At 65.2% G+C, this 52,461-nt stretch carries 56 protein-coding genes and 1 rRNA gene (1 of these 57 cut by a window edge); 39 read left to right on the top strand and 18 right to left on the bottom strand.

The window, feature by feature from the left end; all coding sequences use genetic code 11:
* Positions 1–93 precede the first annotated feature (93 nt).
* Positions 94–209 (top strand): 5S ribosomal RNA (gene rrf, locus GEV37_RS05295).
* Between the two features lie 79 nt (positions 210–288).
* On the opposite strand, the gene GEV37_RS05290 is transcribed toward rrf, so the two are convergent.
* From GEV37_RS05290 to flgA, 4 genes are all read right to left on the bottom strand, one after another.
* On the bottom strand, positions 289–1,029 hold the full coding sequence (locus GEV37_RS05290; protein ID WP_227389182.1) for an SDR family NAD(P)-dependent oxidoreductase: 741 nt from the start codon (positions 1,027–1,029) through the stop codon (positions 289–291).
* A gap of 104 nt (positions 1,030–1,133) precedes the next feature.
* Positions 1,134–1,583, bottom strand: a complete 450-nt coding sequence (locus tag GEV37_RS05285; RefSeq protein WP_227389181.1) for a flagella synthesis protein FlgN — start codon at positions 1,581–1,583, stop codon at positions 1,134–1,136.
* Positions 1,584–1,590: 7 nt separating this feature from the next.
* Positions 1,591–1,854 (bottom strand): flagellar biosynthesis anti-sigma factor FlgM, encoded by a 264-nt coding sequence (gene flgM, locus GEV37_RS05280; protein ID WP_227389180.1) that lies wholly within the window; start codon positions 1,852–1,854, stop codon positions 1,591–1,593.
* A 100-nt stretch (positions 1,855–1,954) separates the two neighbouring features.
* Positions 1,955–2,668 carry a flagellar basal body P-ring formation chaperone FlgA gene (flgA, locus tag GEV37_RS05275; RefSeq protein WP_227389179.1) on the bottom strand — a complete coding sequence of 238 codons (714 nt, stop codon included), beginning with the start codon at positions 2,666–2,668 and terminating at the stop codon, positions 1,955–1,957.
* 185 nt (positions 2,669–2,853) lie between these two features.
* On the opposite strand from flgA, the gene flgB reads away from it, so the two are divergent.
* Genes flgB through flgL form a run of 11 tightly spaced genes read left to right on the top strand, consistent with a single transcriptional unit; the run spans position 2,854 to position 13,415 of the window.
* Entirely contained in the window at positions 2,854–3,276 is a 423-nt protein-coding gene (gene flgB / locus GEV37_RS05270) for a flagellar basal body rod protein FlgB (protein ID WP_227389178.1), read from the top strand.
* A gap of 24 nt (positions 3,277–3,300) precedes the next feature.
* The gene (gene flgC / locus GEV37_RS05265; RefSeq protein WP_227389177.1) at positions 3,301–3,711 is read left to right on the top strand and encodes a flagellar basal body rod protein FlgC; all 411 of its coding nucleotides are present in this window, start codon (positions 3,301–3,303) and stop codon (positions 3,709–3,711) included.
* 2 nt (positions 3,712–3,713) lie between these two features.
* Positions 3,714–4,409: a flagellar hook assembly protein FlgD gene (locus GEV37_RS05260; protein WP_227389176.1), complete on the top strand. Its 696-nt coding sequence runs from the start codon at positions 3,714–3,716 to the stop codon at positions 4,407–4,409.
* A 35-nt stretch (positions 4,410–4,444) separates the two neighbouring features.
* Positions 4,445–5,674: a flagellar hook protein FlgE gene (flgE, locus tag GEV37_RS05255; protein ID WP_227389175.1), complete on the top strand. Its 1,230-nt coding sequence runs from the start codon at positions 4,445–4,447 to the stop codon at positions 5,672–5,674.
* Between the two features lie 29 nt (positions 5,675–5,703).
* Entirely contained in the window at positions 5,704–6,462 is a 759-nt protein-coding gene (locus GEV37_RS05250) for a flagellar basal body rod protein FlgF (protein ID WP_227389174.1), read from the top strand.
* A gap of 30 nt (positions 6,463–6,492) precedes the next feature.
* Complete coding sequence (gene flgG, locus GEV37_RS05245; protein ID WP_227389173.1) at positions 6,493–7,275, top strand: flagellar basal-body rod protein FlgG; 783 nt, start codon at positions 6,493–6,495, stop codon at positions 7,273–7,275.
* A 32-nt stretch (positions 7,276–7,307) separates the two neighbouring features.
* Positions 7,308–7,994, top strand: coding sequence for a flagellar basal body L-ring protein FlgH (locus GEV37_RS05240; RefSeq protein ID WP_227389172.1), 687 nt, complete (start codon positions 7,308–7,310; stop codon positions 7,992–7,994).
* A gap of 48 nt (positions 7,995–8,042) precedes the next feature.
* Positions 8,043–9,149, top strand: a complete 1,107-nt coding sequence (locus GEV37_RS05235; protein WP_386111246.1) for a flagellar basal body P-ring protein FlgI — start codon at positions 8,043–8,045, stop codon at positions 9,147–9,149.
* Positions 9,149–10,171, top strand: coding sequence for a flagellar assembly peptidoglycan hydrolase FlgJ (gene flgJ / locus GEV37_RS05230; protein ID WP_227389171.1), 1,023 nt, complete (start codon positions 9,149–9,151; stop codon positions 10,169–10,171). Before GEV37_RS05235 ends, flgJ begins: the two co-directional genes overlap by 1 nt.
* Before the next feature lie 60 nt (positions 10,172–10,231).
* The gene (flgK, locus tag GEV37_RS05225) at positions 10,232–12,175 is read left to right on the top strand and encodes a flagellar hook-associated protein FlgK (protein ID WP_227389170.1); all 1,944 of its coding nucleotides are present in this window, start codon (positions 10,232–10,234) and stop codon (positions 12,173–12,175) included.
* 16 nt (positions 12,176–12,191) lie between these two features.
* Positions 12,192–13,415, top strand: coding sequence for a flagellar hook-associated protein FlgL (gene flgL / locus GEV37_RS05220; RefSeq protein WP_227389169.1), 1,224 nt, complete (start codon positions 12,192–12,194; stop codon positions 13,413–13,415).
* 73 nt (positions 13,416–13,488) lie between these two features.
* On the opposite strand, the gene fliR is transcribed toward flgL, so the two are convergent.
* The 13 genes from fliR to fliF form a co-directional block, all read right to left on the bottom strand.
* Positions 13,489–14,277: a flagellar biosynthetic protein FliR gene (gene fliR / locus GEV37_RS05215; RefSeq protein ID WP_227389168.1), complete on the bottom strand. Its 789-nt coding sequence runs from the start codon at positions 14,275–14,277 to the stop codon at positions 13,489–13,491.
* A gap of 1 nt (position 14,278) precedes the next feature.
* On the bottom strand, positions 14,279–14,548 hold the full coding sequence (gene fliQ / locus GEV37_RS05210) for a flagellar biosynthesis protein FliQ (RefSeq protein WP_227389167.1): 270 nt from the start codon (positions 14,546–14,548) through the stop codon (positions 14,279–14,281).
* Positions 14,549–14,580: 32 nt separating this feature from the next.
* Positions 14,581–15,342, bottom strand: coding sequence for a flagellar type III secretion system pore protein FliP (gene fliP, locus GEV37_RS05205; RefSeq protein WP_227389166.1), 762 nt, complete (start codon positions 15,340–15,342; stop codon positions 14,581–14,583).
* An 8-nt stretch (positions 15,343–15,350) separates the two neighbouring features.
* On the bottom strand, positions 15,351–15,764 hold the full coding sequence (gene fliO / locus GEV37_RS05200; protein ID WP_227389165.1) for a flagellar biosynthetic protein FliO: 414 nt from the start codon (positions 15,762–15,764) through the stop codon (positions 15,351–15,353).
* A complete protein-coding gene (gene fliN / locus GEV37_RS05195) occupies positions 15,761–16,264 on the bottom strand; it encodes a flagellar motor switch protein FliN (protein WP_227389164.1) in 504 nt (167 codons plus the stop codon). Before fliN ends, fliO begins: the two co-directional genes overlap by 4 nt.
* Positions 16,257–17,318 carry a flagellar motor switch protein FliM gene (gene fliM, locus GEV37_RS05190; protein ID WP_227389163.1) on the bottom strand — a complete coding sequence of 354 codons (1,062 nt, stop codon included), beginning with the start codon at positions 17,316–17,318 and terminating at the stop codon, positions 16,257–16,259. Before fliM ends, fliN begins: the two co-directional genes overlap by 8 nt.
* A 21-nt stretch (positions 17,319–17,339) precedes the next feature.
* Entirely contained in the window at positions 17,340–17,813 is a 474-nt protein-coding gene (gene fliL, locus GEV37_RS05185) for a flagellar basal body-associated protein FliL (protein ID WP_227389162.1), read from the bottom strand.
* Between the two features lie 149 nt (positions 17,814–17,962).
* Positions 17,963–19,309 carry a flagellar hook-length control protein FliK gene (locus GEV37_RS05180; protein WP_227389161.1) on the bottom strand — a complete coding sequence of 449 codons (1,347 nt, stop codon included), beginning with the start codon at positions 19,307–19,309 and terminating at the stop codon, positions 17,963–17,965.
* A 15-nt stretch (positions 19,310–19,324) separates the two neighbouring features.
* Positions 19,325–19,777 carry a flagellar export protein FliJ gene (gene fliJ / locus GEV37_RS05175; protein WP_227389160.1) on the bottom strand — a complete coding sequence of 151 codons (453 nt, stop codon included), beginning with the start codon at positions 19,775–19,777 and terminating at the stop codon, positions 19,325–19,327.
* Entirely contained in the window at positions 19,778–21,163 is a 1,386-nt protein-coding gene (gene fliI, locus GEV37_RS05170; RefSeq protein WP_264477655.1) for a flagellar protein export ATPase FliI, read from the bottom strand. It abuts the gene before it with no gap.
* Positions 21,160–21,921 carry a flagellar assembly protein FliH gene (fliH, locus tag GEV37_RS05165; protein ID WP_227389159.1) on the bottom strand — a complete coding sequence of 254 codons (762 nt, stop codon included), beginning with the start codon at positions 21,919–21,921 and terminating at the stop codon, positions 21,160–21,162. Before fliH ends, fliI begins: the two co-directional genes overlap by 4 nt.
* Entirely contained in the window at positions 21,914–22,921 is a 1,008-nt protein-coding gene (fliG, locus tag GEV37_RS05160; protein ID WP_227389158.1) for a flagellar motor switch protein FliG, read from the bottom strand. Before fliG ends, fliH begins: the two co-directional genes overlap by 8 nt.
* Entirely contained in the window at positions 22,914–24,665 is a 1,752-nt protein-coding gene (gene fliF, locus GEV37_RS05155) for a flagellar basal-body MS-ring/collar protein FliF (protein WP_227389157.1), read from the bottom strand. Before fliF ends, fliG begins: the two co-directional genes overlap by 8 nt.
* Before the next feature lie 272 nt (positions 24,666–24,937).
* Here fliF and fliE point away from each other — a divergent pair, with 272 nt between their 5' ends.
* Positions 24,938–25,258: a flagellar hook-basal body complex protein FliE gene (fliE, locus tag GEV37_RS05150; RefSeq protein ID WP_227389156.1), complete on the top strand. Its 321-nt coding sequence runs from the start codon at positions 24,938–24,940 to the stop codon at positions 25,256–25,258.
* Positions 25,259–25,276: 18 nt separating this feature from the next.
* On the opposite strand, the gene GEV37_RS05145 is transcribed toward fliE, so the two are convergent.
* Entirely contained in the window at positions 25,277–25,645 is a 369-nt protein-coding gene (locus GEV37_RS05145; RefSeq protein WP_227389155.1) for a flagellar protein FlaG, read from the bottom strand.
* A gap of 274 nt (positions 25,646–25,919) precedes the next feature.
* Here GEV37_RS05145 and GEV37_RS05140 point away from each other — a divergent pair, with 274 nt between their 5' ends.
* The 26 genes from GEV37_RS05140 to GEV37_RS05015 all read left to right on the top strand — a co-directional run.
* Entirely contained in the window at positions 25,920–27,617 is a 1,698-nt protein-coding gene (locus GEV37_RS05140) for an HD domain-containing phosphohydrolase (protein WP_227389154.1), read from the top strand.
* Between the two features lie 147 nt (positions 27,618–27,764).
* Positions 27,765–28,178 (top strand): flagellar export chaperone FliS, encoded by a 414-nt coding sequence (gene fliS, locus GEV37_RS05135; RefSeq protein ID WP_227389153.1) that lies wholly within the window; start codon positions 27,765–27,767, stop codon positions 28,176–28,178.
* Positions 28,179–28,186: 8 nt separating this feature from the next.
* Positions 28,187–28,576: a flagellar protein FliT gene (fliT, locus tag GEV37_RS05130; protein WP_227389152.1), complete on the top strand. Its 390-nt coding sequence runs from the start codon at positions 28,187–28,189 to the stop codon at positions 28,574–28,576.
* Positions 28,573–29,865: a flagellar hook-length control protein FliK gene (gene fliK / locus GEV37_RS05125; protein ID WP_227389151.1), complete on the top strand. Its 1,293-nt coding sequence runs from the start codon at positions 28,573–28,575 to the stop codon at positions 29,863–29,865. The genes fliT and fliK overlap by 4 nt, the downstream gene beginning before the upstream one ends.
* A complete protein-coding gene (locus GEV37_RS05120; protein WP_227389150.1) occupies positions 29,865–30,158 on the top strand; it encodes an EscU/YscU/HrcU family type III secretion system export apparatus switch protein in 294 nt (97 codons plus the stop codon). The genes fliK and GEV37_RS05120 overlap by 1 nt, the downstream gene beginning before the upstream one ends.
* Positions 30,159–30,261: 103 nt before the next feature.
* Positions 30,262–30,594: a flagellar transcriptional regulator FlhD gene (flhD, locus tag GEV37_RS05115; protein WP_227389149.1), complete on the top strand. Its 333-nt coding sequence runs from the start codon at positions 30,262–30,264 to the stop codon at positions 30,592–30,594.
* On the top strand, positions 30,591–31,118 hold the full coding sequence (gene flhC, locus GEV37_RS05110; protein WP_227389148.1) for a flagellar transcriptional regulator FlhC: 528 nt from the start codon (positions 30,591–30,593) through the stop codon (positions 31,116–31,118). Before flhD ends, flhC begins: the two co-directional genes overlap by 4 nt.
* A gap of 245 nt (positions 31,119–31,363) precedes the next feature.
* A complete protein-coding gene (gene motA, locus GEV37_RS05105) occupies positions 31,364–32,233 on the top strand; it encodes a flagellar motor stator protein MotA (RefSeq protein WP_227389147.1) in 870 nt (289 codons plus the stop codon).
* On the top strand, positions 32,230–33,147 hold the full coding sequence (gene motB, locus GEV37_RS05100; RefSeq protein WP_227389146.1) for a flagellar motor protein MotB: 918 nt from the start codon (positions 32,230–32,232) through the stop codon (positions 33,145–33,147). Before motA ends, motB begins: the two co-directional genes overlap by 4 nt.
* Before the next feature lie 44 nt (positions 33,148–33,191).
* The gene (gene cheA, locus GEV37_RS05095; RefSeq protein ID WP_227389145.1) at positions 33,192–35,228 is read left to right on the top strand and encodes a chemotaxis protein CheA; all 2,037 of its coding nucleotides are present in this window, start codon (positions 33,192–33,194) and stop codon (positions 35,226–35,228) included.
* Complete coding sequence (gene cheW / locus GEV37_RS05090) at positions 35,225–35,725, top strand: chemotaxis protein CheW (protein WP_227389144.1); 501 nt, start codon at positions 35,225–35,227, stop codon at positions 35,723–35,725. Before cheA ends, cheW begins: the two co-directional genes overlap by 4 nt.
* 91 nt (positions 35,726–35,816) lie before the next feature.
* Positions 35,817–37,085: a methyl-accepting chemotaxis protein gene (locus GEV37_RS05085; protein ID WP_227389143.1), complete on the top strand. Its 1,269-nt coding sequence runs from the start codon at positions 35,817–35,819 to the stop codon at positions 37,083–37,085.
* Between the two features lie 84 nt (positions 37,086–37,169).
* Entirely contained in the window at positions 37,170–39,335 is a 2,166-nt protein-coding gene (locus GEV37_RS05080; protein WP_227389142.1) for a methyl-accepting chemotaxis protein, read from the top strand.
* Entirely contained in the window at positions 39,332–40,210 is an 879-nt protein-coding gene (locus tag GEV37_RS05075; protein ID WP_227389141.1) for a CheR family methyltransferase, read from the top strand. Before GEV37_RS05080 ends, GEV37_RS05075 begins: the two co-directional genes overlap by 4 nt.
* A 63-nt stretch (positions 40,211–40,273) precedes the next feature.
* On the top strand, positions 40,274–41,332 hold the full coding sequence (locus GEV37_RS05070) for a protein-glutamate methylesterase/protein-glutamine glutaminase (protein ID WP_227389140.1): 1,059 nt from the start codon (positions 40,274–40,276) through the stop codon (positions 41,330–41,332).
* A 45-nt stretch (positions 41,333–41,377) separates the two neighbouring features.
* Positions 41,378–43,066: a methyl-accepting chemotaxis protein gene (locus tag GEV37_RS05065; RefSeq protein WP_275951397.1), complete on the top strand. Its 1,689-nt coding sequence runs from the start codon at positions 41,378–41,380 to the stop codon at positions 43,064–43,066.
* 57 nt (positions 43,067–43,123) lie between these two features.
* Positions 43,124–43,513 carry a chemotaxis response regulator CheY gene (gene cheY, locus GEV37_RS05060; RefSeq protein WP_227389139.1) on the top strand — a complete coding sequence of 130 codons (390 nt, stop codon included), beginning with the start codon at positions 43,124–43,126 and terminating at the stop codon, positions 43,511–43,513.
* Positions 43,514–43,555: 42 nt separating this feature from the next.
* A complete protein-coding gene (cheZ, locus tag GEV37_RS05055) occupies positions 43,556–44,251 on the top strand; it encodes a protein phosphatase CheZ (protein WP_227389138.1) in 696 nt (231 codons plus the stop codon).
* 115 nt (positions 44,252–44,366) lie between these two features.
* The gene (gene flhB, locus GEV37_RS05050) at positions 44,367–45,536 is read left to right on the top strand and encodes a flagellar biosynthesis protein FlhB (RefSeq protein ID WP_227389137.1); all 1,170 of its coding nucleotides are present in this window, start codon (positions 44,367–44,369) and stop codon (positions 45,534–45,536) included.
* The gene (flhA, locus tag GEV37_RS05045) at positions 45,533–47,617 is read left to right on the top strand and encodes a flagellar biosynthesis protein FlhA (RefSeq protein ID WP_227389136.1); all 2,085 of its coding nucleotides are present in this window, start codon (positions 45,533–45,535) and stop codon (positions 47,615–47,617) included. Before flhB ends, flhA begins: the two co-directional genes overlap by 4 nt.
* 37 nt (positions 47,618–47,654) lie before the next feature.
* Complete coding sequence (gene flhF, locus GEV37_RS05040; protein WP_227389135.1) at positions 47,655–49,796, top strand: flagellar biosynthesis GTPase FlhF; 2,142 nt, start codon at positions 47,655–47,657, stop codon at positions 49,794–49,796.
* Positions 49,793–50,311: a hypothetical protein gene (locus tag GEV37_RS05035; RefSeq protein ID WP_227389134.1), complete on the top strand. Its 519-nt coding sequence runs from the start codon at positions 49,793–49,795 to the stop codon at positions 50,309–50,311. Before flhF ends, GEV37_RS05035 begins: the two co-directional genes overlap by 4 nt.
* 23 nt (positions 50,312–50,334) lie before the next feature.
* Positions 50,335–50,751 carry a flagellar protein FlhE gene (locus GEV37_RS05030; protein WP_227389133.1) on the top strand — a complete coding sequence of 139 codons (417 nt, stop codon included), beginning with the start codon at positions 50,335–50,337 and terminating at the stop codon, positions 50,749–50,751.
* A gap of 26 nt (positions 50,752–50,777) precedes the next feature.
* The gene (locus tag GEV37_RS05025; protein WP_227389132.1) at positions 50,778–51,476 is read left to right on the top strand and encodes an RNA polymerase sigma factor FliA; all 699 of its coding nucleotides are present in this window, start codon (positions 50,778–50,780) and stop codon (positions 51,474–51,476) included.
* A 43-nt stretch (positions 51,477–51,519) separates the two neighbouring features.
* Positions 51,520–52,335, top strand: coding sequence for a motility protein A (locus GEV37_RS05020; RefSeq protein ID WP_227389131.1), 816 nt, complete (start codon positions 51,520–51,522; stop codon positions 52,333–52,335).
* A gap of 4 nt (positions 52,336–52,339) precedes the next feature.
* Positions 52,340–52,461: the start of an OmpA/MotB family protein gene (locus GEV37_RS05015; protein WP_227389130.1), read on the top strand. It continues 544 nt past the right edge of the window; 122 of the gene's 666 nt are visible here — the first part of the coding sequence; the start codon lies at positions 52,340–52,342; its stop codon lies off the right edge, out of view.

Here is a 52,461-nt window from a genome sequence, read left to right as displayed (position 1 = left end):
TGACAACGAATGAAAGAACACCGGATACGTGCCGAGAACGCTCGGCAGAGACGCCACGAAACACGCCCAGCATGATGTACATTGACAGTTACGCCTGACGACCATAGCCTGCGTGAACCACCCGATCCCTTGCCGAACTCGGAAGTGAAACCGCAACGCGCCGATGGTAGTGTGGGGTCTCCCCATGCGAGAGTAGGTCATCGTCAGGCACCTCTCCGAAAAATCCCCCGTCTCCTCGAGGCGGGGGATTTTTTATGCCTGGAATTCGAGATTCGAAGGCAACGCGCATCACCACTCGATGGGCTCTCCTGCCCAGTCCCAGAAGCTGCCGGTATCCTCGGGACATCGCTGGTCGATCACGGCCAGCAGGCGCTCGGCGACGAAGGCCGGTGTGAAGAGCTTGTCCTCGGGAACGCGTGCCTGGAACGGGCGGGAAAGCGATGTGTCGGTGGTGCCCGGATGAAGGCACAGGACGATAGCCTGTGAGTTGATGCGGGCCAGCTCGATGGCAGCGGTCTTCATCAGCATGTTATGGGCCGCCTTGCTCGCCCGGTAGCTGTACCAGCCGCCAAAACCGTTGTCGCCGATCGACCCGACCCGAGCGGAGAGGCTGGCGACGATGCAGGGATGAGAGCCCTTGAGCGAGCCGTTCAATGCCGCCAGCAGCCGTAGCGGTGTGGCCGCGTTGACATGCATGACCCGGGCGAAAGCGCTGGCGTCGAACTGTTCCAGGCGCTTTTCCGGCGCTATATCATGCTCATGATCGTGCAGAGTGCCGACACCGTTGAACAGCAGATGGAGTGGATGATTTTCGAGGGCGCGGGCGACGGTATCGATGCCTTCCTCGGTAGTGATATCCGCCGTGATGGGAGTGACGCGCTCGTCGCCATAGGCCCTTTCGGTACGACTGACGGCCAGTAGCTGGCCCACGCGAGGCGAGTTCAGAAGTGCCTCCACCACGGCGCTCCCGATGCCACCTCCAGCACCAGTGACCAGCGCGGTAAAACCGTCGGGTAGGTGATCCAGCATGCAAAAGCCTCCTGTCGAAAGAACAGGATTAAGCATAGTGGGTCTGGCAGATTCGGCGTGTTTGAAGATGTAACGCGTTACACGGAAAAGCAGATAGCGGCGGGTCAGGCAGAGGTATTGAGGCGGCTGGATTGCGCCTTGTTGCGCCCGTTGGGCTGGTAAAGCGTCTTTTCGGCAATCTGCTGGATATAGCTCAGCATGTCCTGATTGTGCTTCATGCGTACCGATAGCATCTGGCCCGTCAGCGCATTCATGCGCGCGGCGCGCTCGCTCTTGTCGAGAAGCGACTCCCAGTCGGATTGGCAGCCTGCGTCCCTGGCCGCCTCACGGGCGCCATCGGTATCGTCGCTATAGCCCAGCCGCCGCTGCGTCGAACGGCGCAGCGTTTCCATCCGTTCGAGCGCCTGCAGAAGCGTCTGCTTGGCTTCGGCGATACCGGCGAGTTCCTCGCCATCGATCTCGCCTTTGGTCAACTGCACCTGTTCGCGCGAGAGCAGGTCAAAAAGCTCGTCGAGGCGCTGGTGTTGATCGGAAAGCAGGCGGGAAAGGCTCATGGCAGGGTCACTCTTTCAGTTGAGCAATCAGGCTGTCGGCAATACGGTCGGCGCGAATCTCGAGACGGCCTTCACGGATGGCATCGCGAATCTCCTCGACGCGTGCCATGTCGATATCCTGGGAATCGTCCATGTGCATCTGGCTCAGACGGGTCGCTTCGCGCGTGGTGTTGCCTTCCGGCGACGACTGGGCGCCGCCGACCTTCTGGGTTTCTTCACGCTGCTGCGTCGGATGTGTACGCAGCAGCGGATTATGATTGTCGATTTTCACGTTGTAGGCCTCGTCGTCAACGTTGCAGCGCTATGAACGCCATGGCTCTTTGCCGTTATGAAGAGTATCGGCATCACCGACCTGGACTTTAGGTGCCGGCTCAAAAATCCACGACCAAGGCGCCCTCTCGGGTCACGCGCGCGGTGACCAGCTCGCGCGTATCGAAGCGAACCCGAATGCGCGCGCCTTCCCCGCCGCTTTCGAGCGCCTCACCCTCGCGCGTCACGCGAAAGCCAGGGCCTTGCGCCGAGACCGTGACGCGCTGGCCGCGTTCCACCAGGTCCGGCGTCTGGAGCGCGTGCGCCTGGAAGACTTCTCCCTGGCGCAGTGGGCGCTGAGCCACCTTGCCAATGATAGCATCTTCGTCGGTCAAGGCGTTGGCCGTCAGGTCGCCCAGATTGCCCTGGCGCTGGGTGATCATCGCCTGGGTGATCAGCGCTTTGCGAGGAATGTCCTGGGCGGCGACCATGTAGCTTCCGACGACGTCCACCTGGGCCTGCAGGTAGCGTACCTGGCGGCGCCCCTCGCCACAGCGAACACCTACGGATACTCGACCGATCGGCGCCTGCCGAGCGTTGGGGAAGAAGGGCTCCGGCGCGATACAAGCAGGCAGGTGGGCGGAGGGGGGCGAGACGTCGATCATCACTTCCTGACCCAGCGGCTGTGCCTGCTGGTAGAGAAAGCCCTGCACCGCTTCGATCAGCGAGGGATCGTCGCCCCGCGCCTGGGTCGCGGCCAGGCTCAGCGCGATCACCAGCAGGTAGCACAAGTGGAACGGCAGGCAGCGGAACGCGCGAAGAGAAGGGGCAAGCATGGCGGTCGCTCGATCGAAAGAGAGGGGGTAGTGGGCAGGAGTCTAATGCAAAAGACCCTCGGGCATCATGCGAAATGCTGGGTGAAAAGGCATTTGTTCCATGCTTTAGGCGCAGGGACACTTGCCTATCATGCACCCTCAGAAATTTCCGAATTATCTTTGCCTCTCAGCCTGCGGGGGACGGCATGTTCGATCATCTCGATTCAGCGTTCAATATCCATCAGCGTGCCCTCGGCCTTCGCCAGGCGCGCCACGAAGTGCTGGCGGCCAATATCGCCAATGCCGATACGCCGAACTACAAGGCGCGCGACATCGACTTCGCCAGCGAGCTGCAAAAGGCGGTCAAGGCCGGCCAGTCGTCCCAGCAAGGTGGCGTGGCGCTGTCGCGGACGTCCGAGCGCCATATCGCCGCGCAAGGCCCGGCCTGGCAGGGCGCCCAGACGGACCTGCTCTACCGCATTCCCGACCAGCCGAGTCTCGATGGCAACACGGTGGACATGGATCGCGAGCGCACCCAGTTCGCCGACAACGCCGTTCGCTACCAGGCGGCGCTGACGATCATGAACAGCCGCATTCAAGGGCTCAAGAACGCGATGCAGCCGGAATAACCCGGCGAGGAGATTCAGTAACTCATGTCGATGTTTTCAGCCTTCGATATCGCGGGCTCCGCGCTCAGCGCCCAGGCTCAGCGGATGAACGTAACCGCCAGCAACATGGCCAATGCCGACAGTATCGCCGGCCCCGATGGCGAGACCTATCGCGCCAAGCAGGTGATGTTCCAGACCCAGGCGCAGAACAACCGTTATGGCGTCGGCGGCGTGCGCGTCACCGAGGTGGTGGAGGACGACGCCCCCCTGCGCCTCGAGTACCTGCCGAGCCACCCGGCGGCGGACGAAGACGGATACGTGGCCAAGCCCAACGTCGAGCCGGTGCACGAGATGGTCAACATGATCTCCGCGTCGCGCTCCTACCAGGCCAACGTGGAAGTCTTCAACACCACCAAACAGATGATGATCCAGACGCTATCGCTCGGTGAGGGCTAGCCATGAATATCGATTCCAGCGTGATCAATAGTGTCAACGGTACAGATGCCGGCAAGGTGAACCTGTCGCCGAGCCAGTCCCAGGAAATGCGCGACAGTTTCATGACGCTTCTGATCACCCAGCTGCAGAACCAGGATCCGCTCAATCCGATGGACAACGCGGAAATGACCTCGCAGCTGGCCCAGATCAATACCGTCAGCGGTATCGAGCAGCTCAACGACACCTTGAACGGCATTACTCAGCAGATGGACGCCGGGCGTGCACTGCAGGCGGCGGGGCTGATCGACAAGGCCGTGCTGGTGCCCGGGAACAACGTGATGGTCAGCTCCGATGCGGACAACGGCAGCTACGCCACGCCGTTCGGCATCGAGCTCGATGAGCCTGCAGAGCAGGTCATTGTGACGGTCACCAGTCAATCCGGCGAGGTGGTCTACACCCGCGAGCTGGGGCCGGTGAAGGCCGGCGTCGAATCCTTCAGCTGGGGCGGGTTGAACAACGACGGTACCGCCGTGCCGGCCGGGGCCTACAACGTCAACTTCAGAGCGGTCGACGCCGAGGGCGAGCTGCTCGAGTCGCGTGCGCTGAACTACGCGCTGGTCCAGGGCGTATCGCCCGGCAACGGCGGCAGCGACGTACGCCTCGACCTGGGGGCGGTCTACGGCCAGGTAGCCCTCGATCAGATCAAGCAGATCCTTTGATTGTTCGCTTAACACTCTTTTGGTAGGGAAACATCATGAGCTTCTCTCAAGCACTCAGCGGTTTGAACGCACAGCGCGAAAAACTGGGCGCCATCGGCAACAACATCGCCAACTCGCAAACCGTGGGCTTCAAGAGCACCAGCGTTCAGTTCGCCGACGTCTACGCACAGTCGCGTATTGGTCTGGGGGTACGCAACGCTGCGGTCATGCAGGACTTCAGCCAGGGCAACGTCGAATCCTCTTCGCGCAACATGGATCTGGCGATTGCGGGCGAGGGTTTCTTCCGCTTCCAGCAGGTCAACGGCGAAATCGGCTATTCACGTAATGGCCAACTGACGATGACCGCAGATGGCCGCCTGGTCAATGCGCAGGGCGCACAGATCATGGGGTACCCGGCAGATGCCGAAGGCAACGTGCAGGCGGGCGGCAACGTTCAGCCCATGCAGGTACCGCCCGGCGACCTGCAGGCCAACGCGACCTCGCAGCTCGACATATCACTGAACCTGAATGCGGGTCAGCCGGTCATCACCGCCGACTTCGACGCCGGAAATGCCAACACGTACAACTACTCGACGAATGCCACGGTATTCGATTCGCAAGGCAATGCTCGAAACCTGTCGCTCTACTTTACCAAGACCGCTCCGAACGCGTGGAATGTCAACGGCCAGATCTCCGGTGGCCCGGCTGGCGGTGGTACCTACGCCGTCGAGCTGGGCGAGCTGACGTTCAACCAGAACGGAACGCTGGCCGGCGGCGGCGCCACGACCTTTTCCCTGGATGGCGCGGCGGGAGCGCCCGAGTTCGGGGGCGATAACCCGTTCGCGGCACTGAACGTCGGTGTCAGCTTCGAAGGGTCGACGCAGTTCGCCAACGACTCCACCGTCAATAACACGGTGCAGGACGGCTATGCTTCCGGCTCGCTCGTGGGCATCACCATCGAAAACGATGGCACCATCATGCGCAACTACTCCAACGAGCAGTCGCGCGCATCAGGACAAATCGCGCTGGTCAGCTTCCGTAATCCCGAAGGCTTGAACCCGCGGGGCGACAACCTCTGGACAGCCACGGCAGCTTCCGGCCAGGAGCTGATCAACGCACCCGGTACGGGACTGGTCGGAATGATCCAGGCGGGTGCCACTGAAACCTCCAATGTGGATCTGGCTCAGGAACTGGTCGACATGATCATTGCCCAGCGCTCCTACCAGGCGAACTCGCAGACCATCAGCACCCAGGACGAGCTTTTGCAGACCATCATCAACCTGTGATGAGCGGCGCCACCGGGAGGGAGTAGCGCGTGGATAGAATGCTGTATACCGCCATGAGCGGTGCCAAGAACGCCATGGACCAGCAGTCGGTGGTGATCCAGAACCTCTCCAACGTCTCGACGGTGGGGTTTCGCGCCCAGCTGCAGGCGGCGCGTTCGGTCCCCGTGCAGGGCGCGGGCCCACTCGATACCCGCGTCTCGGCGGTGGCGACCACGCCGGGAAGCGACTTCTCCCAGGGGCCGGTCGACTTCACCGGGCGCACGCTCGATGTCGCCATGCAGGATGGTGCCTGGCTTGCGGTACTCGCCGAGGACGGCACCGAGGCCTATACCCGGCGCGGCGATCTGCAGCTCGACAGCGACGGGGTACTCCTGAACCTGGGGCGGCCGGTGATGGGCGAGGGCGGTCCGATCGCACTCCCCCAGGGCGCCGAGATCTCCATCGGTGCCGATGGCACCATCAGCGCGATTCCCCAGGGCGAAGGCCCCAACGCGCTGGTGGATGTCGGACGCATCAAGCTGGTCACCCCGGACGAGCCGACGCTTACGCGCGGCGACGATGGCCTGTTCCGCGCACCGCTGAACGACGCCGGCGAACCCGGCGTACTGCCTGCCAACGAGGCAGCGCGGCTGGTCAGCGGCGCACTCGAGGGCAGCAATGTCAGTGCCATCGACGCCATGGTGTCGATGATCGACGTGCAGCGCCGCTACGACATGCAGATGCGCGTGCTCAGCAATGCCGACGAAAACGCCCAGCGCGCCAACAGCATGCTTTCACTCCAGGGCTGACCCCAGCCGCCCGATTAAAGGACACTCACCATGATCAAGTCGTTATGGACGGCAAAAACGGGGCTCGAGTCGCAGCAGACCAAGCTCGACGTCATCTCCAACAACCTGGCCAACGTCAGCACCAACGGCTTCAAGCGCTCGCGCCCGGTGTTCGAGGATCTGCTCTACCAGAACATGCGCCAGCCCGGCGCCCAGAACAACATTCAGGATCGGCTGCCCTCGGGCATGCAGGTCGGTACCGGCGTGCGCGCCGTGGCCACCGAGCGCCTGCATACCCAGGGTGGGCTCGAGCAGACCAGCAACTCGCGCGACCTGGCCATCAACGGTGAAGGATTCTTCCAGGTACTGCTGCCCGACGGCACCATCGGCTATACCCGTGATGGCAGCTTCCAGCTCAACGAGAACGGCCAGATGGTGACCGCCAACGGTTATCCGCTGGAGCCGGCGATCTTCCTGCCGCCCAACGCCCTCTCCGTCGGCATCGGAGAGGATGGCACGGTGAGCGTACGCCAGCCAGGCGTCGCCCAGGATACCGATGTGGGCCAGATCACGCTGACCTCCTTCATCAATCCGGCAGGCCTCGAGAGCATCGGCGGCAACCTGTATCTCGAGACCGGTGCCTCCGGTGCACCGAACCAGAACATTCCCGGCAACAACGGGGCAGGGCGTCTTTTCCAGGGCTACGTGGAAACCTCCAACGTCAACGTGGTCGAGGAGATGGTCAACATGATCCAGACCCAGCGCGCTTACGAGATCAACAGTCGGGCGATCTCCACCAGCGACGAGATGCTGGCACGATTGAGTCAGCTCTGATCCCGCCGATCGATTTTCATACAGGTCGTACGATGCTTAAAAATGCTCTCTTTCGTCGCCTCATCCAGCTGGCGGTGGTGCTCTTCATTCTGCTGGCCGCTGGCTGCGCGCAGATTCCCCGCGCCTCGGTGGTCGGCGAGCAGGAGCAGATCAATATCATCGACCGGCCGCCGGCGGTGGCCAACGGCTCCATCTACCAGGCGCGGCGCGGCTATCACCCGCTGTTCGAGGATCGCCGGCCCCGGGCGATCGGTGACATCCTGACCATCGTGCTCAACGAGCAGGTGAGCGCCAGTCAGACCTCGCAGTCGAGCGCCAACCGCAGCGGTTCGGCCTCGCTCGATATCGCCCAGATTCCCGAGATCATCGACTTTCTCGAGGATTACGGGTTCGACGTGGCGGGCGACAACATCTTTGCCGGCAGCGGCAGCACCCAGGCCAACAACACCATGACCGGGACCATCACCGTGTCGGTACTGGAAGTGCTCAACAACGGCTACCTGCGGGTGCGTGGCGAGAAGCAGATCGCGATCAACCAGGGTACCGAGTTCATTCGCTTCTCCGGCGTGGTCAACCCGCAGACGGTCACGGCGGCCAACACTGTGCCGTCGAATCAGGTCGCCGATGCGCGCATCGAGTACGTGGGCGACGGCTACATCAACGAGGCGCAGCACATGGGATGGCTGCAGCGCTTCTTCCTCAACGTGTCGCCGTTCTAGGCGCTTGGGATGAGACACCGCATGGCTTCAATCTGGAACGTCAAAGCGATGAGACGACGCGCGATGCAGCTCGTCGCCCTCGTCGTCCTGAGCCTGGTAGCCCAGGGCGCCTTCGCCGAACGGGTGCGCGAGCTCGCAAACTTCGCCGGCGTGCGCGACAACCAGCTGGTCGGCTATGGCCTGGTGGTGGGGCTCGACAACACCGGTGACCAGACCACCCAGGCACCGTTCACCAGCCAGAGCCTGACCAACATGCTCTCCCAGCTCGGCGTGAGCGTGCCGCCGGGCACCAATCTTCAGCTGCGTAACGTCGCCGCCGTGATGGTGACGGCAGACCTTCCGCCGTTCGCACGACCGGGCCAGCGCCTGGACATCGTCGTCTCTTCCATCGCCAACGCCAGGAGCCTGCGTGGCGGCACGCTCTTGATGACCCCGCTCAAGGGCGCCGACGGCGATACCTACGCCATCGCCCAGGGCAACATGCTGGTCGGCGGCGCCGGGGCCCAGGCCGGCGGCAGCAGCGTACAGATCAACCAGCAGGCGGCCGGGCGCATCCCCGGTGGAGCGCTGGTGGAGCGAGAAGTGGCGCTCAATCTGGGCGGCAACGGCGGCCTGCTGGAGCTTCAGTTGAACACCCCGGACTTCGGCACCGCCCAGCGCATGGTCAGCGCGATCAACGGCGAGTTCGGCCAGTCGGTCGCCTACGCGCGCAACGGCGGCGTGATCGCCCTCGATGGGCCGATGGACGCCAACTCACGGGTCAATTTCATGGCCCGGGTCGAGAACGTCCAGGTCACGCCCATGGAGGCCCCGGCCCGGGTGGTGCTCAACTCGCGCACAGGCTCCGTGGTGATGAACAGCGCCGTCACGCTGCGCCAGGCCGCCGTCGCCCACGGCAACCTGTCGATCGTCATCGATAGCCAGTTCGGCGTCAGCCAGCCTGCGCCGCTGGGCCAGGGTCAGACCGTGGTCGTGCCGGATGCCGATATCGACATCAACCAGCAAGAGGCCTACCTGCAGATCGTCGAAGGCGCCCAGTTGACCGACGTGGTCAACGCCCTTAACGCTCTCGGTGCCACGCCCCAGGACCTGATGTCGATCCTCGAGGCGCTCAAGGCGTCCGGGTCGCTGCGCGCCGAGCTCGAGGTGATCTGATGAGCGTGAACGACATGAGCAGCCAGTTCGCTTTTGATATGAGCGGTTTCCAGCGCATGCAGCACAACGCCCGCGTCGACCCGGAAGGCGGGGCCCACGAGGCGGCCCAGCAGTTCGAGGCGCTGTTCGTGCAGATGATGATGAAGAGCATGCGCGAGGCGATTCCCTCCTCAAATCTGATGAACAGCAGCGCTGGTGATACCTACCAGCAGATGCTCGACCAGCAGTGGTCGCAGGTGATCGCCGGTAAAGGCATCGGCCTTGCCGACGTGCTCGTCGAGCAGCTACAGCGCCAAGGGGCGATCAAGGGCGCAACCCAGGGCGATGACGAGCTGCAGGCGTTGATCGCCGGTATCCCCCGCGGCACCCCGCGGGTGCTGGACGATCCGCTCCAGCCGCCTGGCACAGTCGGCCATCAGAATGGACGCTTTCTGCAGGAGCTCGAGGCGATCCGCAAGTCCAGGGTCGCCACCGGCGTCGAGCAGGAGGCCGCTGCCACGATGAGTGCGCCGGTCATCAACCCGAACGCGCCGGATCATGTGAAGCGATTCATGGCCACGCTGGCCCAGCCGGCCCAAGCGGCAAGCCAAGCCAGCGGCGTCCCTGCCGAGCTGATTCTCGCCCAGGCGGCGCTCGAGACCGGCTGGGGTCGCCACGAGATCGCCACCCAGACGGGCCACAACAGCCACAACCTGTTCGGCATCAAGGCGGGCAGCCACTGGAAGGGCGAGACCACCGACATCGTCACCCATGAATACCTCAACGGGCGGCGCACCCAGATGGTGGACACGTTCCGGGTGTACGACTCCTTCGAGCACGCCTTCACTGACTACGCCAACCTGATCGGCAACAACCCGCGCTACCAAGGCGTGGTCGAGGCACCCAACGCCATCCAGGCGGCCCACGCGCTCCAGCGCGGCGGCTACGCCACCGACCCGCGCTACGCCGACAAGCTCGTGGCGGTGATGAATACGCTGGGGCCGCTACCTGTCGCGCAGAATTTTCTAGCCGATACGCGTTGAGCCATTCAAGTTTCACCGCCGACCGCCGATAGATAGGGCATCGGCTTGAGGAATTGAACTATGAGCATGTTTTCGACCGGCTTGAGTGGTCTCAACGCGGCGCAGAACGCCCTGAGCGCCACCAGCAACAATATCAGCAACCTGTTCACGCCTGGTTTCAACCGCGAGCTACCCAAGCTCAGCGAAGCGGGTGTGGGCGGTGGCGTGCGCGTGGATGCCATCGAGCGTCAGTTCAATACTTACGTTGCCAACCAGCTCAACAGTGCCAAGACCCAGTCAAGCGCTCTGCAGACCTACAACAATCAGATCTCGCAGATCGACAACCTGCTGGCCGACCGTGCCGCAGGGCTGTCGCCGCTGATGCAAGGGTTCTTTTCCTCCCTCGAGGATATCGCCAGTGCGCCGTCGGATCCTGCGGCGCGCCAAGGGGTACTCGGTACCGCCAACACGCTGAGCGCACAGTTTCGCTCCTTCGACGGCTATCTGCAGGACATGCAGGAAAACGTCAATAGCCAGATCAAGGATGAAGTCACCCAGATCAACAACACGCTCGATCAGATCGCCGGGTTGAACAAGGAGATCTCGCTGGCGCGTGCGCGCACCGGTGAGGCCCCCAATGGTCTGCTCAACCAGCGCGATCAGTTGGTGTCCGAACTCAACGAGCGCATGGATCTTCGCCTGAACATTCAGGATGGCAAGACCTACAACATCAGCCTGCCCAACGGACAGCCGCTGGTCACGGGCACCAATACGTTCAAACTCGAAGCCACTCAGGCGGACCACGATCCGCAGCGTACCATCGTGGGCTACCGCGACGGGGGCGGCAACCTGGTGAAGCTCGACGAAGGGGCAATCAAGGGCGGCGCGCTCGGTGGTCTGATGAGCTTCCGTTCGGAAACCCTCGACAAGACCCAGAATCAGATCGGCCAGCTGGCCGTATCGCTCTCGGTGGCCTTCAACGAGCAGCACAAGCAGGGTGTCGATCTCAACGGCGAGCGAGGCGAGGATTTCTTCAGCGTTGGCGCTCCCCGGGTCTACAGCTATCCGGGCAACGAGACCGATGTCGCCACGATCGCCTTCGATGTCGACGCCATCGATGATCTGCGCGCGGCCGACTATACCGTGCGCTTTACGCAGCAAGCAGGAAGTGTCACGCCCATCGTGACCCGCAACGATAGCGGCCAGAGCGTCGACTTCGACCAACAAGCCTGGAGTGAGGGCGAGCTGCGTTTCGGCGGCATACGCATGACCTTCGATGCAGCGCCCGAAGCGGGTGACCGTTTCGAAGTTCAGCCCGTGCGCCGTGCCGGCAACGGCATGCAGGTGGCGATCACCGATATCGACAAGATCGCGGCGGCGGACGCTGGCTTCGACGGGACCGGGGCCAGCCCGCTCAACTCCCTCACCCGCAGCGGCAACCTCGACGTCAGTGGCTTGACCTCTTCGCCGACGGCGTTCTCCGCCAACAAGCGCTACGAGCTGCAGGTGAGCGACGACGGCAAGCTGAGCGTCAGCCCGCAGGCCAGCGTGCGGGTCAACGGCAATGCCTTCGACCCGACCGCCGACGATGCCGTGCTCGAAGCCGGCGATGAGATCACCATCGACGGCGTGAGCTTCACCCTCGATACACTGCCGGGCGAGGACGACACCGCCACGCTGACGGTCAGCCAGAACATCATTTCCGCCAATGGCGACAACCGCAATGCGCTGGCGCTGCAGGAGCTGCAGGGCAAGCGCGTGGTCGGCGGTGTCTCTTCGGTGAGCTCGGCCTACGCCTCCATCGTCAGCGACGTGGGCAATCGCGCCAACATCACCCAGGTCAATCTCGATGCGCGCCAGGGGCTGACCGATCAGCTGCGCGCCGTGCAGCAGTCGGAGTCCGGCGTGAACCTGGACGAGGAAGCGGCCAACCTGATCCGCTACCAGCAGTACTACATGGCCAATGCCCGCGTGATCGATACCGCCGGAACGATCATGGACACCATCTTGAACCTGCGCGGCTGAGTGAGGAGCGTCGAGTATGCGTATTAGCAGCGTCACCATGTTCGAGCAGAGCACCGCCTCGATGAATCGCCAGCAGAGCGATTTCCTGCGGGTCGGCCAGCAGATCGCCAGCGGGCGCAAGGTCGTCAACCCGTCCGACGATCCGCAGGCCGCCGCGCGCGCGGTAGGGGTCGACCAGTCCATGGCGATCAACGAGCAGTACACGAACTCGCGGGTCTCTGCCCGCAACTCCCTCGCCCAGACCGAGAGCGTGCTCAATAGCGTCAGCGACGCGGTGACCCGCGCCAAGACGCTGCTGGTCCAGGCCTCGAGCGATACCTTGAGCGACGCCGACCGTCAGTCGATCTCCAGCGAACTCAAGGGCGTCTACGAGACGCTGATCGGGCAGGCCAATGCCACCGACGGCAACGGCCGGCACCTGTTCGGTGGGTACAAGGATGACGCCCCGCCGTTTTTCAAGAATGACAGCGGCGTCGTCGAGTATCGGGGCGACGCTTCGGCGCGGGAGCAGCAGGTCGATGCCTCGCGTCGCATGCCGGTCGCCGAAAGCGGTCAAGCGATCTTCCAGAGCGTGGCGAGCAATGCAAGCTATATCGCCAAGGCGAATCCAGACAATACCGGAAACGTCACGTTCTCCGGCCTGTCGGTCAAGGATTCTTCGGATGCGAGCTTCGGAGCGAGCTTTACCGTCCGGTTCGAGGAGAACGCTGCAGGAGAGGGATTTGTCTATCGCGTGGACGGGCCCGAAGGAGAACTTGCTTCTGGCGAGTATACGGGCGAGGGCCAGCAGATCGCCTTTGGCGGCGTGAGTCTGACCTTGACTGGCACCCCCGCCGAGGGGGATGCGATCAGCGTGGCGCGGGCCGGAAGCGCCGAGCAGCCGGCGGATCTGTTCAAGACGCTGGAAGCCGTGATCGGCGTGCTGGAAAATCCCGCCGGCACCGATACGGAAAAGGCGGCGCTGCGTAACACGCTGAACACGTCGATGCGCGAGCTGGACAACGCCTTGGACAACGTGCTCACCGTGCGCGCCTCCGCAGGCGCCCGGCTCAATGAGCTGGACGTCATCGACGCGGTGGGCAGCAATCGCATGATGAACTATGCCCAGACGCTGTCGGATCTGGTCGATCTGGACTACGCCGAGGCGATCTCGGAGTACAGCCTGCGTCAGGTCGGCCTGCAAGCCTCCCAGCGTACCTTCGTCGAAATGAAGAGCATGTCGCTGTTCAACTATATGTAGTGCACCCCAGGTAGTCCACCTCGGCTCTCGCCGAGGCCCGACGCCGCTTCCCCTTCGGGAAGCGGCGTTTTCGTCAGGGGGTCGCCATGACCTCGATCAGGCTCTGCATGAACGCCAGCCCCTGGCTGAACAGCGGCTGCAGAAAGCGCCCGATGTCGGACATCAACACCATCAACAGCACCAGCCCCACCGTGAGCGAGGTGGGAAAGCCGATATTGAACACGGTGAGCTGCGGCGCCGAGCGGTTGAGGATGCCCAGCGACAGGCTGATGATCAGCAGCGAGGCCACCAGCGGCAGCGCCAGCAGCATGCCCGAGGCGAAGATGGTACCGGCGTAGCGGGCGAGCAGCTCGAAGGCATTGGGGTTCAGGCCCCCAAAGCCCACCGGCAGCGTCTGGAAGCTCATGACCAGCGTCTCCAGCACCATCAGGTGGCCGTTGAGTGCCAGGAAAAGCAGCAGCGTGATCATGTAGAGAATGCGCGACAGCACCATGATGTTGGTGCCGCTGGAGGGGTCGAAGAAGCTCGCGAAGGCCAGGCCCATCTGCAGCCCGATGAACTCCCCGGCCGCCTGCACTGCAGCGAAGACGATGTGCATCACCATCCCGATCGCAAGGCCGATCAGCAACTGCTCGATCATGATACCCAGGCTCGCCCAGGAGAGGAGCGGCACGCCGGGCATGGCGGGCAGCAAAGGGGTGATTGCCACGGCCACCAGCGCGGCCAGCCCGACCTTGGCCTGATTGGGAATGCTCGAATGCCCCCAGAGCGGCGCGACCGCCATGAAGGCGGTGATGCGCACGAAGGGCCACAGAAAGGCCACGAGCCAAGCCTGGAGCTGGGCGAAGGTGACCTCGACCACGCTACATCACCATGCTGGGAATGTTGACGAACAGACGATAGGTGAAGTCGGTGATTAAGCCGATCAGCCAGGGGCCGGCCAGCACCAGGACCGCAAAGACCGCCAGGATCTTCGGGATGAAGGTCAGCGTCATCTCGTTGATCTGGGTAGCGGCCTGGAACAGGCTGATGATCAGGCCGGTGAACAGGGCCGCCAGCAGCACCGGCGCGCCCATGAACAGGGTCAGGCGCATGCCCTGGTAGGCGATGCTCATTACGGTTTCGGGGGTCATGGGGCTCCTCGTCGGATACCGTTAGCGTGGAACTAGAGCATGTAGAAGCTTTCGGCGAGCGAGCCGATGATCAGCTGCCAGCCGTCCACCAGCACGAACAGCATCAGCTTGAAAGGCAGCGAGATGGTCACCGGCGGTACCATCATCATGCCCAGCGCCATCAGAGTGCTGGCCACGACAAGGTCGATGATCAGAAACGGAATGAAGATGGTGAAGCCGATCTGGAAGGCGGTCTTCAGTTCGCTGGTCACGAAGGCCGGCAGTAGCACGCGCATGGGCAGCTCTTCCGGCCCCTGCATCGGCCCGACGTCGGCCAGGCGCACGAACAGCGCGAGATCCGGCTCACGGGTCTGGGCCAGCATGAACTCGCGAAAGGGAATCTGGGCGCGCACCAGGAACTCCTCGAAATTGATCGCCTCGGTGGAGAGCGGCTGCCAGGCGGTGTCGTACACCTGGGAGAGCACCGGCGACATGATGAAGAACGTCAGAAACAGCGCGATGCCCAGCAGTACCTGGTTGGGCGGCGTGGCCTGGGTGCCCATGGCGGTACGCAGAAGGCTCAGCACGATGATGATGCGCGTGAAGCTGGTCATCATCAGAAGCATCGCCGGCAAGAAGGCCAGCGAGCTCAAGAGCAGCAGCGTCTGCAGCGACAGCGACCACTGCTGGCCGCCATCCTCCAGCGGCTGGGAGACGAAGCCCGGCAGGGTCTGGGCCTGGGCGGGCAGCGCCAGGCAAACGAGCGTCAGCAGGACGAGGACGAGCCACCCGTGATGGGGTCGGGGGAAGAGCATGGCGTTTCTCATGACGTGGAAGGCGGGCCGGGCTTCGAGGGGCGTTTTCCCAGCGCCTTCGCCAGGCGCTGGGAAAAACCGGCGCTCGCCTCGCGCGAGACAACCGGGCGGTCGGCCGGCGCCGGGCGTTCGTGCAGCTTGGTGATGCGCCCGCCGCTCACGCCGACCACCAGCCAGGTGTCCTCGATCTCGACGACGACCACGCGCTCGCGGCCTCCCACCGCCGTGGAGCCCACTACCTTGAGCCGCGCGCCGCTGTCGAAGCGCTGCTGCTGGACCCGCTTCAGGGCCGCCGTGCACAGCAAGATGATGGCGATGACCAGGGCCAGCGCCGCCGCGGTCTTGCCGAGCGCGGCCATGCCCATCAAGGCATCGCCCCCCAGCGCATCGATCGACTCGGCCGACGTGGTGGCGACACTCATCGGTTGAGCTTGTGGATGCGCTCGGAGGGGGTGATGATCTCGGTGATGCGGATGCCGTACTTGTCCTCCACCACGACCACCTCGCCCTGGGCGATCAAATAGCCGTTGATCAGGATATCCATCGGCTCGCCGGCCAGACCCTCGAGCTCGATCACCGAGCCCTGGGCCAGCTCCAGCAACTGCTTGATGGTCAGCTTGGTACGCCCGAGCTCGACGGTGAGCTTGACCGGGATATCCATGATCATTTCGAGATCGCGCGCCGCCGTGGCACCGCTTTCGCCGCTCAGCGGACGAAACAGCTCCTCGCTCGCTGCCTTGGCGACGGGCGGTTCGGGTTCCGGGGTCGGATCGTCCTCCGCTTGCTCGGCGGCTTCCTGCTCGGCCATCGCCGCCGCCCAGGGGTCCTCTTCAGCGGCATCGCCCTCGGGGGCCTGTTCCGACATGGCGCTGGCCCAATCGTCGTCGGAAATGGGCTGATCGGGTTTGTTGGGATCAGTCATGGGTTGGTTCCTTGGCTTGGCGTCGCGTCGACCCCTTGATGAAGTCCTTCGAGGACGCGTTGTTCATGGCGCCGTGATCGATCAGGCGCAGCACGCGCAGCGCGCGGTTCTGGCGCTGGCTGCCGTACTCGCACTCCATGACGGGCACGCCGTCGACGCTGGCCGTCACGGTGCCGGGGATCTCCATGGGCAGGACATCTCCCTTCTTGAGGCCCATCACCTGGGCGATGCGGCTGGGAATCCGGGCGAACTCGGCGATCAGCTCCACCTCGGACTGGCGGATCTCGCCGGCCATGCGCCGCGACCAGGTGCCGTCGTGGTCGTGGTTACTATCGTTGATCGGGTTGGCCAGAAGGTCGCGCAGCGGCTCGATCATGGCGTAGGGCATGCAGATCTGGAAACCGCTGGAAAGATTGCCCACCTCGATGTTGAACTTGGTGTTCACCACGATCTCGTTGGGAGAACTCGTGATGTTGGCAAACTTCGACTGCACCTCTGAGCGCAGGTAGCTCACCTCCAGCGGATAGACCACCTTCCAGGCTTCCTGGTAGGCATCGATCGCCAGATTGAGCAGGCGCTGGATGATGCGCTGCTCGGTATTGGTGAATTCGCGCCCATCGGACTTGGTGACGAAGCGACCGTCGCCGCCGAACAAGTTGTCCACCACCATGAACACCAGGTTCGGCGGAAACACCACCAGGGCCGAGCCGCGCAGCGGCTTCATCGATACGATGTTCAGGTTGGTGGGCACCGGCGTGTTGCGCGAGAACTCGCTGAAGCTCTGGTAGCGCACCGACTCCACCGTGATGTCGGCACTGCGCCGAATCAGGTTGAACAGGCCGTTGCGAAAATAGCGCGCGAAGCGCTCGTTGATGAAATCCAGCGCATGCAGGCGCTCGCGGATCACCCGATGCTGGGTGGCCGGATCGTAGGGACGAATGCGCTGCTCGTCCTTCGCGGCAGGCGACGAGCCCCCGGCGGGCTCGTCGTCTCCACTCACCCCTTTCAACAGGGCATCGATTTCTTCCTGGGACAGTAGATCGTCCTGTGACATGAACGGCTCCCGCGCCCGAGGTTATTGCACGATGAAATCGGTGAACAGCACTTCCTGAAGATCGAGCGGCGGCTGGTTCTCGACGAGCGGCACGTTCAGCCGGCCGATGATCGCCTGGGCGAGCGCCTCCTTGCCTTCGACGGAGGTGAGCTCGCTCGCCTGCTTGCCGGATAGAAGGATCAGCAGGCGACTGCGCACCTGGGGCATGTGCTCCTCGATGATCTTCTTGCTCTGCTCGTCGCCGACCCGCAGCGTGATGCCGGTGTAGAGCAGGCGCGAACCGTAGCGGTCATCCGACAGGTTGACCGTGAAGGGCTCGATGCGCGCGAACACGGGCGGCTCCGGCTTGGCGGCCACCTGGGTCTGTCCGGCCTCGCCCCCGTTGCCATGGCCCAGCACCATGTAGATCGCCGCGGCCGCGCCCAGCGACGAGAGCACGACCAGCACGATCATTATCCAGAGCAGTTTCCTGGATCCACTGCTTGCTTCTGCCATTGACTAATCCCATGATCCTTGCGCATGACGAATGCCATGCATTATGCCTAATACGCCAGCCGCTGAAGAAATGAACAGGCTCCTTGGGAGCGCCTATCTTTCGGTTTAGCCGCGGCGGGCGGCGAGTGTGAAGAAGCCCGTGACGGGCTTCAAGCGTACAGATCGACCCGCCCGTCAAGCACGACGCTTGCCGGGGTCGGGGCCACTCCTTCTACATCATCATCGGCCGAGCTTGCCCCGCCTTGAGCCGAGCCGCCCGTCTGGGCAAACGCCTCCCGATCGGAGGTGTTCTGCTGGCCGACCGAGGTGTCGCCCAACGCGATGCCCTGCTCGGCGAGCGCCTCACGCAGCTGGGGAATGGCCTGCTCGATGGCCTGGCGAACCTGGGCATGCGCCGAGAAGAACTGCGCCTGGGTGCCGTGCTCGCCCATCTTCAGGGAGATCGACAGCGGACCAAGCTCGGCGGGGTGAAGCTCGATCTTGACGTGCTGCTCGCCGCCGCGCTGGGTGAGCTGAATCAGCTGCTGGCCAAGCTTCTCGGCAAAGCCCGGGTGGGTGACCGGCGTGGCGATGGCGGTCGCGGGTGCCGCCGCAGGCGTAGCCTGCGCGCTGCCCGGCATCGGCGCCTCGGCGCCGCTCGGCAGTACCTGCCCCATGCCCTGGGCGAGAGGCGCCATCTCGCTGGCGCCGGGTATCGGTGCGACCGGCATCGATTCCCCACCGGTCGCAAGGACCGCTGTTTGAGCAAGACCGTAGAGCGTCAGCGGTGGCTGACTGAAGGCGGCGGGGGCGGTCTGGAGCGTACGCACCTCGCCGGTCGAAGGCAGGCCCTGGGTCGGCATATCCCGCGCCGGCTCGCCGCGCAGTGCGGCCAGGGCAGCGAGTATCCTGGTCGTGGTCTCCTTCAGTGCCGCCTCTGCCTCACCGGACGCGGGACTGCTCGAGGGGGCGTTGAAGCTCGCCATCAGCGCCAGGCGCGAAGTGACTTCGTCGAGAGGCGTAGCCTTCGATGAGCCAAGTGGGCCGAGCGCGCCGGCATCGGTCGTGTCGGTATCTGTCGCGATGGTCTCTGCCAAGATAGTGCCTTGGGTCCGAGTGCTCGGCAGCGTGGAAACGAGGTCGCGCGAAGCGAGCGGCTGGGCGCTGGACCCCAATCCACCGAACGCCGCCAGCAGATCGCCGAAGGCCTCGGCCATCGGCTTACCTTCGGCAGCAGCGCTCAGCGCTTCTTCGGTGGCGTGATAGAGTGCCTCGAGCGAGGCGTCATCGAGAGCCTCGACATCGACCTCCAGCGCCGCCAGGGCATCGCGAAATGCGTCGAGCGATTCCGAGTCGGGGGCTGCTGACTCGCTGGGCGCGTCACCGCGAAGGTCGAAGGCCTGGCGCAGCGCGGATTGAAAGCCTTTCGGAGCGCTCGGTGTGGCGCCTGCGTCGGTCTGCGCGGCGCGCGGGCCGGACAGGCTCGACGAGGCGGACAGCAGAAGCGATACATTCATGGCGATGGCCTTTTGTTACTGCGGTCGATCCGGCGAGCGGCGAGCGCTCTGGCCGGTCACGAACTCGTCGTTGGCTTTCTGATCGGCGCGCTCCTGGCGGCGATGCTCCTCGAGCAGCCGGCGCGAGGTGAGCGTGTCGAACGAGGAGAGCTTGCGTTGCTCCTGCTGCCAGTGCTGCTGGCTCTGCTGGACGCGCTTTTGCTGTGCGGTCAGCGCCTGGCGCGCGCGGCTGAGTGCGGCGTCGAGCGAGGCCAGAAATTGCTGGTAGTTGAACATGGTCGCCGGGTCGATCCCTTCGCGCATCGCCTTTTGCAGCCGCTCGGCATACTCGGCGCGGTAGCGGCTGAGCGAGTCGAGCTGGGTCTGGGTCTGCTGCTGGCTCTGGCGCTCCTCGGCCAGAAGCTTTCCGGCCTGGTCGCGGGCATCCCGGGCAAGGTCGGTCAGTATATCGAGCTGTGAATGACGCATTTAGCCTCCCACCACGTTCGCTAGTGCCTGTCGTGACGCCTCGAGCGTCGCGCGCTCGTCGATGCGCTGTTGAAGGAATCGCTCGAGCTCCGGAAAGAGATTCACCGCCTCGTCGAGCCTCGGGTCATGGCCCGGGCTGTAGGCGCCCACGCTGATAAGGTCGCGGTTGCGCTGGTAGCGCGAAAAGAGCTGCTTGAAGGTGCGCGCCCGATTGATCTGCTCGTCGGTCGCCACCGCGTTCATCGCCCGGCTGATCGAGGCTTCGATGTCGATGGCCGGGTAGTGGCCCGCCTCCGCGAGACTGCGCGAGAGCACTATATGGCCATCCAGGATCGCCCGGGCGGAGTCGGCGATCGGGTCCTGCTGGTCGTCGCCTTCGGTGAGCACGGTGTAGAACGCCGTGATCGAGCCGCCGCCGCGCTCGGCGTTACCGGCGCGCTCGACCAGCCCCGGGAGCTTGGCGAACACCGACGGCGGGTAGCCCTTGGTCGCCGGCGGCTCGCCGATGGCGAGTGCGATCTCGCGTTGGGCCATGGCGTAGCGGGTCAGCGAATCCATGATCAGCAGCACGTTGCGCCCGCTGTCGCGAAAGCCTTCGGCCAGGCGCGTGGCGTAGGCCGCGCCCTGCAGGCGCTGCAGCGGCGAGGTATCCGCTGGCGCCGCGACCACCACCGAGCGCCGCCGCCCCTCCGGGCCGAGAATGTTGTCGATGAAGTCCTGCACCTCGCGACCGCGCTCGCCGATCAGGCCGACCACGATGACGTCCGCCTGGGTGTAGCGTGCCATCATGCCCAGAAGCACCGACTTGCCCACGCCGGAGCCGGCGAACAGGCCCATGCGCTGGCCCTTGCCGACGCTCAACAGCGCGTTGATCGCCCGGATACCGACATCGATCGGGGTGTCGATCGGGGCGCGGGACAGCGGATTGAGCGGCGCGGTGTGCAGCGTGGCGCGCGGCACTTCGTCGATGCCTTCACGGTCGTCCAACGGGTTGCCGTTGCCGTCGAGTACCCGACCCAGGAGCTCCTCGCCGACGGGAAAGCGCCGCGCGCTGTGGCCGGCGCCGTCCACCAGCGGCGAGACGCGCGCGCCAGGCATCAGACCGGAGATCTCTTCGAGCGGCATCAGAAACAGCTTGTCGCCGGAGAAGCCCACCACTTCCGCCTCGGCGTGATGCGCGCTCTCGCCGAGGCGCCCATCGGCGCCGGGCAGCTCGATGCGACAGGCGCTGCCCACGGCGACCTGAAGGCCCACGACCTCGATCACCATGCCGGTGGCGCGCACCACGCGCCCGCTGCGCCGGTAGTTGGGCAGCAGGCTTACCCGGCGCGTGGTGCGCATGAGCGCCTTGCGCCAGCGCTGGGTGTGGGCGGTGGCGGTGGTCATGCCTCGTCCTGCCCGGTGTCGGTCGGCTTGTGGCGCCGGCGCATCTGGGCGGCCACCGCCTGCCAGCGGCTCTCGAAAGTGGCATCGAGTTCGCCTTGGGCACTGGTCACCCGGCAGCCGCCGCGGGCGAGCTGATCGTCGGGCTGCAGTGCCCAGTTGGCCGCGCCAAGCTCCGCGCCCAGGTGCTCCTGCACCAGGGCGTGATCCTCGGGGTTGAGCCAGAGCCGCTGCTGGCCCACCAGCGGCGGTTCGGTATGCAGCAGCTCGCGCACCAGCTCGAGGATACGCTCCGGGCGCTCGGCCAGGGTATCCAGCGCCAGCTGACGCCCGACCATCATGGCGAGTTCCACCAGATCGTCGGCGATGGTGTCGTCGACGCGCTCGAGCGCCTCGGCGAACTGACGGGCCAACGCCTCTACCGGCGCGACGGCCTGGCGGACCTGGTCGTCCAGGGTGCTCAATGCTTCACTGCGACCCTCTTTCAGACCTTGCTCGTACCCCTGCGTGTGGCCCTCTTCGCGGCCCTTGTCGAAGCCCGCCTGCTCGGCCTCCTGGCGAGCGCGCTCTACGATGGCCTCGCGCTGCTGCTGCTCGCGCTGACGCGCCTGCTCGGCGGCCTTGGCGGCGGCGACCACCTTGCGCTGATGCGCGTTCATTGCCTGGGTATCGGCGCGAAACGCGTCGTCGCCGAGCTCGTCCATCTGCCAGCGTCGCCACTGGCCGTGGCGGTCGTACTCGCTCGGGCGGGCGTCAGACATACTCGTCGTCCCCGCCGGCCAGGACTATCTCGCCGGAGTCGGCCAGACGGCGTACCACCTGAAGGATGGCCTTCTGCTCGGTCTCCACCTGGGAGACGCGGATCGGGCCACGGGCCTCCATGTCCTCGCGCACCAGGTCGGCGGCACGCTGGGACATGTTGCGCAAAAACTTCTCGACCAGCGCCTCCTGGGCGCCCTTGAGGGCGATGACCAGCGAGTTGGTCTCGACCTCCTGAAGCACCAGCTGTACGGCGCGGTTGTCCAGGTCGAGCAGGTTCTCGAACAGGAACATCTCATCGATGATCTTCTGGGCGAGATCCTCGTTGTGGGCGCGCACGGTCTCGATCGCCACCTCCTCCAGGGAGGAGTTCATCAGATTGAGGATCTCGGCAGCGGTCCTCACGCCGCCCATCTTGCTGCGCTTGAGGTTCTGGCCGTCGAGCATGCCGGTGAGCACTTCGGTCAGTTCCTGAAGTGCGGCGGGCTGGACGCCGCTGAAGGTGGCGATGCGCAGCACCACGTCGTTGCGCAGCTTCTCCTCGAACAGTTCGAGGATGTCGGCAGCCTGGTTGCGCTCGAGATGGATCAGGATGGTGGCAATGATCTGCGGATGCTCGTCGCGGATCAGCTCGGACACCATCGACGCTTCCATCAGATTCAGCGCATCGATGCCGGAGTTGTTGCCGGTGCTCTCGAGAATGTCCTCGATCAGGCTCGAGGCGCGCTCGCTGCCCAGCGCCTTGGTCAGGACCGAACGAATATGGTCGCTCGAGTTCAGGTTGAGCGCCACGAACTCGTCGGTCTCGCGATGGAAGGCTTCGAGCACCGCCTTCATGTCCTCGTGGGAAATCTGGTTGAGCTGGGCCATCTCCATGCTGATGGCCTGCACCTCGCTGGCGTTCAGATACTTGAACACCTCGGCGGCGCTGTCCTCGTCGAGCGTCAGCAGAAGGATGGCGCTCTTGCGGGCGCCGCTCATCTGGTCGATGGCGCTAGTCATTGGCATTCATCCAGCTGCGGATAATCATCGCGACCATGCGGGGGTCGTCCTGGGCCATGTCCTGCAGGTCGCGCAGGTTGTTCTCGTACAGCGAGGTCTTGCGCCGCCGTTTGGGACGCGCGGCATAGGTGTCGTCCTCCTCGGCGCCTGAGGCCTGCTCGATCTCCTCGTCGTCGTCACCCACGCTCACTCGGAAGGTGCTGCCCGCGACATTCGGCTCGGCGGCTGGCGGCACCTGGGTGTAGCGCTTGATCAGCGGACGCAGGATCAGCAGATACAGCAGCAGCGCGACGAGGCCCACCATCAGGTAGCGGCCCAGGGTCGAGGCCAGCGACAGCATGCCTGGGCGTTGCCACCAGGGGGTGTCGTCCTCGAGTTCGCTCGTGCGCACGAAGGGCGTGTTGACCACTTCGATCTGGTCGCCGCGTACCGTCGAGAAGCCCATCGCCTGCTGGACGAGACGCTCGAGCTGGGCGAGTTCCTCCGGCGTCAGCGCGACCTGTTCGGTCTCGCCTTCGGCGTTGACCACGCTCTTGAAGTTGACCACCACCGCCGCCGTCAGGCGCTGTACCTGGCCCAGGCGCTGCTGGACGTGCTCGATGCTGCGGTCGACCTCGTAGTTCACCACGTCGTCCTGGCGCAGGTTGGTGAGCGCGTTGTCGGGAGCCTCTTCGCCATCGGCACCTTCGCCAGGCTGATCGATGGGCGAGGGCGCAGCCCCCGGAGGCGTGTTGCTCAGCGCCCCGGGAATGCCCGTGGCGAGCGGATCCTCGCCGTCGAAGGCGAGGCTCGTCTGACGGCTTCTCACCGCCGCCTCGTTGGGCGCCTGGTTCGGGCCGTAGCGTTCGGAGGTCTGCTCGCGGCGCGAGAAGTCGATCTGGGCGGCGACCTGGGCGCGCACGTTGGCACTGCCCAGGATCGGCGCCAGGATGTTCTCGATGCGCTGCTGGTAGGAGCGCTCCACTTCGGTGATGTAGGCAAGCTGGGTGCCGTCGAGATCGTTGCCCTGGGCAGACTTGGCGGAGAGCAGTCGGCCGCTTTGATCCACCACGGTGACGTCTTCGGCGGAGAGCTCGGGAACGCTGCTCGAGACCATGTGGACGATGGCGCTCACCTGGCCTTCGCCAAGCACCCGGCCCGGCAGCAGGGTGAGCACCACGGAGGCCTTGGCGGGCTCGCGGTCGCGAATGAACACCGAGGGTTTGGCCATGGAGAGGTGCACGCGCACGCGCTCGACCGGGCCCAGGGACTCGATCGAGCGGGCGAGCTCGCCTTCGAGCCCGCGCTGGAAGTTGACCTGCTCGGCGAACTGGCTGATGCCGAAGGCCTGGTTGTCCATCAGTTCAAGCCCCAGGTTGCCGCCCCGGGGCAGGCCTTGCTCGGCCAGTTGCAGGCGCAGCATATGGACCTGGTCGGCGGGCACCATCAGAGCCTGGCCGCCCTCGCTGAAGCGATAGGGCACGGCGCGGCTATCGAGCTCGGCGATGATGCGCCCACCGTCCGCTTCGTTGAGGTTGCTGTAGAGCACGCGGTAGTCGGGACTGCCCGCCCACATGAAAAGCGCCGCCACCAGGGCGACACACGCCGCGCCCGCGACGAGCAGGACCACCAAGGGGCTGGTACGCATCTGCTCCTTGAGGCGGGTGAGGGTGGCGCTGCTTTTCAGGTTCTGAGCCGAATCGCCCTGGGACGCATGGGGAGTCGAGCTGGTCTGACGGCCTGCCGTGGCACCGGTCTCGCTCATGAAGTCCTCCAGGAGGATAAGCAAAACTGGCCACGGCCCAGGCGCATCGTCATTGAAGGCATAGGCTATATCCGTCGATCGCGGTAAGTCTTAACGCAGACATTCAAAGAGGAACAGATACGGAACTGTGATGGGCGCCATTATCCTTAGGCGGGTCAAGCATAATCGACGGAAAAGGTCGGCTTTTAGGACGTATTTGTTCGTATGAGGGGCGTGCCCCGGGTGGTAGGGTGGCGGTACTGTTTTACCCCTCCCTTCAATGAGGTATTGACATGAGTTCTCCCGCCATTCAGTCCGCGCTCGCGCAGATGCAGGGGCTTGCCTCCCAGGCGGCGGCGCCGATGAAAAACGACCAGGTCCCGGTCGGTCAGAGCGGGTTCGGCGGCGAGCTCCAGGCTTCCATCCGGCGCATCAACGCCCTTCAGCAAGGGGCCAGTGCCAAGGCGGTGGCCTTTCAGTCAGGTGCCCCCAACGTCGAGCTCAACGACGTCATGGTCGACATGCAGAAAGCGAGCGTCGCCTTCCAGATGGGGCTGCAGGTGCGCAACCGTCTGGTCAGCGCCTACCGTGACGTTATGAACATGCAGGTGTAAACGGCAGGCGCCGTGCCTTCAGGCCTCGATCGAGATGAGGCCGCTCTGCATCTCCTCGATGCGCCTGGCCACGGCCAGCACTTCCTCGCCGGGAATCTGGCGGATCACGTCCCCGGTCTCGCGATCGATCACCCGTGCGATGATGCGCGACGACTCGTCGCTGACATCGAACTCGAGCCCGCGCGGGCGCAGCGCGTTGTTGATGCGTTCGATGGGCTCTTCGAGCTCCTCGCGGGAAAGTTCGACGGCGCGGGTCTCGGTGCTTGCAGGCACGGCGGTAGCACGCGTCTCGATCTCCTGACGCAGCGTCTGAACCTGCTGGGGCGAGAGCTGCGATGTAGAGGCGGTGGCCGGTGCGAGGCTGCTGTCCAGTGGTAAAGAGTCCATGTGGCACGTTCCTTTGTTGGTAAGGCGATTTCACGCTGTCGTGATTGACGCTTATGGTCGATGCCCGGATGCCGCAGGGCCTCTTGCAAGAGTATCGGCTAACGATGCTGAAACTTTACTCCGCCCGAATAACCTATCGAAAAACGCATATCAAACGTCGAAAATAGCCGCTTGCGCCGCGTTTTATAACGATATGAGCGTTCTTGACCTTTGCTATGCTCGTTGTCAGTGGATCGGCGCTAATCGCTAGCGCCGGCCGGCGGAGGCGAGACAGGTGACGGAAGTGGAGCACGAAGGGTATGAGAGCGTAACGAGCGCCGCGGCCATCGGGGCGCTGCTCGATACGATGATCGAAGGCGGCGGGGTCTCGCTTTGCCTGATGACGCCGGAGGCCACGCCCGAGCCCATTGTCCTGATGGAACAGCACCCCGGCGACACGCTGGTCATGGATCTCTCCTCGATCGGTCATCTGCTTTCGAGGCTGCAGGCCGCGGAACCCTTCTACCTTCGCGGGCAGTCCCAGGGCAAGGTGATCCGCACGCCCGCGCTGACACTGACCGAGGCTCGCCACTCCGGCGGGCGTTTTCTTTGTTGCAGCCAGTACCCGGAGGCGCTCTGGGTGCTGCAGCGACGCGAGTCGTTCCGTGCCCAGCTGCGCATGGGCATGGTCGTTGCCGTCACCGTGACCGACGATCACGGCGAGAGCGTCAAGGGGGAGCTGCGCGATCTTTCCCAGAGCGGCTGCCAGGTGGAACTGCCCTTGAGCGCCAGCGGCCTGCTGGCCCGCTCTTGTTCGCCGCTCACCCTGACCTACGCCTTTCCTGATGGCACCGAGTTCTCCGTCGATGCCGAAAGCCGGCATCAGTTGACCGACGCCGAGTACCACCTGCTGCGCGTCGGTTTCGAGTTCGTCGACCACAGCGCCGAGCAGTCGCGCAAGATCTGGTACTTCGTCTGCGAGATCGAACGCGAGGCGACCTCCTACGACAAGGAGGCCACCGAGGATGCGCGCCAGTCATCGCCGCTGTTCGACCCGCAGGGCGCGGAGAAAAGCGAGCAGCAGCAGGTGGGTCGTCGCGATCTCAAGCACTACGCCACCCCCGCCGCGCGGCGGCTGGTGAAGGTGGCGGCCTATCTCAACGCCCAGCTCTTGCTGCTCACCCAAGGCAGCGACATCGATTCGCGCCAGCTCTCGCTCAACGCCGACCGGATCATCGCCCTGCACGAAGAGGATCGTCAGGCGCTGCTGTTCGCTTCGCGCTGCCTGTCGCTGGAGCCGGTGCTGGTGCGCCACGGCATCGCCGTGGCGATCCACCTGCTGGACTGGGTCGGTGACGATCTGCCTGGCGACGTACGCAAGGCGATCGTCGCCAGCGCCCTGGTACATGACCTGGGCAAGGCACTGATTCCCCAGATCATCTATACCGCTCCCCAGTTCGAGGCGACGCATCGCGAGGCGCTCAGCGAGCACGCCGCGCTCTTGCTGCAGCGCCTGAAAAGCTGCCAGTGGCTCTCGCAGAACGTCGCCCAGACGGTGATCAAGGGTATCAACGAGCGTCTCGACGGCAGCGGTTACCCCGACCGGCTCAGCGGTGAGCAGATCAACGAGCTCTCCAAGGCCTGCGCCATCATCGACGTGGTCGAGGCGATGCGTCGGGATCGCCCGGACCGCCCCGCGAAAACCACCCAGGAGATCTACCGCCACCTGCTGCGCCATCCGAACCAGTTCGACGCGCGCTGGGTCAAACGCTACATCGACCACTTCACCTCGCTGCCCATCGGCTCGCTGGTACAGTTCTCCAGCGAGCAACTCGCCTGGATCGTGCGCCTCGACGATGACGGCGCGCCCCTGGAAGTGGTAGTCACCGATCAGGCCGTGGCGCCGCTGCGCGGCACGCTGAAATACAGCGTCGCTGGCGACGTCGCCGAGCGCCTCGGCAAGCCTCGGCGTGAGGTGGCGGTCTCGACCTGAAACGAACGCTCAAGCGAACGTTTGAAAGTATGTCCGTTCAGTTAAAGTCCGTTCCTCGCGCGCCGATAGAACAGACAACGGCGCTACTCCCAACGCTCACGAGGCGGCAAGACCGCCGATTCGCAATACTCACGAAGGAGTATCCAAATGACCTACTCTCGAAGCGGCGCTTACGGCCGGGGGGCCAGTGCCTACGCCCGCGTCGGTGTGGAAAGCGGCGTCATGTCGGCAGACCCCCATCAGCTGATCGTCATGCTGTTCGATGGCGCTCAGGCGGCGATCCGTGCGGCGCGTATCCACATGCAGGCCGGCAACACGGCCGAGAAGGGGCGCTTTATCTCGAAGGCCTTGGATATCGTCAACAACGGGCTGGCCGCGGCGCTTGACCAGGAGAAGGGCGGCGATATCGCCGAGCGCCTGGGCTCGCTCTACGACTATATCGCCCGGCTGCTGCTCACCGCCAACCTGCGCAACGACGCCGAGAGCCTCGATCAAGCGGAGCGCCTGCTCGAGGACATCGCCTCGGCCTGGCGCGAAATCGGTCAACGACAAAGTGCGTGAGGCAACCCATGTCCGCTTCTGAAATGGCGCGCATCGAGACTCAGCAGCGCCTGCTGGACACCTATCATGAGCTGCTCGAACGCTCGGCGCAGATGCAAATACTGGCGAGCACCGAGCAGTGGGCGGAGCTTATCGAGCAGCGTACGCACTACGTCATGCTCGTCGATAAGCTTCGCGAGCTCGACGAGAGCGTCGCCCTGGACGAGGCCGGTAGAACGCGCAAGGCAGAGCTGATCGAGCGCATCCTCGAGCACGATGTCGATATTCGGCGTCGGCTGGTCGCCCGGCGCGACGAGCTCGGCAAGCTGATCGGCGTCTCCCGCAAGCAGCGCGACCTGCATCGCGCCTACGCACCACAGCAAGGCCTCGATTCCCCGCAGGACGACACCCCGTCGTGAGCGGCATCACGCCGTTGATCGATACCCTGATGCATCAGGTATTAGGGCGCCAGGGCGAGGCGTCCCAGCAGCGTTCGATCAACGCGCCGGTCCAGCCGGTCACCCCTGGCGAGGGGCCGCGCGCGCTCTCCCGGGATGCCAGCCTGGATGGCCGGCTCACTCCCGCCGAGCGCAACATCGATGAGCTGCGCCGGCTGCCGCCGTCGCTACCCCAGGGCGGGCGCCCGGCACCAAGCCCGTCCGGCGAGGCGCCTCCCGGCTCGACCCAGACCCATTTCAGCCCCGCGGCACGCAGTATCGCCGATGTACTACTACGCTTTCCCGCCCCGCCTGCAGCGCTACGTACCGAGGCGCCATTGATGGCCGCCGGCGAGGCGCCGGACGCCCGAGCGCTGGCCGGGCGGCTCGATACCAGCATCCGTGACAGCGGCCTGTTCTATGAAGCGCACTTGAAGCGCTGGTTCCAAGGCGACGTGTCTCGCCAGCAGCTGCTGCGCGAGCCGCAGATGCAGCTCGCCCGGCCCCTGGCTGGCCACTCGCCACCGATGCCGGCGAACCTGCCTGGCGCGAGCGCGGTGTCCGGGTCACCGTCGGCGCCCCTTTTCACGAGTATCCTGCCCGGCACGCCGCTGCTGGCCGTGCCCGTCCCCCAAGGGGCGGCGCTTCTCGGCGCGCCGGTCCCTCTGCCCGCTGCTGCCCCTGCCACCGGGGCCTTGCCGACGGGGGCGCCGGGCGCCATGCCTGACGTCGATCGACCCGCTTTCGAGCGTACCGCGGCTGGTGTCGCGCCGAGCAGTGCGGCGGTATCGCCAAGCGACGAGTCATCGGCGCGGGCGAGCGCGCTTCGCGACGCCGCTGCGCTGCGCGAGTTCGAGGCGATATCGCCCCACAAGCGCGAGGTCGTTCACGAGAGCCTGCAGGGGCTGGTGCGCCAGCAGCTCGAAATGCTCGCCACGCCCGTGCTGCGCTGGGAGGGTGATGTCTGGGCGGGCGTCTTCATGGCGCTGTTGATCAGCGCGCCCGGGCGTCGGCAGGGCGGGGAGGAGGAGAGCGGCGGCGAGCAAGAGCAGGCGTGGCGCTCGCAGATGCAGCTCGACGTGCCCGAGATCGGTGCGTTTCAGATCGCACTGTCACTCTACCAGACGACGCTCGGCGTCGAGATTCAGGCCGCAGACGAAGCCACGCGCCAGCGTCTTGCCCCCGCCATCGACGACCTTGAAGCGCGCCTGGGAGCGCTCGACTTCGCGCGTGTGCGCGTCGTGCTGACCACCTCGACGGAGCCGAACTGATGGACGCGCCCCACGAACGTCGCCGCCAGGCGGTGGCGCTGGCTTACAAGGAGGACGAAACGGCGCCGCGGGTTGTCGCCAAGGGGTATGGCGAGCTGGCCGAGCGCATCATGGCCGAGGCGCAGCGCCAGGGGATCTACGTTCATGATGCGCCGGAGCTGGTGGCGCTTTTGATGCAGTTGAACCTGGACACCGAAATCCCGGCGAGTCTCTACCAGGTGGTGGCGGAGCTGCTGGTGTGGGTGTTCGAGCTCTCCAGTGACGAGTCGACACACCTGGCAAGGCGCAAGTAGCCAATGCCGACGTTGTATGCAAACATGAGGAGGATAAGGGAACAAAATCATCCGTGGCGTCAGCACAATGGTCAACCAACGCCTCGTCGTTCGATGGAACACTATGAGTCAAACAAGCTTCTTCGATGAAATCCAAGAGATCAATCTCGCGTATCTGCTGCTGGCCCAGCGGCTGCTGAACGAAGATCGCGAATCGGCGATGCTGCGCTTGAAAGTGGACGGTGAGCTCGCCGACCTGCTCGTCTCCATGAACGCCTGGCAGCTCACCAAGCTGTCGCGTACCAATCAGCTGGTCTGCCGGTTCAGCCAGGTGAGCGCCCAGCAGCTCCGCCAGATCATGGAAAACCCTCGCGATCAAGGACTGTCGGGACTCCACGCCTCGCTTTTGATGGCGTGCGAGCCCTTCGATACGCTGCCGAAGGGAGGGGCGGAGTGAGCCAGAAAAGCTTGGTCGACGAAATGCATCAGGTTCAGCTGGCCATCGAGCTGATCGAGCTCGGCGCGCGTCTCCAAGTGCTGGAAACGGAAACCGAGCTGAGCCGCACCCGGCTGATCAAGCTCTACAAGGAAGTACGCGGCATGTCGCCGCCCAAGGGCATGCTGCCTTTCTCGACGGACTGGTTCGTCACCTGGCTGCCCAATGTCCACTCGTCGCTGTTCTACAACATCTACGCGAGCCTGCGTGGCAACACCGACTGCGAGCGGATCGATGCCTTCGTCAAGGCCTACCGCATCTACGAAGAGCAGGTCGTGCTCGAGAAGGTCGACCCGGTACTGGGGCTGACCCGCGCCTGGACGCTGGTGCGCTTCTTCGAGAGCGACCTGCTGCAGCTCACGGCCTGCACGCGCTGCAAGGGGCGCTTCGTCGCCCACGCCCACAGCCCCACCCACGACTACGTGTGCGGCATCTGCCAGCCCCCCTCCCGCGCCGGAAAGACCCGCAAACCCTCTTTCCAGTAGTGCCGATTCGGCAAGTCTTCGTGACTGACAGCCCCTGGCGCAAGCCCACGCTCGCTCACCTCGAATCGATGTGCGCTTAACCCTTAGATAGCGGTAAAAGGCAGCGGTACTTTCTCATTAAGCCTGCCGTGCGCCCTAGTATGATAGGCCTAAGCGTCATTTAGGCGAGGACGTTGCGCTTTCGTCGTCACGCAAGGTCGAAACGTCTCCTCTGGTTAACCACTGTCGTTGCAAGGAACGTACGTGTGCTGATTTTACTAGGTTATGTGGTGGTGCTGCTGTCGGTGTTCGGCGGCTACGTGTTGGCGGGGGGGAGTCTCGGGCCGCTGGTCCAGCCCATGGAGCTGATGATGATTGGCGGCGCCGGCGTCGGTGCCTTCATCGCCGCCAACAACGTCAAGGCGATCAAGGCTACCTTCAAGATCCTGCCCAGGCTCAAGGGGGCCAAGAAGTACAACAAGGATCTCTACATGGAGTTGATGGCGCTGCAGTTCAAACTGCTCTCCAAGATCCGTCGCGAAGGCATGCTGGGGATCGAGCGTGACATCGACAGCCCCGCCGAAAGCCCGCTGTTCCAGGAGCACCCCACGGTGCTCGCCGACCCGCACATCATGAACTTTCTCACCGACTACCTGCGCCTGATGGTCAGCGGCGGCATGGAGCCCATGGAGATCGACGAGCTGATGCTCCACGAGATCGAGGCCTTCGAACAGGAAGCGCACATACCGATCGATGCGATCAACAAGGTGGGCGACGCCATGCCCGCCTTCGGTATCGTCGCGGCGGTGATGGGCGTGGTGAAGGCACTGACCTACGCCGATGCCAGCCCCGAGCAGCTCGGCGAGATGATTGCCCATGCCCTGGTCGGGACCTTCCTGGGGATTCTGATGGGCTACGGCTTCATAAGCCCCGTGGCAAGCTACGCCGACCGCCAGGCCAAGGAGGCCGAGAAGATGCTCCAGTGTATCCGCGTGACGCTGTTGGCGAGTCTTCACGGCTACGCGCCGCAATTGGCAGTGGAGTTCGGCCGCAAGGCGCTGCACAGCGCCGAGCGCCCGAGCTTCAGCGAGCTCGAGGAGTACGTCCGCGAGGCCAAGAAGGGCGGTAGTGCATGAGTAAAGGGGCTGACAAGCGCCCGATTGTCATTCGGCGCAAGAAAGTGGTGCATGCCCATCACGGCGGCGCGTGGAAGATCGCCCTGGCGGACTTCATGACGGCCCTGATGGCGCTGTTTCTGGTGCTGTGGATTCTGAGCATCTCGAGCGACGAGCAGCGCCGGGGCGTGGCGGAGTACTTCAGCACCCCGTTGGTGACGGCGATCACCGGTGGCGATCAGTCCGGCAGTACCCGGGTGATTCCCGGCGGCGGCCCGGACCCGACCCACAGCGACGGCGAACGGGCGCGGATCGACATCTCCCAGCACACCCGGCCGAGCCTTCAGGAGCGGCGCTTCTTCACCGACCTGCAGGCGCGTATCGAAAGCGCGATCGAGCAGGATCCGGAACTGCGCCAGCTGCGCTCCCAGATGCGCTTCGACCTGACGCGCGAAGGGCTTCGCATCCAGCTGCTGGATACCGACCAGCGGCCGATGTTCGAGCTCGGCAGCGACCAGGTCGCGCCCTACATGCGAAGCCTTCTGCGCACCATGGCGCCGCTGCTCAACGAGCTGCCCAACGATCTGAGCATCAGCGGGCATACCGACAGCGTGCCCTACGCCGGCGGCTATCGCGGCTACAGCAACTGGGAACTCTCCAACGACCGCGCCAACGCCTCGCGCCGCGAGCTGGTCGCCGGCGGCCTCGACCCGGACCAGCTCTTGCGCGTCTCGGGCTTCGCCGACCGCGTGCTGCTGCCCGATGCCACGCCGATCGACCCGCGTAACCGACGCATCGAACTGGTGGTGCTGCTGCCGGAAATCGCCGATGCGATTCGCAACCCCAGCGTGCTCGGCCCGCAGGATCTGGTCGAGGACGAAAATAGTGCGATCGAGGCTTTAGAAAACATGCCGCAGGCCGATATAGCGCAGTAAGCGAGGCGGGTCATAACAACTATGACACTCAAGTGGAGCAGTGCATGGACATAGCGGATTTTTTTGACACCTTTTTCGAAGAGGCCGAAGAGCTGCTCGCGGACATGGAGCAGCACTTGCTGGAGCTGGATGTCGATGATCCCGATAGCGAGCAGCTCAATGCCATTTTCCGCGCGGCCCACTCCATCAAGGGCGGCGCGGGCACGTTCGGTTTCAGCGTGCTGCAAAAGACCACGCACATCCTGGAAAACCTGCTGGACAGCGCGCGCAAAGGGGAGCTGATGCTGCGCGCCGACCTCGTCGACACGTTTTTAGAGGCCAAAGACATCATGCATCAACAGCTCGATGCCTACCGCAACGAGGAAGAGCCCGACCAGGACGCCTTCGAGCGCATCTGCCACACGCTCCAGCAGATCGCCCTGGAGGAGATCGGTGAAACCCTCGAGACACCGCCCGCCGCACCCGAGCCCGCCCCGGCATCGGCGCCGCCGGCTTCCAGCGGCCTCTTGAGCGTGGCGCTTCTCAACGTGAGCGACAAGGATCGCGAGCTGCTGGTCGAAGAGCTCGCCCAGCTGGGCGAGATCCAGCAGCAGGGCGGCGACGAGAAGCGCTTCGAGGTACTGCTCGAGGCAAGCGTGGGCGCCGACGACATCGAGGCGGTGATGTGCTTCATCATCGAACCCGAGCAGATCGCCATTACCGTCGCCGGCCAGTCGGCCCCGGTCGCCCCGGCGCCAGCGGATATGCCCACCCCTGCCGCGGTGCAAGGTGCCGCGGAGGCGGTCGAGAAGACGCCCACCGCTCCCGAGAAGAAGGAGAAGGCCGCGGCCAAGAAGCCGGCCGCCGAGTCGAGCTCGATTCGCGTCTCGGTGGACAAGGTCGACCAGATCATCAACCTGGTGGGCGAGCTGATCATCACCCAGTCGATGCTCGACCAGACGGTGAGCGAGCTGAGCGACCAGTCCGTGGGCAACGGCTCGCTGCAAAACGGCATGAGCCTTCTGCAGCGCAACGCCCGTGACCTGCAGGAAGCGGTGATGTCGATCCGCATGATTCCCATGGAGTTCGTCTTCAGCCGCTTCCCCCGCGTGGTGCGCGACACCGCCGGCAAGCTCGGCAAGGAGATCGAGCTGATCACCGAGGGCAAGTCCACCGAACTCGACAAGAGCCTGGTCGAGCGGATCACCGACCCCTTGACCCACCTGGTGCGCAACAGCCTCGACCACGGCATCGAGATGCCCGAGGTGCGCGAGGCGCTGGGCAAGCCGCGCCAGGGCAAGCTGACACTGGCCGCCCGCCACCAGGGCGGCAACATCCTCATCGAGGTGAAGGACGACGGCGCCGGCATGGATCGCGAGCGGCTGCTCGCCAAGGCGCGGGAGAACGGCCTGAACGTCTCCGACACCATGACCGATGAAGAGGTCTACCAACTGATCTTCGCCCCGGGCTTCTCCACCGCCGCCGAAGTCACCGACGTCTCCGGGCGCGGGGTCGGCATGGACGTGGTCAAGCGTAACATCCAGGGCATGGGCGGGCGTGTCGAGATCCAGTCGAAGAAGGGCGAAGGTACCAATACGCGCATCGTGCTGCCGCTGACGCTGGCGATCCTCGATGGCATGTCGATCAAGGTGGGCTGCGAGACCTTCATCCTGCCGCTCTCCACGGTGCTCGAGTCGCTGCAACCTGCCAAGGGCGACATGTACGCCATGGCCGGTGACGACGTGGTGCTCAAGGTGCGCGACGAGTACCTGCCGGTGATCGCCATTCACGAGGCGCTGGACGTCGAGAACGCGATCGTCGACCCGACCAAGAGCATCGCCGTGATCGTCCAGGGCGAAGGGCGGCGCTATGCACTGCTGGTCGACGAGCTGATCGGCCAGCAGCAGGTGGTGGTCAAGAACCTCGAGGACAACTACCGCAAGGTGCCCGGCGTCTCCGCCGCGACCATTCTCGGCGACGGCAGCGTCGCGCTGATTCTCGACATCACCGGGCTGCATCGCCTGAGCCGGACCAAGAAAGAAGCGGGCAAGAGCGCCCACACTCCCCATCCTGCGTATGACAAGGAGATCGAACTGTCATGAGTCAAGCCAACAGCGAGGCGGTACGGACCGCCGCAGAAGCGGAAAACAGCGAATTTCTGGTGTTCTCGCTCGGTGCCGAGGAGTACGCCATCGATATCCTGAAGGTGCAGGAGATTCGTGGCTACGAGAACGTCACCCGTATCGCCAACGCGCCGGCGTTCATCAAGGGGGTGACCAACCTGCGCGGCGTGATCGTGCCGATCGTCGATCTGCGCATCAAGTTCCACTTGGACAACGTCGAGTACGGCGGTCAGACGGTGGTCATCGTGGTCAACGTCGCCAACCGCGTGGTCGGTATCGTGGTCGACGGCGTCTCGGACGTGATGACGCTGACGCCGGAGCAGATCAAGCCGGCGCCGGAGTTCGGCGTCACGCTCTCTTCCGATTTCCTGAGCGGGCTTGGCAGCCTCGACGACCGCATGCTGGTGCTGGTCGACATCGACAAGCTCCTGACCAGCGAAGAAATGGCATTGGTCGACAACACTCAGCAGCAGTGAGGCCACGCGCGACCGCGCGGGCAAGGGGGCAAGGTGACAAGGGGACAAGAGCGTCGCGAACCACGAAGGCGCTGACAGGGGAAGATCGCTGATGCATCAGATCATGAGCAACATGACCGTTCGGCTGAGCTGGGCACTGGTTCTGGCCGCGTTTTCGCTGTTCGTGGCCCTGGCCTGTGCCACGGGCTTCTACGCGCTGGCAGAGGGAGGCGCCCTCCTCCAGTCGACCGGCGATGCCGCGACCCAGCAGAGCCTGTTCGCGGCCTTCGCCGCGCGCGTGCGGTGGGTGCTGATTGCCATCGCGCTGCTCACCGTGCTCACCGTGGTGGTGGTGGCCTGGGGCGTGAGCGTCAACGTGCTGCGCCCGCTCAGCCGCCTGGTCGGCTACTTCGAGCGCATGGCCCAGGGCGATCTGAACCAGACGATCAGCGCGCCGGGCAACAACGAGATCGGACGCCTCTACACCGCCATGGCGGACATGCAGGGCTCGCTTTCACGCACCGTGGGCGTGGTGCGCGAAAGCGGCGGGCTGATCTTCGAGCGCGCCCAGGCGATCGCCGAGAGCAACAACGACCTCTCCTCGCGCACCGAGCAGCAGGCGTCGTCGCTGGAGGAGACCGCCTCGAGCATGGAGGAGCTTGCCTCCACGGTGAGCCATAACGCGGACAACGCCCGCCAGGCGAGCCAACTGGCCGAAAGCGCCACGCTCACCGCCCGCCAGAGCGGCGACGAGGTGGGACAGATCGTCGACACCATGGAGGAGATCAGCGCCAGCTCCCACAAGGTGGCCGACATCGTCACCCTGATCGACACCATCGCCTTCCAGACCAACATCCTGGCGCTCAACGCCTCGGTGGAGGCGGCGCGGGCCGGCGAGCACGGCCGCGGCTTCGCCGTGGTCGCCGAGGAGGTGCGCAACCTGGCCAGCCGCTCGGCCTCTGCCGTCCGTGAGATCCGCACGCTGATCGACGCCTCGCTCGCCAAGGTGGACAGCGGCACGGCACGGGTCAATCAGGCTGGCCAGACCATGCAGGGGCTGGTCAGCGCGGTGCAGCGGGTCAGCGACATCATGGACGAGATCGCCGCCGCCTCGGAAGAGCAGAGCAACGGCATCGGCCAGGTCAACCAGGCGGTGACCCAGATGGACGACGTGGTGCAGCAGAATGCCCGGCTGGTCCAGCAGGCCGCCGAGCGCGCCAGCGAGCTCGAAAGCGACGCGGCGCGCCTGCGCGAAGCGGTGGAGCGCTTCAAGGTCGCCGGCAGCCCGACCACGGCTGCCCTGCCTCGGCGAGCGCCGCCGGCCCGGGTTCCCGCCCTTGCCCCGCGTGCCCAGCCCGTCGAGGAGTGGGAAGCGTTCTAGGGGGAGCGCTTCGACGCAAGACGATCGACGCCAGGTGCGCTCGGTTCTTCATGGATGTTCATACTAAAAATTAAGGCACTTGCAATGCGCAACAACCAGCCAGTCACGCAGCGAGAAATCGAGTTAAAGGGAGAGGACTTTCTTGTTTCGCGCACGGATCTGAAAGGGCGTATCACCTACGCCAACCCGGCCTTCATCCAGATCAGCGGCTACCGCCACGACGAACTGATCAATGCGCCGCACAACCTCATCCGCCACCCGGACATGCCTGCGGTTGCCTTCGAGAACCTGTGGCAGACCGTGAAGGCCTCGGAAACCTGGCGAGGACTGGTCAAGAACCGCTGCAAGAACGGCGACCACTACTGGGTCGAGGCGAGCGTCACTCCGATCATCGAAAACGACCAGGTGGTGGGCTATACCTCGGTGCGTGTGCAGGCGAGCCGCGAGGCCATCCAGCGCGCCGAGAGCGTCTACACCGAGTTGCGCGAAGGCCGCGCCCGGGGCGTCTACCTCGACAAGGGGCAGATTCGTCGGGGGGGCTTGGCCGCACGCCTCAAGCGTCTGCGCCCGGACACCATCCGCGCCAAGCTCACCGCCATGATCGTGATCGGCGGCGCGCTTCTGCTCGCCAGCGGCGGCCTCGGCCTCTACGGCATCAACGCCTCCGGCGAGCGGCTAAAGCGGCTCGACCAGGATGGCCTGCGCGACGTCATTCGTCTGCAGCAGATCGATCAGACCATCGCCGAGACCCGCCAGTCGCTGGTCGAGCCCACGCGCATGGAGTTGATCAACAGCCGCTTCGAGATCGCCGACACGGTCGAGGAGAGCGCCAGCGAGGTCGAGGCGACCTGGCAGGACTACTACGGTCGCGCGGTGAACGATACGGCGCTTGCCAGCGATTTCGACGACCGCCTGCAGGCGTTTCTGAGTGACGGCATGGGCCGTGCCGTCGACGTGCTGAGGGCCGAGGAGACCTACCAGGCCTTCACCGGTATCGAAGGCGTCAACGCCATGATGAACAGCGAAGGGCGCGATCTCTCGCGAATGGTCAACGACCTGATCGGTGAGAAGCAGCGCGCTGCCGAGACGATGGCGGCCAACGCGGATGCTGCCCAGGAGAACATGCTTGCCCTCCAGGCCGGCGTGCTCGCCTTGGGGCTTCTGGCGCTGATCCTGTTGGGCGTGGCGATCCTGCGCTCGATCCTGAAGCCCTTGAAGGCGGCCTCGCGCTTCACCCTGCAGATCGCCGGCGGCAACCTGGCGGCCCGGGTGCCGCCGAGTCGTCGCGACGAGATCGGCCACCTGCTGGGCTCGCTCAACACCATGCGCAAGAGCCTCAGCAGCATTATCGGCGACGTCAAGGGCGGCATCGATGTGGTCACACCGGCGGCCCAGAACATCGCCAGCGGCAACGAGGAGCTCTCCGCGCGCACCGAACAGCAGGCCGCTTCGCTGCAGCAGACCGCCTCCAGCATGGAGGAGATGACCACCACGGTGCGCCAGAACAGCGACAACGCCCAGCAGGCACGCCGCCTGGCGGACGAGAACGCCGAGCGGGTCACCCAGACCGGCGATCTGATGAGCCAGCTGGTGAACAACATGCAGCGCATTACCCAGAGTTCGCAGAAGATGACCGACATCATCGACGTGATCGACTCCATCGCTTTCCAGACCAACATCCTGGCGCTCAACGCCTCGGTGGAGGCGGCACGGGCCGGCGAGCACGGTCGCGGCTTCGCCGTGGTGGCCGAGGAAGTGCGCAATCTGGCCGGGCGCTCGGCCGCCGCCGCCCAGGAGATTCGCGGGTTGATCGACGGCTCCAGCCAGGACGTCACCACCGGCGCCGGCCTGGTCGAGAAAGCCGAAGCGGCGATCAGCGACGTGGCCGAGGCGGCGCGCAGCGTCACCCACATCATGCACGAGATCTCCTCGGCCTCAGAGGAGCAGAGCACCGGCATCGCCGAGGTCAACCAGTCCGTCGCCGAGATGGATCAGGCCACCCAGCAAAACGCCGTGCGGGTCCAGGAAACTGCCCAGGCCGCCGCCGCGCTCGAGCGCCAGGCGAGCCTGCTGTCGCTGTCCGTCGAAGCGTTTCGATTGAGCGCGCAGGCGACTCCGGGCACGCCACGCCAGGCGCCGCCGCGTGAGTCGGTGGCGCTCGCCGCGCCGCCGGCCGCCTCGAATGCGCCGCTGCCGTCACCGCCGGCCAAGCGCCAGACCGTTGCCGTAGAGGAGTGGGAAGAATTTTGAGCGAACCACGCGATGGATCGGGCGAGGGCGGAGCGTGGGCGACGGGCAATCAGATCGAACGCGATCTGATTCTCACCGATGCCGACTTCCTGCGCATTCGCGAGCTGATCTATCAGCGCGCCGGCATCGTGCTGGCCGAACACAAGCGCGAGATGGTCTACAGCCGGCTGGCTCGGCGGCTGCGCCATCATGGCCTGACGCGCTTCACCGACTATCTCACGCGGCTCGAGCGCCAGCCCGATGCCCGGGAGTGGGAAGCGTTCACCAACGCGCTGACCACCAACCTGACTGCCTTCTTTCGCGAGACACATCACTTCCCGCTGCTCGCCGAGCACGTGCGCCACGCCGCAGGCCCGGTCAACATCTGGTGCTCGGCGGCCTCCACCGGCGAGGAGCCCTACTCGATCGCGATGACGCTGCTGGAAACCCTCGGTGGTCGGGCCGCGAACGCGCGCATCATCGCCACCGACATCGATACCGATGCGCTGGCCAAGGCCCAGGCCGGGATCTACCCCCAGGAGCAGGTGCGCAAGCTCGACGAGGCGCGGGTGAAACGGTTTTTCCAGAAGGGTACCGGCAGCCACGCGGGACTCGCCCGCGTGCGCCCGGAAGTGATGGCGATGGTCGAGTTTCTGCCATTGAACCTGCTGGCGCCGAGCTGGCCGGTGAAGGGGCCCTTCGATGCCATCTTCTGTCGCAACATAATGATCTATTTCGACAAGCAGACACAGACCGCGATATTGAAACGGTTCGCGCCACTGATGAAGCGCGACGGGCTGCTCTTCGCCGGCCATTCGGAGAACTTCTCCTATATCAGCAACGCCTTCAAGCTGCGCGGCCAGACGGTCTACACCCTCGCCGACAGCGGCCGGTAGAAGGCACATGCGACAACCATTGCAGAGGCGGTCATCGGTGAGTTTTGAAACAGGAGGCGGGCTTTGAGTACTGCCAAGATCAAGGTGCTGTGCGTCGACGACTCGGCGCTGATTCGCGATTTGCTGACCACGATCATCAACGAACAGCCGGACATGGAGGTCGTTGCCACCGCCCCGGACCCCCTGGTGGCGCGGGATCTGATCAAGCAGCACAACCCGGACGTGTTGACGCTGGACGTCGAGATGCCGCGCATGGACGGGCTCGATTTCCTCGATCGGCTGATGCGCCTGCGCCCGATGCCGGTGCTGATGGTATCGTCGCTGACCCAGAGCGGCTCGGAGATTACACTGCGCGCCCTCGAGCTCGGGGCGCTGGATTTCGTCGCCAAGCCTAGCCTCGGAGTGAGAAGCGGCATGCTGGAATACGCCAGCGAAATCGCCGACAAGATTCGCGCGGCCGCGCGCTCGCGTCCGCGCCAGGCGCGCAAGGCCGCCGCCGCCCCGGCGGCGCTGAAAGCGCCTTTGATCTCGAGCGAGAAGCTGATCATCATCGGCGCCTCCACCGGCGGCACCGAGGCGATCCGCGCCGTGCTCGAGCCGCTACCCGCCAACTCGCCGGCGATTCTGATCACCCAGCACATGCCCGGCGGCTTTACCCGCTCCTTCGCCGAGCGCCTCGATCGGCTATGCCGGATCACCGTCAAGGAAGCCTCCGAGGGCGAGCGGGTGCTGCCCGGGCACGCCTATATCGCGCCGGGTGGCCATCACCTGGAGCTTGCCCGAAGCGGCGCCAACTACGTTGTGCGCCTGCACGACGGCGAGCCCGTCAATCGCCACCGACCATCGGTGGATGTGCTGTTCCACTCCGCGGCCAGGCACGCAGGCAAGAACGCCATCGGCGTGATCCTGACCGGCATGGGCAAGGATGGCGCGGTGGGACTTCTGGAAATGCGCCGGGCCGGCGCGCCGACCATCGCCCAGAACGAGCAAAGCTGCGTGGTGTTCGGCATGCCGCGCGAGGCGATCGCCGTGGGCGGGGCCGGCGAGACCCTGGCGCTGGACGAGATCCCCGCGCGCGTGCTGGCGCTGGTCGCCGCTTCCGGGCGCGCGCAGCGGGTATGACCAAAAAAACGGCATCATAAAACGACATCAAGAAGGACTACTTACATGGCGCGGTTTGCAAGAAACCTGAGTATTCACACGGCGGTGGTCGCGGCACTGGGCTGCTTCAGCGTCCTGATCATGGCGCTGATCGCGCTCAACGTCATGACCGACCGCTCCACCGAGAAGAACGTCACCACCCTGACCACCATCAGCCGCGAGCAGCTCAACGAGCTCAACCGCGGGGACTCCTTGCTCAATCAGACGATGCTGGCGCTGGAGCAAGCGTCAGGCTACATCATGGTCAACCAGTATGATCGCACGAACACCGCCCTTGAGGCCGCAGCGAATCGCCTCGAGCGCTCGGAGCAGCGTTTCGACAACTTCATCGCCGCGCCGCGCACTCCGGAAGGTGAGGCGCTCGCCGAACCCTTGATCGCGAACTATCAGCGGCTGATGCCGCTCGTCAAAGAGCAGCTCGAGAGTCTGCAGCGAACCGACACGGTGCGCTTTGGCGAGCTGCGCATCGAGCTGCGCGAGCCGATGCTGGGCCTGACCGACAATATCACCGACTTTACCCGCTTCGGCTTTTCCCGGGTGGACGCCATTCACGCGCAGATTCAGGATCAGCGCTCGCTGTTCAACGTGCTCTACGGCGTGGCGATCCTGATTCTGCTGCTGGCGGTCGTGTGCATCTACATCGGGTTGCGCCGCACCGTGATCGCGCCGCTCAACGACGCCGTGCGCCGGCTCAACAAGATCGCCGAGGCGGATCTGACCGAGCCGATGCCGCCGGCGGGCAAGAGCGAAGTGGGCCGGCTGTTCGCCGCCATGGGCAGCATGCAGGAGAACCTCACCGGCCTGGTCGCCCGCGTGCGCGAAGGCAGCGGCGCGATCCACCACGGCACCCGCGAGATCAGTCAGGGCAATACCGAGCTCTCCTCGCGCACCGAGCAGCAGGCGGCGTCCATCGAGCAGACCGCGGCCAGCATGGAAGAGATGACCGCTACGGTGAAGCAGAACGCCGACAACGCCCGCCAGGCGAGCACGCTGGCCGGCGAAGCCTCCACCACCGCAGAGCAGGGTGGCCAGGTGGTCGAGCGCGTGGTGCAGACCATGCACGGCATCTCGCAAAGCTCCCAGAAGGTGGCGGACATCACCAGCGTGATCGACTCGATCGCCTTCCAGACCAACATCCTGGCGCTGAACGCCTCGGTGGAAGCGGCGCGCGCCGGTGAGCAGGGCCGCGGCTTTGCCGTGGTGGCCGGTGAAGTGCGCAACCTCGCCAGCCGCAGCGCCGACGCCGCCAAGGAGATCAAGGCGCTGATCGACACCTCGGTGAAGCAGATCAGTGATGGCTCGACCCTGGTCGAGCAGGCCGGCAGCACCATGACCGACGTGGTCACCGCCGTACGCCGGGTGGCGGACATCATGGACGAGATATCGGCGGCCTCCCAGGAGCAGAGCGACGGTATCGAGCAGGTCAGCCACGCGGTCGGCCAGATGGACGACGTGACCCAGCAAAACGCCGCGCTGGTCCAGGAAGCGGCGGCCGCGGCGGCCTCGCTCGAGGAGCAGGCCAATCGGCTCGAAGAGGCGGTCGCGGTATTCAAGGTGCTGGAGGGCTCGCGCGGCGTCGCATCGCTGCCGGCCGCCCGCACCGTGACCCAAGCCCCCCGTTCGAGCGCCCAAGCCCCCCGTGCGCCGATGGCGCCGGCCCGGACGAGCACCGTCGAAGAGTGGGAATCCTTTTGATCGACGCCCCGGCAACGGCCGGGGCACCCAACGCCCTACACGTGGAGAAGATGAACGATGGCCGATAAGAACATGAGCTTTCTGGTAGTGGACGACTTCCCGACCATGCGCCGCATCGTGCGCAGCCTGCTCAAGGAGCTGGGGTTCACCAACGTCGAGGAGGCCGAGGATGGCCAGGACGCGCTCAACAAGCTGCGCGCCGGCAATTTCGAGTTCGTGGTCTCCGACTGGAATATGCCCAATCTGGACGGGCTCGAGATGCTCAAGGAGATTCGCCAGGACGACGCGCTCAAGGCGCTGCCGGTATTGATGGTCACCGCCGAGGCGAAGAAGGAGAACATCATCGCCGCCGCCCAGGCCGGCGCCAACGGCTACGTGGTGAAGCCGTTCACGGCGGCGACCCTCGAGGAAAAGCTGAATAAAATCTTCGAAAAGATGGGCAAATAATAAAGCGGCCGGGCTCAGCGCCTGGCCTGCAAGGAGAGTACCATGAGTCAGAATGAGCAGGCAGGCGCGACCCAACTGCCCGAGGAAGCCGCTGAAGAGCTGATCCACCGTATCGGCAAGCTGACCCGCATGCTGCGCGACAACATGCGCGAGCTTGGCCTGGACAAGGAGATCGAGAAAGCGGCGGAAGCCATTCCCGACGCCCGCGACCGGCTGCATTACGTGGCCACCATGACCGAGCAGGCCGCGGACCGGGCGCTCAACGCCATCGACCGCGCCCAGCCGCTGCAGGATCAGCTCTCCGAGCGTGCCGAGGCGCTCGACAAGCGCTGGGACGAGTGGTTCGCCGCCCCCCAGGAGCTCGACGAGGCGAAGAGCCTGGTCAAGGAGACTCGTGCCTACCTTCACGACGTCCCTGAGATGACAGCGGCCACCAACAAGGAGCTGCTGGACATCATGATGGCGCAGGATTTCCAGGATCTCACCGGCCAGGTCATCAAGAAGATGATGGACGTGATCCGCGAGATCGAGCACCAGCTGGTCCAGGTGTTGATCGACAATGTGCCCGGCGCCGAAGCGCGCGAGAACATGCAGCGCAAGGCGCAGGATCAGTGGGAGAACGACAGCGCGCGGCGCAAGGAGGAGCTTCTTAACGGACCGCAGATCAGGGACAATGCGCCGGACATCGTCACCGGTCAGGATCAGGTGGACGACTTATTGGACGAATTGGGCTTTTAATGTCCGGTTATTAGGACATTGTCCGCCGGCTCGTCTGGCACACTAGGCACCTTGCTTCAGCCGCCCTTCGGGGCGGCTGACGCTTATAGGCAGCCCAGGATGAGCCGAACGATCCATGGCAGACAACGATAGCGATCAGGAAAAGACCGAAGAGGCCACGCCCAGGCGTAAGGAGAAGGCCCGCGAGGAGGGGCAGGTTCCCCGTTCGCGCGAGTTGACCACGGTGCTTCTGTTGATGGCCGGCGTAGTCGGACTCTGGGGCATGGGACAGATACTCTACGACCAGCTCGGCGTGGTGATGGAGCAGGCGTTCTTGTTCGATCGTCGCCAGGCGTTCGATCCCACGCCGATGCTGGTGAACGCGCTGGATCTTGGTCAGCGCACGCTGATCGCCATGGTGCCGCTGTTCATCCTCTTGGGCGTGGTCGCGCTGGTCGCCCCGGCGCTGCTCGGCGGTTGGCTGGTGTCGGCCAAGTCCATGCAGCCGAAGTTTTCCAAGCTCAACCCGGTCTCGGGCATCAAGCGCATCTTCTCCACCCAGGCGCTGATCGAGCTTGCCAAGGCGATCGCCAAGTCGGTGCTGGTGGGCGGGGTCTCCGGGGCGTTCATCTACTTCAATATCGATCGCCTGCTGGGCCTGCCGGACCTGCCCATCCAGCAGGCGCTAGCCAGTGCCTTGAACATGGCCGCGCTCGCTGCGGCGCTGGCGATCTTTTCGCTGATCGTGGTGATCCTGATCGACGTGCCCTATCAGCTCTGGAGCAACGCCAAGAAGCTGCGTATGAGTCAAGAAGAAGTGAAGCGCGAGCACAAGGAGTCCGAGGGCGACCCCCACCTCAAGGGGCGCATTCGCCAGCAGCAGCAGGCCATGGCGCGCGGGCGCATGATGAGCAAGGTGCCCGAGGCGGACGTGATCATCACCAACCCGACCCACTACGCGGTGGCGCTCTCCTACCAGGAAGGTCAGATGGGAGCGCCCCGGGTGGTGGCCAAGGGCGCCGACGCGGTGGCCGGGCGGATTCGAGACATCGCCCTCGAGGCCGGCGTGCCGCGCCTCGAGGCCGCGCCGCTGGCGCGGGCGCTGTATCATCACGTGGACCTCGACGGCGAAGTGCCGGCCGAGCTCTACACCGCCGTGGCCGAGGTCATGGCCTGGGCGTACCGCTTGAAGAGCGTGGCGCACGAGGGGGGCGAGACACCCCCGACCCCCGATAACCTGCCGGTTCCCGACGATATGACGTATCCCCCGCGCGGCCCCGGCGCTAACGAGGCACGCCCATCATGAAGGCCCTTAGCCAACTCATCGGTCAGCGAGGTGCGCTGAGCGACGTCCCCGTGAAGCTGCTGGCGGGGCCGCTTCTGATCCTCATGATCCTCGGCATGATGATCGTGCCGCTGCCGCCCTTTGCGCTCGACCTGCTGTTCACCTTCAACATTGCGCTGGCCATCATGGTGCTGCTGGTGAGCATGTTCGCCGAGAAGCCGCTCGATTTCGCCGCCTTCCCGGCGGTGCTCCTGTTCACCACGCTTTTGCGGCTATCGCTCAACGTCGCCTCCACCCGGGTGGTACTGATGGAGGGCCACCAGGGCGGCGCCTCGGCAGGCAAGGTGATCGAGGCCTTCGGTACGTTTCTGGTCGGCGGCAACTTCGCCGTGGGCCTGGTGGTGTTCCTGATTCTGGTGATCATCAACTTCATGGTCATCACGAAAGGTGCCGGGCGTATCGCCGAGGTCGGCGCGCGCTTCACCTTGGATGCCATGCCCGGCAAGCAGATGGCGATCGACGCCGATCTCAACGCCGGGCTGATCGGTGAGGAGGACGCCAAGAAGCGCCGCGCCGAGGTCGCCCAGGAGGCAGACTTCTACGGCTCGATGGACGGTGCCAGCAAGTTCGTGCGCGGCGACGCCATGGCGGGGCTCGTCATCATGGTGGTCAACATCATCGGCGGGCTGATCATCGGCATGATGCAGCACGACATGAGCTTCGCCGACGCCGGGCGCACCTACACCCTCCTGACCATCGGCGACGGCCTGGTGGCGCAGATTCCGGCGCTGGTGATCTCCACCGCCGCCGGCGTCACTGTGTCCCGCGTCAACACCGAGCAGGACGTCGGTCAGCAGATGCTCAGTCAGCTGTTCGTCAACCCTCAGGTGATGATCCTCGCCGCCGCGGTGATGGGACTTCTCGGCATGGTGCCGGGCATGCCCAACCTGGTGTTTCTGATCTTCACCGCCCTGCTCGGCGGACTCGCCTGGTACCTGAAGCGTCATCAGGAGAAGGTGCTGGTCACCGAGGAGATGGCCGATGCGCCCATGCCGCTGCAGGAGACCCCGGAGGCGAGCTGGGAGGACGTGCAACTGGTCGATACCCTGGGGCTCGAAGTCGGCCACCGCTTGATTCCACTGGTCGACTCGCGCCAGAAGGGCGAGCTTCTGGCGCGCATCAAGAGCGTGCGCAAGAAGTTCGCCCAGGAAGTGGGCTTTTTGCCGCCGGTGGTGCATATTCGCGACAACCTCGAGCTTTCGCCCAACGCCTACGTGCTGTCGCTCAAGGGCGCCGAGATCGGCCGCGCCGAGGCGCAGCCGGGCAAGTGGCTGGCGATCGACCCGGGCCAGGTCTCCGGGCAGCTTCAAGGCACGCCGACCCAGGACCCGGCTTTCGGACTTCCGGCGGTCTGGATCGATGCCGCTCAGCGCGAACACGCCCAGGTGTTCGGTTACACCGTGGTCGATGCCAGCACCGTCATCGCCACCCACCTGAATCACCTTCTGCATCGCCACTCGCCGGAAATGCTCGGCCGCCAGGAGGTGCAGAAGCTGCTCGACAAGCTCGGCGACGAGCAGAAATCCCTGGTCGAAGAGGTGGTGCCCAAGGCGATCTCGCTCACCGTGCTGCAGCGCATCCTGCAGCACCTGCTCGACGAGGACGTCTCGATTCGCGACATGCGCACCATCCTCGATACCCTGGCCGAGGTCGCGGCGACCCAGAAGGACCCGGGCGAACTCACCGCGCTGGTGCGCGTGGGCCTTGGCCGGGCGATCACCCAGCAGTGGTTCGCGGGCCAGGAAACACTCAACGTCATCGGCCTCGATGCCCAGCTCGAACAGGTGCTGGTGCAGGCCATGAACGGCAACGGCGCCATGGAGCCGGGGCTCGCCGAGACCCTGATGACCCAGGCCCAGCAGGCGCTCGAGCGCCAGGAAGCTGCCGGCGAGCCGCCGGTGCTGGTGGTCCAGCACTCACTGCGCGCGGTCGTCTCGCGCTTTCTGCGTCGGCGCATGCGCCACCTGGTGGTGATGTCCCAGGCAGAGATTCCCGACGACCGTACGCTCAAGATCACGACGCTGGTGGGTGGGGCGCGATGAGCAAAACCCCGGCCGCTGAGAGGAGGAAAGCCAACCCATGAGCGTGAGACGCTTTGTCGGCGCGAACAGTCGCGATGTCATGCGCCAGGTGCGTGAAGCCCTGGGTGATGATGCCCTGATCGTCGCCAACCGGCGCACCGAGACCGGCGTGGAGATCCTCGCCATGGCCGACGACGCTGCCCTCGACACGGCGCCCGCCGTGCCCGCCCAGGCACCCGCGCCAGCACCCGCTGCGCCGAGTGCGCCGCCCGCCTTCGAGGAGCTCAGCGCCCAGCTGCTGCGCGAGATGCAGGACATGCGCGCGCTGCTGGCCCGCCCATCCCAGGGCGATGCTTCAGTGACGCCGGACTTCACCGTGAAGACGCTGCTGGCGCGCGCCGGTTTTGGCGCCGAGCTCTGCGAGGAGATCGGCTGCGCGCTTCCCGCCACGCTCGCCGCACTCCACCCGCGTGATGACCAGGTGCTGACGTGGTTGCATCGCCAGCTCGAGGCGCGCCTGAGCGTGCTCGACGGCGAGGACGCCTTTTTTGATCGGCCCGGCATCGTCGCCTTGGTCGGGCCCACGGGGGTCGGCAAGACCACCACCACCGCCAAGCTCGCCGCGCGCTTCGTCATGCGTCACGGCACCGAGCCGGTGGCGCTGGTGACTACCGACAGCTTCAGGATCGGCGCTCACGAGCAGCTGCGCATCTACGCCCGCCTGCTCGATGCGCCGATGTACGCCCTCGACGCCGAGCAGCCCGTCAATGAGCTGCTCGACCGTCTGCACGACAAGCGCTGGGTGATCGTCGACACCGTCGGCATGAGCCAGCGCGACCAGCGCGTGATCACCCAGATCGACCAGCTTCAGGGCGGTGATTCCAACGTGCGTCTGGTACTGGTGCTCAACGCCGCGAGCCAGCCCGAGACCCTCGAGGAAGTGGTGCTGCGCTATCGTCAGGCCGCGCGCGCGGCGGGCGCAACGCTGGACGACTGCATCATCACCAAGCAGGACGAAGCCGGGCGGCTGGCGCCGCTTTTGGATATCGTCATGCGCCATGGCCTGCGTGTGCTGTTCGGCTCTCACGGCCAGCAGGTGCCCGAAGACATGGCGCCGGCCGATCGTCGGGCGCTCGTCGAGCAGGCGCTGCGCACCCAGGCCGACGATGCGCGCACCTGGCCCGGCACGACGCTGGCGCCGCGCTGGTCCCGGGAGATGCTCGGCCAGGGGCGGCGGCTGAGCCTGCTGCTGGGTCGGCTGCGCGAACGGGTCGAAGGCTTTGCGCTGCTTGAGACGGCGTGGGACATCGCGGCGCTGCCCGCGGTGCTGCACGATCAGCGCCTCGACGAGATCGTTGCGCGCGCCGACGACCAGGAGGTGCTCGGCATTCACTGGGCGCCGCGGCGCAACGCCCGGGGCGTGGAGTGGTCGATGCCGGATCTCGCCCTCGACGCCGACGGCAACCCCTGCGCGCTGACACTGTTGCAGCATCGCCAGAGCGCCGGCTGGCAGCCGCGCATCGCGGCTCAGGCGCGGGCCGCCGTCCATCTGCTGCCCACCCTTGTGGACGGGCCGACGCAGGACTGGCTCGAGGCCGAGCGCTTGACCTGGGTCAGCCAGGTGAGCGGCAGCCAGCGGGTATACTGGCAAGGAGAGCGCTACGCCCTCGCCGCCCTGTTCGCCGAGAGCCGACCAAGCCACCACGTCGGCGTGCGCTTCAGGGGCCAGGCACTGCAACTCTGGAGCGTGCATGCCGAAGTCGCCGATGGCGACGGACGGCGCCATCTCGCCTGGTATGGCGAGATTCGTGACCCGGAAAGCGCCAAGCGGGTAGCGAAGCGCTACTGGCTGACGCCGGCGCGACTGGGGATCGAAGTCGAGTCGCTGCTGACCACTCAGCTTCAGGGCGAGGCGAGCGTGGCGCTGGCCAAGCGCGCCTGGCAGGTGCTCAAGGAGGCCGATGGTGGCGAGACGAGCCCCCAAGTACGCCTGGCCATGGCCGCCGGCGCCGCTGCCGTTGCCACCCATCTGGACGGCGCCGAGGACGACACGGCGCGCGCGCTGCGTGAAGACGTGATGCGTCTGGGGCGCGCCCGAACGCGGCGCGATACGGCGCTGCTCGATGCCGTGATGCACCTGTTGATGACCCGTGACGCCATTCGCCAGCTGGGTAGCGTCAGCCGCGAGGCCTTTGCATGAGCGGGGGAGACCAGGCGGCGGGCCTGCGCCAGTGGGCCCGCCGACGCGAGACGAGCCCTGTCGAGGAGCGTGCCGACGAAAGCGTCGCGTCGAGCGCTTCCATCGATGCCGTCCCCGTGAGCGCGCCTGTGGTGCCTGCACCTCGAACCCCGCTGGTGGTGGTCGGGCTGCCCTCGCACAGCGTCGCGCCGGTGCGCACGCGGCTGGGCGAGTGGGCGGCGCTCGAGCGCCGCTGGGCGGCTACCCCGGAAAGCTGGGAGATTCTGCCGGTGCGCGCCGATACAGATCTTGACGCGTGGCGCCAGCGCTACGCGCGCTGGGCGCTGTGGGTGCAAAGCGATGCCGATGCCTTCGCCGCCATGTACCGCACGCTGCGCCAGCTCAAGGAGCACGGCGGCCCGCGCCGGCTGCTGGCGCTGCACGAACCGCGCCTGCCGCGCCAGGGGCTGCTCGACAACCTGCAGCGCGCGGCGGCAAGCTATCTTGATATCGACCTGCTGCTGCTGGCGCGCTGAGCGCCCATGACGAGAGGCTCTCGATGATCGGTACGACCTTGAAGCGCCTTGGCGCCCTCGCCTTGGCTTGCGTAGTCTGGATGGGCGTGGTGCTGCCCGCGCTCGGCGCCGCCGGCAGCTGGAGCCGCGAGACGACCGGCATGATGGTCGCCATGAGCGATCGCGCGACCAGAAGTCAGGCGCTTGCGCCACCGGCCGCGCCGCTGGCCGGGGGGCGCATCGAGCGCGTCCATTGGCGCTTCGAGGCGCCTCCGGGGGCGGCGCTGCGCGCCTGGCTCTGCCACCCCGAGCGCTGCGTGGCGCTTAGTGGGCAGCGCGGAAGCCTCACGGGGCTTGCCGGACTTGGCGCCGACGCGCCGCTCGAGTTTCGCTTCGCGCTGGCGCCGGGGCAGCGCCCGACCCGGGTGCAGGGCCTGCAGGTAATCGTGAACTACCAGTGACCAGTGTATAGCCACGAGGCACGAGGATGTATACAGCACAAGGCAGGATTCAACACAGCGAGCTGGTCAGCCAGTACATGCCGTTGGTCAGGCGCCAGGCGCTGGCCCTTCAGGTGCGCTTGCCGGCGAGCATCGAACTCGACGACCTGATCCAGGCGGGCATGGTCGGGCTTCTGGAGGCGCTGGGGCGCTTCGATGCTGCCCAGGGCGCGAGCTTCGCCACCTTCGCCAGCCAGCGCATTCGCGGTGCGATGGTCGATGAACTGCGCACCCGGGACTGGTTGCCGCGCAGCGTGCGCCGCTCCGCCCGGGCCATGGACGAGGCGATCCGCCATCTGGAGCAGAGCCTTGGCCGTGCCCCGGAGGAGGGCGAGATCGCCCGCCATCTGGAGATGCCGCTGGCCGAGTACCAGCAACTTCTCAACGATACCAACAGCGGCCACCTGCTGCCCTTCGAGGAGCTGCTCGAGGAGGGCAGCGAGCCCGCCCAGGAAGCCCAGAACGCGCCCTTCGAGGAGCTGCTCGACGGCCAGCAGCGCGCCACGCTGATCGCGGCGATCGAGGCGCTGCCCGAGCGCGAGAAGCTCTTGATGGCGCTCTACTACCAGGAAGAGCTCAACCTCAAGGAGGTGGGGGCGGTGCTGGGCGTGACCGAATCGCGCGTCTCCCAACTGCATAGCCAGGCGATCAGCCGTCTGCGCGCGCGCCTGCACGAGGCCGAGTGAGCCGCTTCACTTTTTCAACCATACGACCGGCGAGGAGCCGTTGATGAACCCCTCTACCCTGATCGGAATAGGCGCCAGCATCCTCTTGCTGGTGAGCGTGCTGTTCTTTACTGCGGAGTCTCCGGCAAGCTTCATCAACCTGCCGGGGCTTGCCATCGTCATCACCGGCACGCTGGCGGCGACGTTCATCAGCTATCCGCTCAAGGAAGTGGTGCGCGTGGTGCGCCTGGTCGGGCTGGTGTTTCGCCGCGAGAACACCTTCGTGCGTGACGACATCGACGAGCTGGTGGCCATGGCCCGGCTGTGGTTCAAGGGCGACGTGCGCGCGGTCGAGCGTGAGCTCGAGCACACCCGCAATCCGTTTCTGCGCACCGGTATCCAGCTCGTGATCGCCAACACCAAGGAAGACGAGATCTTCGACATGCTGCGCTGGCGCATCGCAAGGCTCAAGGCGCGCGAGCACGCCGAGGCGCAGATCTTTCGCACCATGGCGACCTATGCCCCGGCCTTCGGCATGATCGGCACCCTGGTGGGCCTGGTCAACATGCTGGAAGTGATGGACGCCGGCGACCTTGCGGTAATCGGCCCGCGCATGGCGGTGGCGCTGCTGACCACCTTCTACGGCATTTTGCTTGCCAACCTGGTGTTCAAGCCGATCGCGGTGAAGCTCGAGCGGCGCACCGAGGAGCGGCTGATCACCATGAACATGGTGCTCGAGGGCATCTCGCTGATTACCAAGCGCCGGCTGCCGTCGTTCATCGAGGAGACGCTCAATTCGTTCGTCGCCAACTACCACGACGAGATTCGCGATCCCCATGTCAAGCCACGCCCGAACGACGGCGCGACGGCAAAGGGGTAGCGCCATGCTCGACCACGACGCCCGCCACGCGCTGGAATCGCCCTTCACGGCAAGCGAAGGCGACGAAGGGTGGCTGACCAGCTATCTGGACGTGCTGACGCTTCTGATCACGCTGTTCGTGCTGCT

The sequence above is a fragment of the Vreelandella malpeensis genome, assembly GCF_020622355.1.
GTDB classification, from domain to species: Bacteria; Pseudomonadota; Gammaproteobacteria; order Pseudomonadales; family Halomonadaceae; genus Vreelandella; species Vreelandella malpeensis.
Note: the sequence above shows the minus strand (reverse complement) of the source record. Positions and strands in the feature narration are given on the sequence as shown.

Excerpts from the sequence above, each read along its gene's own strand:
- GEV37_RS05290 (WP_227389182.1), bottom strand. The coding sequence starts at position 1,029 with ATGCTGGATCACCTACCCGACGGTTTTACCGCGCTGGTCACTGGTGCT.
- GEV37_RS05285 (WP_227389181.1), bottom strand. The coding sequence starts at position 1,583 with ATGAGCCTTTCCCGCCTGCTTTCCGATCAACACCAGCGCCTCGACGAG.
- flgA (WP_227389179.1), bottom strand. The coding sequence starts at position 2,668 with ATGCTTGCCCCTTCTCTTCGCGCGTTCCGCTGCCTGCCGTTCCACTTG.
- flgB (WP_227389178.1), top strand. The coding sequence starts at position 2,854 with ATGTTCGATCATCTCGATTCAGCGTTCAATATCCATCAGCGTGCCCTC.
- flgC (WP_227389177.1), top strand. The coding sequence starts at position 3,301 with ATGTCGATGTTTTCAGCCTTCGATATCGCGGGCTCCGCGCTCAGCGCC.
- GEV37_RS05260 (WP_227389176.1), top strand. The coding sequence starts at position 3,714 with ATGAATATCGATTCCAGCGTGATCAATAGTGTCAACGGTACAGATGCC.
- flgE (WP_227389175.1), top strand. The coding sequence starts at position 4,445 with ATGAGCTTCTCTCAAGCACTCAGCGGTTTGAACGCACAGCGCGAAAAA.
- flgG (WP_227389173.1), top strand. The coding sequence starts at position 6,493 with ATGATCAAGTCGTTATGGACGGCAAAAACGGGGCTCGAGTCGCAGCAG.
- GEV37_RS05240 (WP_227389172.1), top strand. The coding sequence starts at position 7,308 with ATGCTTAAAAATGCTCTCTTTCGTCGCCTCATCCAGCTGGCGGTGGTG.
- GEV37_RS05235 (WP_386111246.1), top strand. The coding sequence starts at position 8,043 with ATGAGACGACGCGCGATGCAGCTCGTCGCCCTCGTCGTCCTGAGCCTG.
- flgJ (WP_227389171.1), top strand. The coding sequence starts at position 9,149 with ATGAGCGTGAACGACATGAGCAGCCAGTTCGCTTTTGATATGAGCGGT.
- flgK (WP_227389170.1), top strand. The coding sequence starts at position 10,232 with ATGAGCATGTTTTCGACCGGCTTGAGTGGTCTCAACGCGGCGCAGAAC.
- flgL (WP_227389169.1), top strand. The coding sequence starts at position 12,192 with ATGCGTATTAGCAGCGTCACCATGTTCGAGCAGAGCACCGCCTCGATG.
- fliQ (WP_227389167.1), bottom strand. The coding sequence starts at position 14,548 with ATGACCCCCGAAACCGTAATGAGCATCGCCTACCAGGGCATGCGCCTG.
- fliP (WP_227389166.1), bottom strand. The coding sequence starts at position 15,342 with ATGCTCTTCCCCCGACCCCATCACGGGTGGCTCGTCCTCGTCCTGCTG.
- fliO (WP_227389165.1), bottom strand. The coding sequence starts at position 15,764 with ATGAGTGTCGCCACCACGTCGGCCGAGTCGATCGATGCGCTGGGGGGC.
- fliN (WP_227389164.1), bottom strand. The coding sequence starts at position 16,264 with ATGACTGATCCCAACAAACCCGATCAGCCCATTTCCGACGACGATTGG.
- fliM (WP_227389163.1), bottom strand. The coding sequence starts at position 17,318 with ATGTCACAGGACGATCTACTGTCCCAGGAAGAAATCGATGCCCTGTTG.
- fliL (WP_227389162.1), bottom strand. The coding sequence starts at position 17,813 with ATGGCAGAAGCAAGCAGTGGATCCAGGAAACTGCTCTGGATAATGATC.
- GEV37_RS05180 (WP_227389161.1), bottom strand. The coding sequence starts at position 19,309 with ATGAATGTATCGCTTCTGCTGTCCGCCTCGTCGAGCCTGTCCGGCCCG.
- fliJ (WP_227389160.1), bottom strand. The coding sequence starts at position 19,777 with ATGCGTCATTCACAGCTCGATATACTGACCGACCTTGCCCGGGATGCC.
- fliI (WP_264477655.1), bottom strand. The coding sequence starts at position 21,163 with ATGACCACCGCCACCGCCCACACCCAGCGCTGGCGCAAGGCGCTCATG.
- fliH (WP_227389159.1), bottom strand. The coding sequence starts at position 21,921 with ATGTCTGACGCCCGCCCGAGCGAGTACGACCGCCACGGCCAGTGGCGA.
- fliG (WP_227389158.1), bottom strand. The coding sequence starts at position 22,921 with ATGACTAGCGCCATCGACCAGATGAGCGGCGCCCGCAAGAGCGCCATC.
- fliF (WP_227389157.1), bottom strand. The coding sequence starts at position 24,665 with ATGAGCGAGACCGGTGCCACGGCAGGCCGTCAGACCAGCTCGACTCCC.
- fliE (WP_227389156.1), top strand. The coding sequence starts at position 24,938 with ATGAGTTCTCCCGCCATTCAGTCCGCGCTCGCGCAGATGCAGGGGCTT.
- GEV37_RS05145 (WP_227389155.1), bottom strand. The coding sequence starts at position 25,645 with ATGGACTCTTTACCACTGGACAGCAGCCTCGCACCGGCCACCGCCTCT.
- fliS (WP_227389153.1), top strand. The coding sequence starts at position 27,765 with ATGACCTACTCTCGAAGCGGCGCTTACGGCCGGGGGGCCAGTGCCTAC.
- fliT (WP_227389152.1), top strand. The coding sequence starts at position 28,187 with ATGTCCGCTTCTGAAATGGCGCGCATCGAGACTCAGCAGCGCCTGCTG.
- GEV37_RS05120 (WP_227389150.1), top strand. The coding sequence starts at position 29,865 with ATGGACGCGCCCCACGAACGTCGCCGCCAGGCGGTGGCGCTGGCTTAC.
- flhD (WP_227389149.1), top strand. The coding sequence starts at position 30,262 with ATGAGTCAAACAAGCTTCTTCGATGAAATCCAAGAGATCAATCTCGCG.
- motB (WP_227389146.1), top strand. The coding sequence starts at position 32,230 with ATGAGTAAAGGGGCTGACAAGCGCCCGATTGTCATTCGGCGCAAGAAA.
- cheA (WP_227389145.1), top strand. The coding sequence starts at position 33,192 with ATGGACATAGCGGATTTTTTTGACACCTTTTTCGAAGAGGCCGAAGAG.
- cheW (WP_227389144.1), top strand. The coding sequence starts at position 35,225 with ATGAGTCAAGCCAACAGCGAGGCGGTACGGACCGCCGCAGAAGCGGAA.
- GEV37_RS05085 (WP_227389143.1), top strand. The coding sequence starts at position 35,817 with ATGCATCAGATCATGAGCAACATGACCGTTCGGCTGAGCTGGGCACTG.
- GEV37_RS05080 (WP_227389142.1), top strand. The coding sequence starts at position 37,170 with ATGCGCAACAACCAGCCAGTCACGCAGCGAGAAATCGAGTTAAAGGGA.
- GEV37_RS05065 (WP_275951397.1), top strand. The coding sequence starts at position 41,378 with ATGGCGCGGTTTGCAAGAAACCTGAGTATTCACACGGCGGTGGTCGCG.
- cheY (WP_227389139.1), top strand. The coding sequence starts at position 43,124 with ATGGCCGATAAGAACATGAGCTTTCTGGTAGTGGACGACTTCCCGACC.
- cheZ (WP_227389138.1), top strand. The coding sequence starts at position 43,556 with ATGAGTCAGAATGAGCAGGCAGGCGCGACCCAACTGCCCGAGGAAGCC.
- flhB (WP_227389137.1), top strand. The coding sequence starts at position 44,367 with ATGGCAGACAACGATAGCGATCAGGAAAAGACCGAAGAGGCCACGCCC.
- flhA (WP_227389136.1), top strand. The coding sequence starts at position 45,533 with ATGAAGGCCCTTAGCCAACTCATCGGTCAGCGAGGTGCGCTGAGCGAC.
- flhF (WP_227389135.1), top strand. The coding sequence starts at position 47,655 with ATGAGCGTGAGACGCTTTGTCGGCGCGAACAGTCGCGATGTCATGCGC.
- GEV37_RS05035 (WP_227389134.1), top strand. The coding sequence starts at position 49,793 with ATGAGCGGGGGAGACCAGGCGGCGGGCCTGCGCCAGTGGGCCCGCCGA.
- GEV37_RS05030 (WP_227389133.1), top strand. The coding sequence starts at position 50,335 with ATGATCGGTACGACCTTGAAGCGCCTTGGCGCCCTCGCCTTGGCTTGC.
- GEV37_RS05025 (WP_227389132.1), top strand. The coding sequence starts at position 50,778 with ATGTATACAGCACAAGGCAGGATTCAACACAGCGAGCTGGTCAGCCAG.
- GEV37_RS05020 (WP_227389131.1), top strand. The coding sequence starts at position 51,520 with ATGAACCCCTCTACCCTGATCGGAATAGGCGCCAGCATCCTCTTGCTG.